This window comes from Paenibacillus sp. O199 (assembly GCF_001636635.1).
GTDB classification, from domain to species: Bacteria; Bacillota; Bacilli; order Paenibacillales; family Paenibacillaceae; genus Paenibacillus; species Paenibacillus marchantiae.
Genome location: NZ_LGRP01000032.1, coordinates 1 through 55,019 on the forward strand (window position 1 = coordinate 1; position 55,019 = coordinate 55,019).

The 55,019-nt window shown below is 48.5% G+C and carries 52 protein-coding genes and 1 pseudogene; 45 read left to right on the plus strand and 8 right to left on the minus strand.

Going from position 1 to position 55,019, the window contains the following annotated elements; translation table 11 throughout:
• Positions 1–827 (minus strand): Glu/Leu/Phe/Val dehydrogenase dimerization domain-containing protein (locus tag A6049_RS34250; protein WP_275078677.1); only part of this gene is annotated, 827 nt, incomplete at its 3' end.
• 350 nt (positions 828–1,177) lie between these two features.
• Between A6049_RS34250 and A6049_RS27085 the strand changes: the two genes are divergently transcribed.
• Both A6049_RS27085 and A6049_RS27090 read left to right on the plus strand, forming a co-directional pair.
• Positions 1,178–1,693: a DUF2179 domain-containing protein gene (locus tag A6049_RS27085; protein WP_053782622.1), complete on the plus strand. Its 516-nt coding sequence runs from the start codon at positions 1,178–1,180 to the stop codon at positions 1,691–1,693.
• Between the two features lie 246 nt (positions 1,694–1,939).
• Positions 1,940–3,367 carry a pectate lyase family protein gene (locus tag A6049_RS27090; protein WP_063567573.1) on the plus strand — a complete coding sequence of 476 codons (1,428 nt, stop codon included), beginning with the start codon at positions 1,940–1,942 and terminating at the stop codon, positions 3,365–3,367.
• A 149-nt stretch (positions 3,368–3,516) separates the two neighbouring features.
• Here the strand turns inward: A6049_RS27090 and A6049_RS27095 are convergent, their stop codons facing one another.
• The 3 genes from A6049_RS27095 to A6049_RS27105 all read right to left on the minus strand — a co-directional run bounded on the left by A6049_RS27095 (position 3,517) and on the right by A6049_RS27105 (position 7,103).
• Entirely contained in the window at positions 3,517–4,530 is a 1,014-nt protein-coding gene (locus A6049_RS27095) for a LacI family DNA-binding transcriptional regulator (protein ID WP_063567574.1), read from the minus strand.
• A gap of 204 nt (positions 4,531–4,734) precedes the next feature.
• Positions 4,735–5,919 carry a glycoside hydrolase family 130 protein gene (locus A6049_RS27100; RefSeq protein ID WP_063567575.1) on the minus strand — a complete coding sequence of 395 codons (1,185 nt, stop codon included), beginning with the start codon at positions 5,917–5,919 and terminating at the stop codon, positions 4,735–4,737.
• A gap of 2 nt (positions 5,920–5,921) precedes the next feature.
• Positions 5,922–7,103: an AGE family epimerase/isomerase gene (locus A6049_RS27105; RefSeq protein ID WP_063567576.1), complete on the minus strand. Its 1,182-nt coding sequence runs from the start codon at positions 7,101–7,103 to the stop codon at positions 5,922–5,924.
• A gap of 223 nt (positions 7,104–7,326) precedes the next feature.
• Here A6049_RS27105 and A6049_RS27110 point away from each other — a divergent pair, with 223 nt between their 5' ends.
• From A6049_RS27110 to A6049_RS27130, 5 genes are all read left to right on the plus strand, one after another.
• Positions 7,327–8,640 carry an ABC transporter substrate-binding protein gene (locus A6049_RS27110; protein WP_063567577.1) on the plus strand — a complete coding sequence of 438 codons (1,314 nt, stop codon included), beginning with the start codon at positions 7,327–7,329 and terminating at the stop codon, positions 8,638–8,640.
• 248 nt (positions 8,641–8,888) lie between these two features.
• Positions 8,889–9,776 carry a carbohydrate ABC transporter permease gene (locus tag A6049_RS27115; protein WP_062323195.1) on the plus strand — a complete coding sequence of 296 codons (888 nt, stop codon included), beginning with the start codon at positions 8,889–8,891 and terminating at the stop codon, positions 9,774–9,776.
• A complete protein-coding gene (locus A6049_RS27120) occupies positions 9,773–10,612 on the plus strand; it encodes a carbohydrate ABC transporter permease (protein WP_063567578.1) in 840 nt (279 codons plus the stop codon). The genes A6049_RS27115 and A6049_RS27120 overlap by 4 nt, the downstream gene beginning before the upstream one ends.
• 22 nt (positions 10,613–10,634) lie before the next feature.
• Entirely contained in the window at positions 10,635–11,672 is a 1,038-nt protein-coding gene (locus A6049_RS27125; RefSeq protein WP_063567579.1) for a glycoside hydrolase family 130 protein, read from the plus strand.
• 115 nt (positions 11,673–11,787) lie between these two features.
• Positions 11,788–12,729, plus strand: coding sequence for a glycoside hydrolase family 113 (locus A6049_RS27130; protein ID WP_063567610.1), 942 nt, complete (start codon positions 11,788–11,790; stop codon positions 12,727–12,729).
• 212 nt (positions 12,730–12,941) lie between these two features.
• Here A6049_RS27130 and A6049_RS27135 read toward each other — a convergent pair whose 3' ends face one another.
• Positions 12,942–13,523 carry an NAD(P)H-dependent oxidoreductase gene (locus tag A6049_RS27135; protein WP_095206226.1) on the minus strand — a complete coding sequence of 194 codons (582 nt, stop codon included), beginning with the start codon at positions 13,521–13,523 and terminating at the stop codon, positions 12,942–12,944.
• A gap of 207 nt (positions 13,524–13,730) precedes the next feature.
• Positions 13,731–14,342: a TetR/AcrR family transcriptional regulator gene (locus A6049_RS27140; RefSeq protein WP_063567581.1), complete on the minus strand. Its 612-nt coding sequence runs from the start codon at positions 14,340–14,342 to the stop codon at positions 13,731–13,733.
• Between the two features lie 223 nt (positions 14,343–14,565).
• Here A6049_RS27140 and A6049_RS27145 point away from each other — a divergent pair, with 223 nt between their 5' ends.
• The 33 genes and pseudogenes from A6049_RS27145 (at position 14,566) to A6049_RS27295 (ending at position 46,467) form a co-directional block, all read left to right on the plus strand.
• On the plus strand, positions 14,566–15,537 hold the full coding sequence (locus tag A6049_RS27145) for a phosphotransferase family protein (protein ID WP_205412049.1): 972 nt from the start codon (positions 14,566–14,568) through the stop codon (positions 15,535–15,537).
• A 27-nt stretch (positions 15,538–15,564) separates the two neighbouring features.
• Complete coding sequence (locus A6049_RS27150; protein ID WP_063567582.1) at positions 15,565–16,563, plus strand: glycosyltransferase; 999 nt, start codon at positions 15,565–15,567, stop codon at positions 16,561–16,563.
• 53 nt (positions 16,564–16,616) lie between these two features.
• Positions 16,617–16,901, plus strand: coding sequence for a hypothetical protein (locus A6049_RS27155; RefSeq protein ID WP_063567583.1), 285 nt, complete (start codon positions 16,617–16,619; stop codon positions 16,899–16,901).
• 111 nt (positions 16,902–17,012) lie between these two features.
• On the plus strand, positions 17,013–17,174 hold the full coding sequence (locus A6049_RS33660) for a hypothetical protein (RefSeq protein ID WP_162842465.1): 162 nt from the start codon (positions 17,013–17,015) through the stop codon (positions 17,172–17,174).
• Positions 17,175–17,272: 98 nt separating this feature from the next.
• Positions 17,273–19,207, plus strand: coding sequence for an ABC-F family ATP-binding cassette domain-containing protein (locus tag A6049_RS27160; RefSeq protein WP_063567584.1), 1,935 nt, complete (start codon positions 17,273–17,275; stop codon positions 19,205–19,207).
• 413 nt (positions 19,208–19,620) lie between these two features.
• On the plus strand, positions 19,621–20,088 hold the full coding sequence (locus A6049_RS33790; RefSeq protein WP_095206227.1) for a hypothetical protein: 468 nt from the start codon (positions 19,621–19,623) through the stop codon (positions 20,086–20,088).
• Positions 20,088–20,363 carry a hypothetical protein gene (locus tag A6049_RS27170; RefSeq protein ID WP_063567585.1) on the plus strand — a complete coding sequence of 92 codons (276 nt, stop codon included), beginning with the start codon at positions 20,088–20,090 and terminating at the stop codon, positions 20,361–20,363. The genes A6049_RS33790 and A6049_RS27170 overlap by 1 nt, the downstream gene beginning before the upstream one ends.
• 6 nt (positions 20,364–20,369) lie before the next feature.
• Complete coding sequence (locus A6049_RS27175; protein ID WP_063567586.1) at positions 20,370–21,767, plus strand: glutathionylspermidine synthase family protein; 1,398 nt, start codon at positions 20,370–20,372, stop codon at positions 21,765–21,767.
• On the plus strand, positions 21,749–22,153 hold the full coding sequence (locus A6049_RS27180; RefSeq protein WP_063567587.1) for a DUF350 domain-containing protein: 405 nt from the start codon (positions 21,749–21,751) through the stop codon (positions 22,151–22,153). Before A6049_RS27175 ends, A6049_RS27180 begins: the two co-directional genes overlap by 19 nt.
• Before the next feature lie 60 nt (positions 22,154–22,213).
• On the plus strand, positions 22,214–23,161 hold the full coding sequence (locus A6049_RS27185) for a nucleoside hydrolase (protein WP_063567588.1): 948 nt from the start codon (positions 22,214–22,216) through the stop codon (positions 23,159–23,161).
• Between the two features lie 210 nt (positions 23,162–23,371).
• Positions 23,372–23,860: a signal peptidase II gene (gene lspA / locus A6049_RS27190; RefSeq protein WP_063567589.1), complete on the plus strand. Its 489-nt coding sequence runs from the start codon at positions 23,372–23,374 to the stop codon at positions 23,858–23,860.
• Positions 23,861–24,158: 298 nt separating this feature from the next.
• Complete coding sequence (locus tag A6049_RS27195; RefSeq protein WP_095206232.1) at positions 24,159–25,364, plus strand: extracellular solute-binding protein; 1,206 nt, start codon at positions 24,159–24,161, stop codon at positions 25,362–25,364.
• Positions 25,365–25,389: 25 nt separating this feature from the next.
• Entirely contained in the window at positions 25,390–26,256 is an 867-nt protein-coding gene (locus tag A6049_RS27200) for a carbohydrate ABC transporter permease (RefSeq protein ID WP_063567591.1), read from the plus strand.
• Positions 26,256–27,083: a carbohydrate ABC transporter permease gene (locus tag A6049_RS27205; RefSeq protein WP_053782648.1), complete on the plus strand. Its 828-nt coding sequence runs from the start codon at positions 26,256–26,258 to the stop codon at positions 27,081–27,083. The genes A6049_RS27200 and A6049_RS27205 overlap by 1 nt, the downstream gene beginning before the upstream one ends.
• Before the next feature lie 2 nt (positions 27,084–27,085).
• Positions 27,086–27,199 (plus strand): annotated as a pseudogene (locus A6049_RS33025) (carbohydrate ABC transporter permease); the annotation flags it as partial.
• A gap of 306 nt (positions 27,200–27,505) precedes the next feature.
• On the plus strand, positions 27,506–28,912 hold the full coding sequence (locus tag A6049_RS27210; RefSeq protein WP_063567592.1) for an MATE family efflux transporter: 1,407 nt from the start codon (positions 27,506–27,508) through the stop codon (positions 28,910–28,912).
• A 290-nt stretch (positions 28,913–29,202) separates the two neighbouring features.
• The gene (locus A6049_RS33425) at positions 29,203–29,370 is read left to right on the plus strand and encodes a hypothetical protein (RefSeq protein WP_161490643.1); all 168 of its coding nucleotides are present in this window, start codon (positions 29,203–29,205) and stop codon (positions 29,368–29,370) included.
• Between the two features lie 214 nt (positions 29,371–29,584).
• Positions 29,585–30,448 carry an Rpn family recombination-promoting nuclease/putative transposase gene (locus A6049_RS27220; protein WP_063567594.1) on the plus strand — a complete coding sequence of 288 codons (864 nt, stop codon included), beginning with the start codon at positions 29,585–29,587 and terminating at the stop codon, positions 30,446–30,448.
• Between the two features lie 225 nt (positions 30,449–30,673).
• Positions 30,674–31,384, plus strand: a complete 711-nt coding sequence (locus A6049_RS27225; RefSeq protein WP_063567595.1) for a response regulator transcription factor — start codon at positions 30,674–30,676, stop codon at positions 31,382–31,384.
• Entirely contained in the window at positions 31,381–32,886 is a 1,506-nt protein-coding gene (locus tag A6049_RS27230; protein WP_063567596.1) for a sensor histidine kinase, read from the plus strand. The genes A6049_RS27225 and A6049_RS27230 overlap by 4 nt, the downstream gene beginning before the upstream one ends.
• Before the next feature lie 55 nt (positions 32,887–32,941).
• Positions 32,942–34,051 carry a DUF5050 domain-containing protein gene (locus tag A6049_RS27235; RefSeq protein ID WP_145921959.1) on the plus strand — a complete coding sequence of 370 codons (1,110 nt, stop codon included), beginning with the start codon at positions 32,942–32,944 and terminating at the stop codon, positions 34,049–34,051.
• 129 nt (positions 34,052–34,180) lie between these two features.
• Positions 34,181–35,089 carry a LysR family transcriptional regulator gene (locus A6049_RS27240; RefSeq protein WP_063567598.1) on the plus strand — a complete coding sequence of 303 codons (909 nt, stop codon included), beginning with the start codon at positions 34,181–34,183 and terminating at the stop codon, positions 35,087–35,089.
• Positions 35,090–35,463: 374 nt separating this feature from the next.
• Entirely contained in the window at positions 35,464–36,657 is a 1,194-nt protein-coding gene (locus tag A6049_RS27245; protein ID WP_063567599.1) for a M20 family metallopeptidase, read from the plus strand.
• 4 nt (positions 36,658–36,661) lie between these two features.
• Positions 36,662–38,086: a YfcC family protein gene (locus tag A6049_RS27250; RefSeq protein WP_240321561.1), complete on the plus strand. Its 1,425-nt coding sequence runs from the start codon at positions 36,662–36,664 to the stop codon at positions 38,084–38,086.
• Positions 38,087–38,337: 251 nt separating this feature from the next.
• Positions 38,338–39,225 (plus strand): oxygen-dependent tRNA uridine(34) hydroxylase TrhO, encoded by an 888-nt coding sequence (gene trhO / locus A6049_RS27255; RefSeq protein ID WP_063567600.1) that lies wholly within the window; start codon positions 38,338–38,340, stop codon positions 39,223–39,225.
• Positions 39,226–39,247: 22 nt separating this feature from the next.
• Positions 39,248–39,886 (plus strand): winged helix-turn-helix transcriptional regulator, encoded by a 639-nt coding sequence (locus A6049_RS27260; protein ID WP_063567614.1) that lies wholly within the window; start codon positions 39,248–39,250, stop codon positions 39,884–39,886.
• 152 nt (positions 39,887–40,038) lie between these two features.
• Positions 40,039–40,239, plus strand: a complete 201-nt coding sequence (locus tag A6049_RS34255; protein ID WP_240321562.1) for a hypothetical protein — start codon at positions 40,039–40,041, stop codon at positions 40,237–40,239.
• Positions 40,236–40,547 (plus strand): hypothetical protein, encoded by a 312-nt coding sequence (locus tag A6049_RS34260; RefSeq protein ID WP_240321563.1) that lies wholly within the window; start codon positions 40,236–40,238, stop codon positions 40,545–40,547. Before A6049_RS34255 ends, A6049_RS34260 begins: the two co-directional genes overlap by 4 nt.
• A gap of 331 nt (positions 40,548–40,878) precedes the next feature.
• On the plus strand, positions 40,879–41,928 hold the full coding sequence (locus A6049_RS27275; RefSeq protein WP_063567602.1) for an ABC transporter substrate-binding protein: 1,050 nt from the start codon (positions 40,879–40,881) through the stop codon (positions 41,926–41,928).
• A 150-nt stretch (positions 41,929–42,078) separates the two neighbouring features.
• On the plus strand, positions 42,079–42,939 hold the full coding sequence (locus tag A6049_RS27280) for an ABC transporter permease (RefSeq protein ID WP_063567616.1): 861 nt from the start codon (positions 42,079–42,081) through the stop codon (positions 42,937–42,939).
• A gap of 2 nt (positions 42,940–42,941) precedes the next feature.
• Entirely contained in the window at positions 42,942–43,736 is a 795-nt protein-coding gene (locus tag A6049_RS27285; RefSeq protein ID WP_063567603.1) for an ABC transporter ATP-binding protein, read from the plus strand.
• 140 nt (positions 43,737–43,876) lie between these two features.
• Positions 43,877–45,055, plus strand: a complete 1,179-nt coding sequence (locus tag A6049_RS27290; protein WP_063567604.1) for a winged helix-turn-helix domain-containing protein — start codon at positions 43,877–43,879, stop codon at positions 45,053–45,055.
• A 71-nt stretch (positions 45,056–45,126) separates the two neighbouring features.
• Positions 45,127–46,467 (plus strand): MFS transporter, encoded by a 1,341-nt coding sequence (locus A6049_RS27295; protein ID WP_095206229.1) that lies wholly within the window; start codon positions 45,127–45,129, stop codon positions 46,465–46,467.
• A gap of 93 nt (positions 46,468–46,560) precedes the next feature.
• Here the strand turns inward: A6049_RS27295 and A6049_RS27300 are convergent, their stop codons facing one another.
• Positions 46,561–47,142: a hypothetical protein gene (locus A6049_RS27300; protein ID WP_063567605.1), complete on the minus strand. Its 582-nt coding sequence runs from the start codon at positions 47,140–47,142 to the stop codon at positions 46,561–46,563.
• A 28-nt stretch (positions 47,143–47,170) separates the two neighbouring features.
• Complete coding sequence (locus A6049_RS27305) at positions 47,171–47,704, minus strand: hypothetical protein (RefSeq protein ID WP_063567606.1); 534 nt, start codon at positions 47,702–47,704, stop codon at positions 47,171–47,173.
• Between the two features lie 234 nt (positions 47,705–47,938).
• Between A6049_RS27305 and A6049_RS27310 the strand changes: the two genes are divergently transcribed.
• From A6049_RS27310 to A6049_RS27330, 5 genes are all read left to right on the plus strand, one after another.
• Positions 47,939–48,436, plus strand: coding sequence for a DUF6385 domain-containing protein (locus tag A6049_RS27310; RefSeq protein WP_063567607.1), 498 nt, complete (start codon positions 47,939–47,941; stop codon positions 48,434–48,436).
• 48 nt (positions 48,437–48,484) lie between these two features.
• Positions 48,485–49,930: a DUF6385 domain-containing protein gene (locus tag A6049_RS32790; RefSeq protein ID WP_240321564.1), complete on the plus strand. Its 1,446-nt coding sequence runs from the start codon at positions 48,485–48,487 to the stop codon at positions 49,928–49,930.
• Positions 49,931–50,010: 80 nt separating this feature from the next.
• Positions 50,011–52,383 (plus strand): glycosyltransferase family 2 protein, encoded by a 2,373-nt coding sequence (locus tag A6049_RS27320; RefSeq protein WP_063567608.1) that lies wholly within the window; start codon positions 50,011–50,013, stop codon positions 52,381–52,383.
• Positions 52,340–54,244, plus strand: a complete 1,905-nt coding sequence (locus A6049_RS27325) for a tetratricopeptide repeat-containing glycosyltransferase family 2 protein (protein ID WP_145921961.1) — start codon at positions 52,340–52,342, stop codon at positions 54,242–54,244. Before A6049_RS27320 ends, A6049_RS27325 begins: the two co-directional genes overlap by 44 nt.
• A 51-nt stretch (positions 54,245–54,295) precedes the next feature.
• Positions 54,296–55,019 (plus strand): glycosyltransferase (locus A6049_RS27330; RefSeq protein ID WP_145921962.1); only part of this gene is annotated, 724 nt, incomplete at its 3' end.

Here is a 55,019-nt window from a genome sequence, read left to right on the forward strand (position 1 = left end):
CTGAACTGCACAAGGGCACGTTGTACTCGTTCGGGTACAACGTCTGCCACAATGAGCCGTGCCCCGGCTGCATGCAGGTAACGGCACAGGGCATACCCGACCTTGCCCAGTCCCTGGACGGCAACGCAAATGCCCTGCAAGGCGTCAATGCCCTGCAAGGCGTCAATGCCTTGGTGACGCAGCGATGTCACAATGCCAGTGTATACACCGTAGGCGGTCATCTCAGCTGTGAAATCATCCTGTGCACCAAGCGATCCGGTCGTGTCAGTCACATGTACCGTCTCCAGCCGGATCTGGTCCATATCTGCCGCCGTAGTGCCCAGATCCAGCCCCGTCACATAACGTCCGTTCAGTCGTTCCAGATAGCGGCCCAGAGAACGGAACGTTTCGGCACGCCGGCAGGCTTGTAGGTTGTTTTTGGATGTCTTATCTAAATCCTTATCTAATCCGTTCGATGTATCCTTGCCTTTAATGATGTTCGTATGGGGTCCGACATTCTGTTTGCCTTTTTTGGGATTCAGATTGTTGTCTGGGCTGGCATCGCCCGATTTGATGATCAATTCGGCTGGCACATCCCACACCACAGCTTTGCCCCCGCCATATGGCAGACCGGAGACCGCCGATTTGTAGGTCATGCCCTTCGCGAGTTTGATGGCATCCCGAACCGCTTCTTCCTCCGATGCATACGTCCAGCAGCGGCATCCCCCGAGTGCGGGACCCAGCACTGTACTATGGATGGCGATAACGGCTTTAAGCCCGCTCCGTGGATCATGGCAAAATATGAGTTGTTCCATACCTTCCCGCTGCATCTCATGCCACAACTGCATGACAGTTCCCCCTTTTGGTAGCCGTCGTTTCCCGAACCTTTTTGCCTGTACGCCTCAATCGAATTACTGTTGGTTCAGCATATTCAGACACGCCGCTTTTCGCCCCTGGGTCTCAGGCCGGGTTGATAATGAGTGAAAAGGGCTCTATAATGTCAGTTCCGGCTTGCCAGTGGGCAGAAAATAGAAAATGCAGTCCAATTTACGTTCAACCGTTTAAAATGACCGCATAACGTCCAATGATGGAGATAGAGTAAACATGCAGAAGAATAAATGATATGTAGAGGAAGCGGAACGAAGGCACGCAACAAACGGCCCATTTCGTTGTGAAAGTCAGGAAAGAGGGATTGCGATTGTTTAAAATATTGGTATTTATCTTTTTGATCCAGATTGTGTATGTATCTGCTTATACACTTCGGATGATTCTGACGCTCAAAGGACAGAAATATATTGCTGCGCTCATCAGTATGGGCGAAATTGTGATCTACGTACTCGGTCTGAATCTGGTACTCAAATATCTGACCCAGCCATCTGCGTTAATTGTATATGCCGTTGGTTATGGGCTGGGGGTATTGCTGGGTGCCTGGATCGAAGAGAAGATTGCGCTTGGTTACGTTACCGTTAAGGTTATTTGTAACCAGATGGGCGGGGATGTAGCGAATGCCTTGCGGGATAAAGGATACGGTGTCACCGCCTGGGTTGGTAGTGGACGAGATGGAGACCGGCTGGTTATGGAGATTTTGGCGAAACGAAAAAACCAGAAACTTCTATATCAGACGATTCTGGAGCTTGATCCCAAAGCATTTGTCATCACCGTTGAGCCCAAACAGTTCCATGGCGGGTTCTGGACACGTTCCATCAAAAGATAAATTAGGAATATTCGAGATAATAGTGAGCCCCTTTGGGGGCTTTTTTTCATGTCTATAAGTTGAAATGGGAATGCTCCGGGTTAAATCGGGTGTTATTTGAGGACTGATATCAGGATCCCAAAACGATCTGAGATAAGGATTATTGTTGTAATCGCTTCCAACATTTACATTGAGGACATGTCCTTCGTGACTTGCGATGGCAGAGATGGACAGACGCAATCATTATAATTAGGGAGGAATGGTTTTATGAAAAGCAAAATTCGAACATGGTGCAGTGCCGCGCTGGCTCTGACGTTGGGCTTCACCCTACTGTCTGGACCGACAAGTGTACAGGCAGCAGGCAATGCAGATTACAATCTTACAGGTTTCTCCCAAGGCAATACGGGTGGAGGTACCATCAGCGAATCGGACACGTCCAAGTATAAGAAGGTATACAATGCAACGGATCTCGCTGCGGCGCTGAAAAAGAACTCTGGTGTCAAAGTCGTCGAGATTATGAACGACCTGAATCTGGGATGGAACGAAATTCCGAGCGCTGCACAGACATCGCCTTTTGCCAAGCATAATGATGCGCTGACTCATCCTGTATTGAAGCAAACGGGTGTCAGCAAGCTGACGATCGACAGCTTTAATGGCCTGACCATCTTCTCAGCCAACGGGGCCAAGATCAAGCACGGAGCCATCAGCGTCAAACGCAGTTCCAACGTTATTATCCGCAACCTCGAATTCGATGAGTTATGGGAATGGGATGAAGCGACCAAAGGTGACTACGACAAAAACGACTGGGATTACATCACCCTTGAAGAGAACAGCAACGTATGGATTGATCACTGCACATTCAATAAAGCCTACGACGGGCTTGTCGATTCGAAAAAAGGAACGAGTGGTGTGACCATCTCCTGGTCCCTCTTCAAAGGGGATGACGGCAGCTCAAACAGCTGGGTTACCCAGCAGATTAACGAGTTGGAAGCGAACAAGGCTTCCTATCCGATGTACAACTACCTGCGCAGCAGCGCGGTTGGGCTTAGCAAAGCCGATATCATTGCCATTTCATCTCCTCAGAAAAAAGGTCATCTGGTTGGTTCGACCAGCTTCGAATCGGCCAATGCTAATCTGTCCATAACTCTGCACCATAACTTGTACAAAGATATCCAGGATCGCATGCCGCGTCTGCGCGGAGGCAATGCGCATGCCTACAATATTGTGATGGATGCGACAGGGGCACGTGCGGCCAAATCCAGAATCACTTCTGCGATGGCAACGGCGATTTCGTCCAAAGGGTATCATTTTGATATCATCGGCAACGGAGCTATTTCCACTGAAGATGGTGCAGTACTGGTCGAAAAGTCGGTGATCAAAGACGTACTGTTCCCGGTCCGCAATAACCAGACGGACCCGGCCGATGCAACATATACTGGTAAAATTCAGGTGACTGACACGATGTATTCTCTGGATGGAAGCTCATTCCGTGGAAACAGTGATACATCCGGCAGTCCGCTCAGCCCGGTTCCGGCCGCAGTGAAAGCTTTCTCCTGGAACGGATTCTCTTCACTTCCTTACAGCTACGCTACCGATGATCCAGCGACGCTGAATGCACGCCTCACCGGTTCGAGCGGAGCAGGTGCAGGCAAATTATCCTGGTCCAAAGACAACTGGTTGAAGACGAGCTACTAGACAGCAACACGAATCGGGTGTTGAAACGAGTGGCTATGATTAGAAGGATTTCAAGCCAATTCATCGTTTTTTTCATAAGCAAAGAGTGCTCCTGCAGCCGTAATGGCCGGGAGCACTCTTTTTGTGGAACGGGAAGTCTTCGTACCTTTTTAGTCAGATACGTTATCCGAAAGGGCAGGTGCAGCAGTTACCGAATCACGATAAATGATATTACCCTTCACGTGTACGCGGCCGAAGCTGCGACTCGGGTTATCAATCTTTTTGAGCATGGAATGAACCGCAGTGCGCGCCATCTGTTCCACATCGACTTCAACCGTAGTTAATTTGGGCTCGGAGAGTGTGGCATAGATATCATTATCGAACCCAACCACAGAGCATTGTGCAGGCACCTGAATACCCAGGGAAGTCAGTTTCTGAACGAGCAGATGAGCCACCTGATCACAATTGCATACAAAAGCCGTAGGCAGCTGCTCTGGCAGATCAATTTCAATAAACGTACCTCGCTCATCGCGGTCATTAAGCACAAGATCCGGATTCATCGGCAACCGATGCTCCAGCAATGATTTGTAATAACCGAGGAACCGGTCCTGAATGCTGCTAGTAGAATAGAGATTCCCCACATAAGCGATGCGGCGGTGTCCCTGCTGTACCAGAACGTTTGTCAGCTCATAAGCAGCGTAAAAGTTATCGGTAACGACAGAATCAATATCAGAATGCTCATCGTAGAAATCGAGAAACATTTTGGGTACCTCCATCGACTGGACCAGCTCGATATATTCCTTGCTGACTTGTCCAAGCACAATGAAACCATCCACTTTGTTGTCACTATAGAGCTTCGGTAGTATTAATTCCTCTTCGTCCTCCACATTCAGAATGTGCAGAATACCGTAGTATCCCTGATCCTCCAGATGTTTGGTGATGCGCTGGAATACACGTACATAGAACGATTGTGTAGGTCCGGTAAACCGCTCCGGGATAATAACACCAATATTATGAGTCAGGCCTTCCTTCATCGAACGGGCTGCGGCGTTATACCGATAGCCCATCTGAACGGCAAGCACTTTAATTTTTTCCTTCAATTCGCCACTGACGCCATCTTTATCATTTAATGCTTTCGAGACCGTCACACTGCTAACTCCGAGCTTGTCGGCGATATCCCGCATGGTGATATTGTTCTTCAGCTTTGGTCGCCTCCTTCAAGCCGGTTTACGTACAATGTGCTGTCATTATGGTTAGCGCTTCCTTCAAACATAACAACAATCCATATTAGTATACATCGTTACCCACATGGAATAAAGAAATTCTGGTTAGCGCTGCGCTAATTTTTCAGCATGCCGCATTTTCCGCCTGAAGGCTGATCTTCAGTTTTAAACCATTTGCTTTTGGCGAAGCTTCTCATTCCGCTCAATCAGGTCACCGCGCTGGCTGGCGCAATCCAGGGACCGGTACGGATCAGCCGGGGTATTGAAAGTGTAATCGACCAGTTTATCCAGCGTTGTTGTGGCCACATGACAGCGGGTATCACTCGATGCGTAATAGATGAAAACCTCACCCTGTTCGTTGACCACCGCTCCGTTGCAAAAAATAACATTGGATACATCACCTACGCGCTCGTCGTCATATGGAGCAATGAAGTGTCCACCCGGCTTGGCGATGATGCGTGCGGGATCATTCAGATCCGTGGCGAAAGTGTACAGCACATAGCGAAGACCTGCTGCCGTATTGCGCACTCCGTGGGCAATGTGAATCCAGCCGCGATCCGTTTTGATCGGAGCAGGGCCCTGGCCATTTTTCACTTCGTATACCGTATGGTATTTCCGTTCATCAATGATTGTTTCTTCTGCAATGACCGGATTCAGAATATCCTCGCACAGACCAAAGGCGATCCCGCCGCCGCTGCCTGTGGAGATGAATCCGTCTTGCGGACGGGTGTAGAACGCATATTTACCCTCTACAAATTCGGGGTGCAACACAACATTTCGCTGTTGAGGGGAGTTGGTCCTGATGTTGGGCAGACGCTCCCAGCTGAGCAGATCGCGTGTCCGGACAAGTCCTGCCTGGGCTACGGCACTGGATGTATCAAATGCTGGTGCTTCAGGGTCTTTGCGCTCCGAGCAGTAAATACCATAGATCCAGCCATCTTCATGCTGAACCAATCGCATATCATATTGGTTGGTTTCGTCGGCATCGATATCTTCCCACACTAAGGGTTTGCCTGTGAAGCGAAATCCGTCGATGCCGTTATCACTCTCAGCTAGAGCGAAGATGGATTTACGGTCCAATCCTTCGGTTCGGATGACCATCACGTATTTGCCATTGAAATAGATGGCCCCCGGATTAAGCGTAGCGTTAATGCCCAGACGCTCCATGAAGTGGGGGTTCGTCGTTTCGTCCAGGTCAAATCTCCAGTGCAGCGGTACATGATGGCGTGTGATTACCGGATAACGGTACCGATCATATACGCCATTGTAGAAGGAAGAGTCAATTTCATTTTGGCGCGTAAACAGCTGCTCCTGTTGCTCCAATAATTCATTGTATTTGGGGTGTATCATCGTTATCCCATCCTCTCAATTAGTTCAATGCAGAATCGGCTATTGTGATACGGGCATTTCCACGGTCCGGCGATTTCGCTTTGATCCGGTGTGCCGTTCCCGTCTACCGACCAGTACCATTCCCCGCCAGCGCGGTGATCGATAATGTGTTCCTTCGTATATGTCCACAAGCGTTCTACTCTCTCCAAAAACAAACGGTCACCTGTACGCTCATAGGCGTTGTAGAAGCCGACCATCGCCTCGGCCTGAACCCACCATATCCGTTTCTCATCCACACGGTCACCCTCTTGTTCATTCATCAGGGAGCCATCGGCCTGTACAGCCACATTGGAAATGTTATAGGCAATATCCGTAACCATCGCAGAATACTCCGGGTGTTGAGCCAGACCCAGCACTTTCAACGTTTCGTCGATCAGCCAGCTGGCTTCAATGTCATGCCCGAATGAACGCAGATCGATGATGGATTGCCAATCCATGTTGAAAAATACCCCGAGAAACTTCGTGTCATTGTCATACACCCGTTCATATAAGATGCCGAGCAAGCGTTCCAGCGCCGTCTTCACCTGCTGGTCTGGCCACACTCGGTAGAGCGTGGTGTAGGCCTCCAGCACGTGAATATGCGTATTCATCGTGTAATCGGCGATCACACCATTTTCGCTCAGCATTTCATTGGGCTGTTCATTCCAGAAGCGATCAAATTGTTCCTTGTATGCAGGTAATTCGGCATTCAGCCCTTGATCCTCTATCAGGGCAAAAAGCGTTTTCGCAAGTTCCAAAGCAGCTGCATCCCCAGTGGCACGATAGTACTCACTCAGTGAGTAGACACCGAAGGATTGCGTATACACATGTTTGCTTGTGTCGAGCGGTTTTCCATTGGCATGGACCATCCAGTACATGCCGCCGTATTCCGTATCCATCACATGATTCACAAGAAAACGGTAAGCATGTTCAGCGTGATCACGCCAGATTTCATTTCCGGTTACCCGGTAGGCTGCTGCAAAGGACCATAATTGTCGTGCCGTGGCGATTCCGCCCTTGGGAGCGAGTGGATCGACCTGAAGGTCATTACCGACCCAGCCGTAGAATCCGCCGTTGTTATGATCTTTGAGGGCAGACCAGAATGGCAGAATATGACCTTCCCAGTGTTCTTTTATTTCAGTTCTAATGTCATTGGTGTGAGTCATAAGTGAGCGCTCCTTCAAAGTACAGGATTCAATTAATATTTAAGTTAACGTTAACTTTATTGATTAATATTAGTGTCGGGAAAATACGTTGTCAACGAATCTTGTGATAAAAACTTTTGCTAAGTAATAAATAATTTAATTGACAGGTAAACATTACCATAATAAAATTCATTTTGTAACCTTAACGATAACTTAAATTAACTTAGAAAAGGGGTAGAACCAAATGAGAAAAAACAAAGGCTGGATGCTTCTGCTTACCATGCTGCTCATCACTTCTCTGCTCGCAGCTTGCTCTTCCGGGGGTGGATCTCCACAGGCAGGAGAGGAAATCAGTACAGATCCTGCGGATATTAAGGGCGAAATCACCGTTCTCACGCAGCGTACAGATATTGTTGATAGCGTATTCAAAGATTACGCCGCGGAGTTCAATAAGGAATACCCGGATGTCAAAGTAAACTTCCAGGCACTGGCCGATTATGAGGGACAAGTGAAGATTCGTATGAGTACCAAAGATTATGGTGACGTGCTGATGATCCCCACCAGCGTACCGATTGCCGACATTCCGGACTTTTTTGAACCACTAGGCACGTACGATGAGCTGAAAGAGAAGTACACAGGCATCGAAGAACGTATGGTGGACGGTCAGATATATGGAATTCCAACCGTTATCACGTTCTCTGGCATCATCTATAACAAGCAGGTGTTCAAGGACGCTGGCATTGCGGAAGTTCCCAAAACGCCTGAGCAATTCCAGGCTGCACTGCAATTGGTGAAAGACAATACGGACGCTGTTCCATTGTACACCAACTATGCCTCCGGCTGGGCTTTGACACAATGGGAAGCGGATCTGCCGACGGTTGCAGGCAGTGTGGACTATGTGAACATTGACCAACCGAACACGGATGAAAACTTTGTGGCTGGCAAGCCGCACTATGAATTGTACAAAGTGCTTTACGACGCAGCCAAGAATGGCCTGATTGAGAAAGATCCGACCACAACCGACTGGGAAAGCTCCAAGGCTGATCTGGCGAATGGGAAAATTGCAACGATGGCGCTTGGATCTTGGGCGATTACCCAAATTCAAGGCTTGACGGATACACCGGATAATATCGGATTCTTGCCATTTCCTACGAATGCAAGTGATGTTGTCGTTCCACTCGCAGCAGACTATAACATCGGCATGAACGTGAACAGTGAGAACAAACCTGCTGCGAAAGCGTGGATTGACTGGTTTCTCGCGAAATCAAACTATGCGGTTGAGCAAGGCGGAGGCATGAGCGCAGACAAAAATGCGGAATTGCCACCGATTTTGGATCAATACAAAGACGTTACATTCTCCACACTGACTCCTGCCAAAGAAGGACAGGAAGGTCTGGTTGACAAAATCGACAACGAAGGCGAGATTGGCCTCTGGCAGCCTGACTTCAAGAAACGCATTATCGAAGCTGCCATCGGTAATCGCAGCGAATCGTACGATGACATCATGAAGGATCTGAATGATAAATGGGTTAAAGCGCGGACAGAACTGGCGAAATAAGCAGATTGCGGGGATTCATCGATCTGTAAAGGCGCTACCTGTTGGCCGACCACCGCTGAAATACAGCGAGGCACCATGCCTTGGCTGAGGGGAGAAGGTCTCCCCTTTTCCTACGGCATTTTGCATCTGGAAGCAGCATATCGGATGTGAAATGCCACCTTCGGTGGTTGATTATCCAGCCGGATTTGTTCATTGGACGGGAGTCTTTCGATATAAAAGCGGCAGAACCGCTTGGAGGTGTGGAGAGCATGAAATACTTGAAGATTTCGAATTGGGGCTATTCAGCGCAACGCATATTTATCATTTGTGCCTTTTCAATCATTCCGCTGGCACTGCTGTTCACGTTTGCTTATTTGCCTGTCATTAATATGTTCAAATACAGCTTCACCGATTGGAACGGATACAGCAAAAGGTTCGACTATGTGGGGTTTGAGAACTACACGCGGATATTCAGTGACCCTGAGTATTTTAAAGTGTTTATTGTCAGTTTGTATTATTTTGTGGCTACCTTCGTACAAATGGGTCTGGCCCTCTACTTTGCAACGATTCTAAGCTTCAAAATCCGCGGCAAAAACTTTTTCAAAGGCATATTGTTCTTCCCCTATCTGCTGAATGGCGTAGCCATCGGATTTATCTTCCTCTTTTTCTTCAAACCGGATGGTACCCTCGATACACTCATGCAGGCCGTAGGGCTTGGACAATACACCCAGCTCTGGCTTGGGAATCCGAATATTATTAACGTGTCGCTCGCAGGAGCATCAGTATGGAGATACATGGGCTTTAACTTCATCATCTTCCTGGGTGCGATCTCTTCCATTCAAAAGGATGTCTATGAAGCGTCAGATATTGACGGGGCCAATCGCTGGCAGCAGTTCCGCCATATCATCCTGCCGAGCATTACGCGTATCCTGCAGCTCAACCTGATTTTGGCGATTAGCGGCGCAATCAGTGCGTTCGATATTCCATACATTATGACAGACGGTTCCAATGGCAGTGAGACATTTGTGATTCAGACCGTTCACTTGGCATTTAAATACGGCAAGCTGGGCTTGGCATCGGCAATGGCTGTTGTGCTGTTGTTTATTGTCATTCTTGTTACGCTGGTTCAGCGTGTCACCATGAAAGGGGAGGAATGAACGTGCAACCATTCAAATATACCCTTGCGAGCATATTTAAATATGCTTCACTCATTCTCGCAGCGTTCATTGCGCTTGTACCCATCGTTGTGGTGCTGTTTGCATCGCTCAAAACCAATGCAGAATATGCGACCAGCAGTCCGCTGGCCCCACCAGCCAACTGGCTGAACTTTGCGAACTATACCAAGGCTTTTGTGGACGGCAACATGCTGGTCGGTTTCAAAAATACGATTATCATCCTGATCATCTCCATCGTGGGTGCCACTTTAACGGGTTCCATGATCGCGTATGTGCTGGATCGTTTCAAATTCAAAGGCAAGAAAATTATGGTCGCCGCGTTTCTGCTCGCTACCCTCATTCCGAGTGTGACGACGCAGGTCGCCACATTCCAGATCATCAACGCGCTCGACCTGTTCAATACCAGATGGGCAGCCATTGTGATGTACCTTGGTACAGATATCATCGCGGTATATATCTTCCTGCAATTCCTGGGTTCCATCTCGAATGCATTGGATGAATCCGCCATGCTGGACGGCGCTTCCTACTTCACGATCTATTGGAGAATCATTCTGCCACTTCTGAAACCAGCGATTGTAACGGTCATTATCGTGAAGGGTGTCAACATCTACAATGACTTTTACACACCATTCCTGTACATGCCCAAGACAGACTTACAGGTCATATCCACGGCTCTTTTCAAATTCAAGGGACCGTTCGGATCACAGTGGGAGGTCATCAGCGCAGGGATCATGATCGCCATCATTCCAACGATGATCATCTTCCTACTGCTACAGAAGTACATTTACAACGGCTTCGCACAAGGCTCCGTTAAATAAAAACGAAGGGAGAAATGAAACGATGACAGTTGTTGATACGAAAAACGTACACATTGTTGGGGATGTATTGCCGAATATGCCTTGGGAGGATAAACCGGAGGGAACAGAAGGCCCGGTATGGAGACACTCCGCCAACCCGATTGTGCCGCGTAACCCGGTCAAGGGAGTTGCCCGTATTTTCAACAGTGCGGTGATTCCTTATGAGGGGAAATTCATCGGAGTATTCCGCGCAGAAACCATTAATGGACGTCCACACCTGCACATGGGATCCAGTGAGGATGGCCTGAAGTGGAATATTGAAGAACAACGAATAACTTTTGTGGACGAGAACGGCGATTCCTTTATGCCGAACTATGCATACGACCCACGTCTGGTGAAAGTGGAAGATACGTATTACATCATCTGGTGTACCGATTTCTACGGTGCAGCGCTGGGCTTGGCGAAGACGGAAGATTTCAAAACGTTTGTACGTCTCGAAAATCCGATGCTTCCGTTCAACCGCAATGGCGTGTTGTTTCCACGCAAAATCAATGATAACTATGTGATGTTGTCCAGACCAAGCGACAGCGGACATACGCCGTTCGGGGACATTTTTCTGAGCGAAAGTCCGGATCTCGTGTACTGGGGCAAGCACCGTCATGTCATGAGCAAAGGTGGTCAGGGCTGGTGGCAATCGGTCAAAATTGGCGGCGGTCCGGCACCGATTGAAACGTCCGAAGGCTGGCTGATGTTCTACCACGGCGTAACCGGAACGTGCAATGGTTTTGTTTATAGTATGGGTGCGGTCATTCTGGATCTGGATGAGCCATCCAAAGTGAAATATCGTTCCTCCAACTTCGTACTGACCCCGGAAAAATGGTATGAGGAGCAAGGCTTTGTGGACAATGTCGTCTTCCCATGCGCCACATTGCATGATGCAGAGACAGGACGGATTGCCATCTATTATGGTGCAGCCGACACATACGTTGGAGTGGCTTATACCACTGTCGAAGAGATTGTGAACTACGTTATCGAGACCGACGAAGTCATTGCCGGAGACCGTGAGGAAGGCAAATTATAATTGAAGTGAAACAATTTTAAATAAAGCTGATGGTACTGCAATCGTAGTTGGACGTGTATACATTCGGTCATTCATTTTACATTAATTGAAAAAGGGGCATTGCGGAACAATGCATATGGAATACATCAAGGGATTTACATTTGGCTGGATGAGTGGTAAGGGAGACTTCCGCAAGCCGGAAGCGAAAGAATCCTTGCGTCTGATGGCTGAACGCACTGGTAGTTCGCATGTTATTTTTGCACTGGCGGCACATCAGGATCGTCCGCAGGCTGTAGAGGTCAAATATGAGGGTGAACATATGGTGGAAGACGATGAATTGGTGGATATGATACGTTATGCCCGCACACTGGGACTGCGGGTCATTCTGAAACCAACCGTCAATTGCACCGATGGCACATGGCGTGCACACATTAACTTCTTTGATATCGATGTGCCGTGTGAGCCAAAATGGCAGGACTGGTTCCACAGTTATACCGTGTATCAGAAGCATTATGCGGCCATTGCAGAGCGTGAGAAATGCGAGATGTTTATTGTGGGTTGTGAGATGGTGCAGGCTGAGCGTCGGAGCGAGGAATGGCGCGAGGTCATCGCGGGAGTGCGTGAAGTGTATTCGGGGCTAGTATCCTACAACACCGACAAGTATCAGGAAGGGCATGTGAATTGGTGGGATGCCGTGGACGTCATCTCGTCCAGTGGGTACTATCCCATCGGAGATTGGGAAGCGCAATTGGATCGGATTGAACAGGCCATTGCACCTAATGGTAAACCTTTTTTCTTCGCAGAAGCGGGCTGCCCTAGCCGCAGTGGATCGGCACAGGTGCCGAACGACTGGGGATTGAAAGGTGAAGTGAATGCGGAAGAGCAGGAGCAGTTCTATGAAGCCATGTTCCGTCATGCAAGTAAGCGGGAGTGGGTACGCGGCTTTGGTCTGTGGGACTGGAGCGCCCATCTGCATCAGGAGCAAGATGCCTTGAGTGATGATGGATACGGAGTTTATGGTAAACCAGCCGAGAAGGTCATTCGTCGGTTCTATGAAGGCATTGCATTGGAAGCTTAGTCTGTCTTGGAGTTGAGTTATCCCATCTACTTGAATAGCGTTTATATATGGACAAAGATACTGCTGTGCTTATGCACGCAGTATCTTTTTTGGTTAAGTTTAATTTCTTTCTATTAAATGTAAATAGTCTCGAATATAAATTGTTAGAAGAATATACCGTTTAATTTAGTGATAACATTATATGAAAATCCCTTCAAGAACGAGTTGTTTGTTTACCCCAATTTCTGTCCAAGCTGCTCAATTTTCTCCAGCCATTTCTTTCTCTGTTCCTCGGACTGTTTGCCGACCAGATCTACAGGTGTTATGCGCACAGGTTTGATGCCTGTCAGAGCAAAGGTGGAGATCTTCATCATTTTGTGTGCAGGTTCACCCTGGAACCATTTGTAGTACCAGTTCGGACCATCCATGGTGGTGATCATGCGTGCGGTGCGACCTTTAAGCAGTTGATCAGGGAAAGGTTTTCCTTTTTGATACTTGAAGGCATAGCCTGGCATAAAGATTCGATCAATGAACCCTTTTAACAGGGCAGGGGGGCCTCCCCACCAAATCGGAAATACCCATACGAGATGCTCTGCCCACTTAATGGCCTCTTGGGCTTCCAGCAAGTCCGGTTCGAGCGGCAGTTTATTACGATAGCCTCCCTCTAAATTCATGTTGAACTCTAGTTCGTTCAGGGTGATCATGCGAACCTCGGCACCTGCCTGCACAGCGCCTTTACGATAAGCTTCGGCGATTGCGCCATTGTAACTTGGGGAGACGGGGTTGCCTTGAATAATTAATATTTTCTTCATAATGATGACACGTCCTGACTATTTTAGTTAATGAACACTAACCTCATGTGCAAAAAGAAAAGGTCACGAATGACCTGGTAAATATTCAGGAACCTCCTGAAAGTCAGTTGAAGCCGGCGCTTCTAATTTAAAAGAATGTTTTTACACAGGAGCACTGTGCGATCAGATGCATCTCTTGATCGCCGACAGACCGGAACGATCTTCGCAAAGCTATTCCGCCCGCTTCTGCCCCATATCATTTGCCCCCTGGCCCAACATCGACACAAGGCGGTGAACGGTTTCTCCGGTGTATGGAACAAGCAGCTCTGGCAGTTCACCTTGCATACTGGATACGGCCAGGCGCGTAATAGCACCAATGACCAGAACGGCCGTGAGCCGTGAATCCTGAGCGGGCAGCTCACCTCGCATAATTCCCTGATTGATTAGATCAATCAACGCATCCAGCGGTTGGCGGTAATCCTCACTGCTTCCAGCTTCAATGAAAATCTCATGATTTTGTGAAATCAGCAGCAGTCCGTAGGGATCTTCATCATGCAGGTGGAGAACTTCGGTAATCAGTTGTCGGAAGCGTTCCAGCACCGGGCCCTCCTGGCGAACATACCCGTCAATCAGGGCGGTATAGTCCGCGCAATATTGGGTGAAAGCCTCAAGGGCAACGGCATCTTTGTTTTTAAAATGTTTGTAAATCGCCGCATCCGTTACTCCGGCGGCGTCACCGATCTCTTTGACGGAAATGCCGTCAACGCCTTTGGTTGCAAACAAGCGCATCGCCGCTTGTAGGATGTCTTTCTTTTTGCTGTCAACATGAGGTTTGTTCTTCATGATTGTATAGTAAGTGATTACTAACTAAATTGCAACTGACATTTCGAAATCTCTTATTTAATGCTACGAAAAGTGTTGTCGCTCAAAGCTTGCAGGCTTGTGAACGGCAACGTATGATGGATAGAAATACTAACGGATAGATGGGCACGGAGCGTGGACAGAAGTAGGGCTGCAAAGGCAAACATGAATAGCACCAGCTCCAAGCCTGGGGACGAAATGGAAGGTGAATGGCGTGAATGAAGACGTGCAGGCGCATCGCTGGGTGACTCCAGAAGGGACGTTGAATGAACAATATATAACAAGCAGGGAACAGCTCTACAAAGGCATGAATGGCAAGTATGTGGAGCGTTTCACTGTTCATACCGGGGAAAGTTATATTTTCAAACCGCTAACTAATCCTGAGCAATATGGGCGCGAGCAATGGATGTCGAGGCATGTGCTGTCTGTATTGCCCCCTATCTATCCAGCGCTGATTGCTGCATCAGACCGTGAAATTAACGCAAAACAGAGCTGGATCATCTATGAGGATCTGGGCGAACTGGTGCATGATTCGCGGGAAGAGACGATGCTGGCTGCTGCTGTACATATGGCGGAGTGGCACACGTTATCTGTTGCAGATTGGGGTGAGCTGCCCCGGGTCGGTCAGAAACCGCCAATTCGGGACATGCTGGATGATCTGCTTGGGCAAAAGGAATCCACCGCTGATTTGTTATCTAAACTGGAGATCACGCTGTCACCATCGGATTGGCACAACATCGCCGTGCTAATCCATACGGCAGAGGAGGAGTTACCTCGTGTTTTGTGTCACGGAGATCTGCATCCCGGCAACATGGCGGATGTGAATGGCAGGCTGGTGATTATCGATTGGGAGCATGCGCATCTGAATACGGCTCTTTGGGACGTGTATCATCTGGTGGATCTATCGCATCCGCTGTTCCCGAGAACCGTTACGCCTGAGCTGCGGGAGCGGATTATCGATGTTTATCTGGACGGGCTGGAGCGCCATAGCGTTCAGGTTGAACGGGTTTCTTTTAAAAAGTGGTACCGCGCATATGCCATTGTATTCTCGCTCTGGATGCTGCGTCTGATTGATGGGGATCTAAGAAGTGCAGACTGTGTATGGCCGGAGGAACAGCTGCGGAACCAGTGGCACGAGACGGCAATGACGCTGAAACAGTGCATGAAGCGGTGTTGAAGGGAATAGAAATGAGGGGTGCAGAACATGCGTAAAGTAGGACTAGTAATGCGTAAAATTCAATTCACGGAGGCACAGGGCCCGCGCGTATTTGCGGATCGATTGAAGCAGATCGGGCTGGAGCTGGGCGTGGAGATTGTGTTCATCTCGCCGGAGCGCCATGTTAGCGGGTATGACTGGTTGCCGGGTTATGAGCATGAGAAAGGCGACCTGGTGAACTATGATATCGTACTGGACCAGATATATAGCCAAAATATAGAGCATGTTATCTACACCGTATCCGGGTTTACGTTTTTGAAGATGTTTTTACCGAAGAGTGTGTTGTTCCCGCACAGCTTTCCCGACCCGGCGCTGACGGGGTATGAGATGATGAAGCCATTTTATACGATGGTGGATAAAGCGATTGTGCAGACGGAGTTCCTAAAAACAGAATTGGGCCGCAATTTCGGTGTACATGACGTGAACGTTATCCCGATTGGCTTTAGCGAAGAGCTCGCAAACCGCCACTACGACCCGAGTCAGGTTGTGCATAATCGCGTGCTCTGGATCGGTCGGGATGAAGCGAATCGTCGCCCGGATCTGGTGCTGGAATATGCCCGGCAGAACCCGGACAAGGAAGTATACATGGTATTCGGCGGTCGCCGCTATGAGGAAAGCATGAAGAAATACAACATTCCGGACAATGTAAAATTGCAATTTGCGCTGACACAGGATGAAGTATTTACCCTGATGAACTCGTCCAAGGTGTATTGGAGCTGTTCGGCCTTTGATACGTTTGCGATGCCGCTGACTGAAGCCATGGCGATGGGCAAAATGGTTGTGAAGCCGGAGCATGCCTGCTATGGTCACATTCGATCAACGCATGCCTTTGCAGGCAATGAGGATAACTGGTTTGAACTGGTGAACATGGCTGCTGCTGCACCGCGCAGTGTGTCGGAAGACAACCGTGAGTATGCCTTTGGTGCTTTTTCGCGCACGATCATGAAAGAGGGATACCGGGAGTTCTTTGCCAACTGGTTGAAGTAATGAGAGGTCTGTAGCGAAGGCTCTAACCATTCAGCAAGAAGGAGGAGAACCTTATGGAAGTACTCATCCTGTGGACGCTTGGCATGTGGGCTGTGCAGCTGCTGATCGAATGGCTTATCTATCGGTTGCAGGGACGTCGAATGACCGGTGTTCAATATATACTGCCATGTGTGGCCTTGCTCGGCGGAGCCGTTGTGATCATGATTAGCATTGAGATTGGCGGGTGGAACGGTATCGGTTATGCCTTGCTTGGTGCATCGCTGGGTGCAGCGGGAATGTTGACACTAATTACGGTGGCGATTACGGATGTAGTGTTTCGGCGTCGGAGACGGAATTAATCGGAGGGTTAGCTGCTGTACAGTAAGAGTGAATTGGACGATAGGGCGGTTGCAGGAATGCATTCGTCTGTGATATATTGACATTAATTATGACAAGGGAGGTGAAGACAGGTGAATCACGAGATGCTTAACAACCGTATTAGCCAGCTGCCGATTGCTATGGCTGGCATTGTTCATACTTTTCTGACCAACGGGAGAAGTCTGTCCAATTTTGAATATACGGAAATTAACATTTGCGAGAAGATGCCTGCCTTGACCTCATTCGGACGATAAGCGATATTGCTTGAATTCTGAAGGGCCGCGGAGCTAACCTCCTGCGGCTCTTTTTGTGTTGCGGTCAGGATCTTCCAATCCATAGGAGGAACCTTATTATGATGATTATTAGCGCGCAACAACTGACTCAATACCACGGAGCACATCTGGTGCTGGACGGCATTACGTTTGAAATTATGGAGGGCGACAAGGTCGCCCTGATCGGCCGCAACGGCAGCGGTAAAACGACATTGATGCGTCTGATGGCACGACTGAACCAGCCGGATGAAGGACAATTGATGATCAAGAAGGATACACGTATTGGTTACGTCGCTCAGGTGCCGGAAGGAATGGACGATTACACAGTGCTGGATGTGCTGAGTCTTGGATTCAGGGAGCTTATGGCGTGCCGGAGTCAAATGAAGGATATGGAGCAGCAGATGTCCGATCCGGAATGTGCATCCGATCCGAACCAATTGGAGCGACTGTTGAAGCGGTACGCGGCATTGCAGGACCAGTTCGAGCGCGAGGGTGGATATGAAATGGATGCCCGGATCGATCAGGTGGCGGACGGTCTGGATATTGCGAAGGAGCATTACGGATGGCGGTTTGGTTCGTTGTCTGGTGGAGAACAGACCCGGGTTGTGCTGGCTTCACAGCTAATTGTAAGGCCTGATCTGTTATTGCTGGATGAGCCGACCAACCACCTTGATCTGGAGCGGGTGGAATGGCTGGAAGGATTTTTGCGTGACTACACAGGTACGATAATTCTGATCTCACATGATCGCTACTTTTTGGACCGTGTAGCATCCCGGACGTTAGAACTGGAGGATGGAGAAGCGCAGACGTCAGCTGGTGGTTATACGGAATATATGAAAGTGAAGGAACAACGACTGATGCAGCAATTCGAGGAGTTCAAAGAGCAGCAGAAGGTGATCAAAAAAATGAAAGAAACGATCCGCCAACTGGAAGAATGGGGCCGAGTCGGGGGTAATGAAAAGTTCTTCCGGCGTGCAGCTTCGATGCGTAAAGCAATCGAACGGATGGAACAGGTGAAACGCCCGGTACTGGAGCGGCGTAACGCCGACTTCGATGTACGCCCTACAGACCGTACGGGAAAACAAGTGGCCGTTATGGAACAGGTCGAAAAGGCTTATGGAGAACGTCCAATTCTGCGCGGTGTATCAGGATTGCTCGAATATGGCGACAAAATTGCCCTTATTGGACGCAATGGTTCAGGCAAAACAACGTTGTTCAAGCTGTTGCTGGGCGAGGAACAACCCAGTGCAGGCAACCTGGAGTGGGGTGCACGTGTAGATGTTGGCTATCTGGCCCAGCAGGAGGAGCCTTCCAATCCGAAGCTGAATGTGTTGGAGTACTTCCGTCTGGAAGCGGGCGTGGAAGAAGGAGAAGCACGCGGCATTTTGGCCCGATATCTATTCTATGGAGCAGATGTATTTCGCTCGGTAGGACAGTTATCCGGTGGGGAATGGACACGGCTAAGGCTGGCTCTGCTGGTTCAGCGCAAGCCGAATGTGCTTCTGCTGGATGAACCGACCAACCATCTGGATATCGCTTCAAGGGAAGCGCTCGAAGAGTCGCTTGTTGATTTCGAAGGCACGGTGCTTGCCATCTCGCATGACCGCTACTTCGTCAATCGACTTGCTTCCCGCGTGTGGGAACTGGAGAATGGGCGGATGACCGCTTATCTGGGAGACTATGAAGCCTATCGCGAGAAGAAGCTTGATCTGCAAACCCGCGCAGCCGCGGCAAATCAGCATATAGCAGTTGTTGCCACTCCATCACGTGGGAGTTCAAAACCGAAACAGGAGACGAAGTCCGGTAGCACGCTTAATACAACGGCCACTTCCAAAAAGCTGTCCGCTGAACAATTGGAGCAGAGATTGGCCCGTCTTGAAGGGCAAATCAAGGAGATGGATCGTCAGCTTGAATCCTTGCAGGATAATCCAAACGAGCTGGAGCAAGTGTGGAACGAACGCGAGCAATTGTCTGGTGAATACAATGATATGTTGGCCCAGTGGGCAGAGCTGTGAGACAGGTCAGATTACGGAACTTATCTTGAAATAGATCTTGAAATAGATGAAGAAGGAAAGAAGGCCGGAGGGAGATCTCTGGCCTTTTTGATTTTCAAAGTTAGCTTTATAACGGGATGATATCCGAGGTAATTAGCTGGTAAAATTGTGTATCGCCACAATCTTATCTTTACTAGCATTTTGCATAATTCGATTCTTATTGTTCGCGGGCAAAAGATCTAGACGAATAGATTCATTTCGATCTATATCTTGCTGATTGAAAACCACTCTTGGGATTTATGCAAAATGCTTTTTTACATGTCATCGGGAATAGTGTAACTTTTTTCCTTCTCATGCGTTAAATACGTTTGTGTGTATTGAAACGGCTCCTCTTAGAGCTCACAGAAAGGCAGGTTATCGATATTTATTATTCATTGACTTATCGGAACTGGTCGGATAACCGGCAGGTGGAGACGGGCGTACTGGAGCAGGTATCAGGTACTCGCGATGAGCTTTTCATGCGCAAGCTGGTCGATGCTACCCTGATGAAAAATAAGCTCTGGGCGCATCTGTCCAATGAATGCGAGGATCGTCGGGAGCATGCAGTTTACGTGACCGAGTATGACAATCAAAAACCTGCGGAATACGGTACAGCGATTGCGGACGCTGCACTGGCAATGTGTAAAATGTCCTCCATGTACAGTGCGGAATACATGCTGTGGAATGGGTGTGCATTTCAGGAATTGGACTTGGCAGAATCCTCCTCGTACACGATGGAGCTTGCCGAGCAACTGCTGGACCATTACATGGTCCGGGGCGGTACGACCTATGAATTTGTGTATTCCGTGTTGGATGCGGATCGCAAGAAAGTGTTGTTTTTTATGAAGGAGGTAGATTTGTAATGGACGAAAATCCCAAACCTAAACCTGGATCACGCGCCAAGCTGGTTGCCTTCTCGCTAATGCTTGCGGTTCCAGCCGTATTATCCGGTTGTAGCAGCAATAGCGATGAGTGTGACCCGGAATACGATACCGGATGTGAATATGACTCCAGCAGTGGGCACTATTATTACGGTGGCGGATCGTCCTATCGGAGCAACAAGGACAGCAGTTCCTACAGCAAATCCAGTTCAAAATCGAGCGGCTTTGGCAGCTTCTTCCGCAGTTCGGGAGGTTAGAACCTGATGAGGAATATCTACCAACTGCCATTCAGTCATGAAGAAGTATTCAGGGGTGAAGCAGGGCAACAGGTTCCCTACCATCGCATGTATGGCAAGCAATATTGTGTGCCTGCATTGACGGTTTATTCCCCTGCGGAGATGCAGGAATTGCGTGCAGCAGTTGAGGCTGTAGACGGGATTTATTGCAAGGTGATGCGTTTTATTCAGCAATACATGCCCGACTCTTTCCTGGAGCAGCAGCTGGGTATTCATCCCGGCCTTATTCCGGCGGCTCGTATGGAGATGGTGACAGGCGGGATTACTCGGCAGGACTGGATTATTGGGGAAGCCGGACCTAAATGTATCGAAAATAACACGGATACCCCAACCGGCATACCTGAAGCAGCTGCATTGGAAGGTATTTTGGTGGGGATGGTTGAAAAAACATCGCTCCATGCTCCGTCCAAAGGAATGGATGAATGTATCCGGGAATGCTTTCACCGCTGGCTGGATGCTTACGCACAGCAGGGTTTGCTGGGCCCGGTGACCTTTACTTCATTTGGGGAGCATGTAGAGGATCGGACCAATACGGAGTATCTGATGAAGCTGTGCCAGAAGGCGGGGTATGAAACGTTTTACGCTCCACTGGAGGAGTTGGAGATTATTCCAGGGGAGGCGCTCTACCATCATGGACGCGAGATTAACCTGTTGTACCGGCTCTATCCCCTGGAATATCTAATCGATGATCGAGATGAAACGACCGGCGTGGACATCGGCGCAGCACTGCTTGAATTGGTTCAGGATGGCGGCCTGGGCCTGATGAATCCTGCACAGCATGTGCTGATGCAGAGCAAGGGTTTCATGGCGGCGATCTGGTCACTCTATGAACGCAATGAACAAACCATGGAATATTGCGGGTTTCGGCTGTTTGATGATGCAGAGTTAGCGGCGATTTCGCGTTATCTGCTACCGACTTATTTCGAAGCTGGACCTTTCGAATGGAGCGCAATGCCTTATGTGGCTAAAAGCTATTGGGGCCGCGAAGGTCGAGGCACATCGCTGCTGGATGAGGGATCGGATCATCATGCGGGCCAAATGGCTGCTTCTCATCAGCTGCACGCCCCTACGAACTCCAACACAATAGCCGAACTGCAAGAAGAAGATGAGATCGCAGCCTATTATAATAATCAGCCTAAAATATATCAGCAGCTGGTACCGATGGAACAGGCCGTGATTCAGACAGAGGATGGCGTATACAGCGGTTATTTGCTTACAGGGGTGTTTGTCATCGGTGGACGTTTTGCCGGTGTGCTGCCCCGGATCGGGGAGAAGGTAACCGGAGATATGGCCTATTATTGTGCGGCTGTGGTCAATGAACGGATGGATGACGAGGAGGAGAAGGAATGGACAATTTGGGATTGAACCTGCTGAATGTAGCGGTAGGTGTAGGCATTTTGCTGGTAGTATTGGTATGTGGGTATTTCGCTTTTAGCCAATTGACCCGGTATAACGATAGCGAGGAAATCGCAAAAGGTAACGAGGCGGCAGGCATGTATATGGGCAGCAAATTGCTGGGCCTGTGTATCATTGTGGGCATGGTGTCCTTCTCCACGCATTCGTGGCTGGATATGCTGCTCTGGTCGGCGCTTGGAATCATTATTTTGTGTCTGGTCTATATTATATTTGACTTCCTGATTCCCAAGATGCGGGTATGTGACGAAATCGCAAGAGGCAATATGGCGGTAGCACAGCTGCTGCGGTCCATTATCATCGGCGTTTCCATCGTCATCGGTACGTTTTTGATGTAAAATAAACCCTAGTGTTTATTTGGAATGAATATCAATTCAACGAAGAAGGAGCGCGGCATCATGAGAAAAGTCATCATCGATACAGATACAGCAGGAGACGATACGATTGCGATCCTGACGGCACTGCACCATTTCCAGGTGGAGGGCATTACGATTACAGGTGGGAACGTACAGTTTGACCAGGAGGTTGAAAATGCCCTGTACACGGTACAGGTTGCTGGACATGGCGGCAAGGTGCCTGTGTACAAAGGGTGCGAACGCCCATTGATGGCCTATGGTAAGGCCCAGCACCGCACGGTGGAAGACGTACATGGTGATGACGGCATGGGCGGAGCCCATTTCCCGAAGGCAGACCAGCGTCCAGAGGCAGGGCATGCGGTTGATTTTATCATTGAAAAGGTACACGCACATCCGGGCGAAATCTCGCTTCTGGCCATTGCACCTCTGACCAACATTGCGATGGCAATCCAGAAGGACCCAACCATTATTCCGGAGATTGCTCACCTCTACATCATGGGTGGAACGAATAATGCACTGGGTAATATCACACCAGCCGCGGAGTATAACTTCTATGTAGATCCGGAAGCAGCCAAAATTGTATTGCACGCAGGCATTCCGACGACCATGGTTGGCTGGGAAATGTGTACTCAGTATTCTGTTATGGATGATGATGATCACGCTGAAATTGCAGCACTGGGTACATCTGGTGCCGATTTCTTCACAGCCATCAACAAAGTGGTTATGCAGTTCAACAAATCGGTACATAAACTGAATGGCACCACTCACCCGGACACGTTGCTGATGGCTGTTGCCGCAGATGAGTCGCTCATGACCAAATCCGGTCAGTATTATGTGGATGTAGAAGCAGCAGGAGAGTTAACACGCGGATATAGCGTTGTGGATATCAACGGACGTTTCGGCAAAGAGCCGAATGTACGCGTCTGTGAGGCCATTGACCGTCCGAAATTCAAATCCATGCTGCTGGATGTGCTCTCTGCTATTCAATAAAAATGTGGTTTTAACTCCAATAAAAGTATTCATCATCCGTGCCTATTCCAGGTACGGATTTTTTTTGCCCATTCCATTCCTATGAGTGTGTGCAATGCGCGTTCTCTGTCCAGTTGGTGACAACGCTTCGGGTGTGTTAAAGTGAAGGAAATGTTACAGCGGAGACTTCTTTAGTTTAACTTTTGAGCGTCCGGCAGGAGGAGTGGCACAATGTTATTTTATTTTGTAGCACTGCTGGTTACCTTGGTTGATCAGGGAACCAAGATGGCGGTGAGGATGTATATGGAAGTTGGGGACACGATGAGGCTTGGCGACTCGGGAATGCAATTGCAGCATTATGAGAATAGTGGAATGGCAGGCAGCCTGTTTCAAGGGAATGCGCGTCTTTTCGGTGTGGTCGCTATTCTATTCGTGGCGGGTATGATGTATTATCGGAGAAAAGGTGAGATTCGCGGTTTCTGGATGCAGGCAGGTGCCGGTTTCATGGTCGGTGGTGCTTTGGGTAATGCAATCGATCGTTTTATCTACGCACGTGTAACGGATTTTCTCGTATTTCCGTCGGGACGTGGTATTCTCAATTTGGCGGATGTAGCGATAAATGTTGGCGTGGTTATGCTGGTCATCGGCATGTTAATCCGTGCATTTCAGAGTTACCGAGCCAAGCGTTTACGTAATGCTTTGCCGAAAATAGAGCGTTGATAAAGAGTTAACAACAGCTGTGATGTAAGCAGCGTAACTGGATACATGAGGGACATTGGATATTTCCGATGTCCTTTTTTTGTTATGTCGACGAGCGGACTCGCGGTCAGTGGGACTGATTCATTTTTACCGAAACCGTTTTAGGAATAATAGGACACATTATAGTCAACGCTCTAAGTATAAAACGGTGGAAGGATTAACCACGTGGTTACTTCACTAATTTAATGGGTAAATCTTTACGTATATAAGCTGAGGGAGGTACAACATGAGAACATCGCTTACCAAGGCACTCGGGTTAATGCTGCTTTGTGGAATAACGGCTGTACTTCTGTCTTCCTGCACTAGCGGGAATAATGACAATGGCAAAGTGCAGGTTGAATTTTTTCAGAACAAACCCGAAGCCAAAGGAACCTTTGACGAGTTAATCAAAACATTCAACGCCGAACACTCTGGTATTCAGGTCACTCAGGTGAATCCACCTGACGCGGAGACGGTGCTGAAGACACGTGTGGTGAAGAACGATGTGCCAGACATTATGGCAATGGGGGCAACCGATACCTATTCCATTCTTGCACAGAGTGATATTTTCGCCGATCTGACAGACAGTCCACTGTTAAAAACGATCGATCCCAACTACATAAAGATGCTGAAGGATGTCACGGGCATGGATGAAGTGACAGGTGTTCCTTACGCAACAAATGCAAACGGCATCATGTACAACAAAACCTTGTTTAAAGAAATGGGTCTGAACGTACCCAAGACCTGGGACGAGCTGATTGCTACAGCCAAAAAAATTAAGGATGCGGGTAAAATTCCGTTTTACTTCACATACAAGGATGATTGGCAGACGAATCTGCCGTTCAATGCACTCGGACCTAACTTGGTTGGTATTGATTTCTACCTGGAGCGTCGCGAGAACAAAGTGACCTTCAAGGAGAAATACCGTGAGGTTGCGGAGAAGCAGTTGGAGCTGATGAATTACGGTCACGGCGACAACTTCGGTAAAGCGTATTCGGATGGTAACCGTGCCTTTGCTAATGGTGAAGCTTATATGTACATCCAGGGTACCTGGGCGATCTCCGAGATTCGCAAAGCCAACCCGAATGTGGACATTGGTTTCTTCCCATTCCCGACAGGCAACGATCCGAGCCAGATCAAGTTGGTGAACGGAATCGACTCTCTGTTTACCATTTCAGCGAATACACCAAACAAGGAGCAGGCCGAGCAGTTCATCGCGTTTCTGCTGGAGCCTGAAAATATAGGCAAGTACATTAAGGAACAGACGCTGTTCTCTGCGGTGGAAGGTGTAAAACAAGATGATCCTGCTGTACAGGAACTGACACCTTACATTGAGCAGGGCAAGGTTATCGACTTCGCCGATCACTATATTCCGGCTGCGGTGCAGCTGAATTCCATCGTACAGTCCTTTTTGCAAAACAAGAACATCGACAACTATCTGGATACACTCGACAAAGAATGGGACAAGGTAGCGAATCGGCGATAACGCCTTGTCCGAAGGAGGATGGAGTATGAACAAGCGCATCGCGCCTTATTACTGGATGACGGTTCCGGCGGTAATACTGTTCTTTGTATTTATGACGCTGCCGGCCCTCCAGGGGATCTATTATTCATTTACGAACTACAACGGATTCGGTAAAGGTTATGATTTTGTTGGATTCAAAAACTATTTCAATTTGTTTCAAGATGACAATGTAGGCAACGCCTACTGGTTTACCTTCAAGTTTGCGATCGTTGTAACGATCCTTACGAATATTCTAAGCCTGCTCATTGCACTCGGGCTGAATGCCAAGATCAAGTTCCGTAACTTTTTCCGTGGCATCTACTTCTTGCCGAATATCCTGAGTGTATTGATTGTAGGTTACATATTTAACTACCTGTTCTCCAACGTATTCCCGATCTGGGGACAAAACCTGGGCATCAACGCCCTATCCACCAACATTCTGGGCAGCGAAAGTCTGGCATGGATTGGGATCGTAATTGTAGCGGTGTGGCAATCCGTCGCGTTGAATACGATTCTGTATTTGGCGGGATTGCAAACCATCCCTACGACATTGTATGAAGCATCAAATCTGGACGGCGCTGGAAAATGGCGTGAATTCTGGAGCATTACGTTTCCGCTTATTGCCCCGTTCTTCACAATTAATATGGTGCTGGCGATGAAAAACTCACTGATGGTCTTTGACCAGATCGTGGCCTTGACGAATGGTGGACCGGGACGGGCAACACAGTCCATCTCCCATCTGATCTACACGGGTGGATTTGAAGGCGGCGAATATGCATATCAATCTGCGAACTCGGTTATCTATTTCATCGTTATTGCGGTGATTTCGATTCTGCAAATCCGGTTCCTGCAAAGAAGGGAGACGGATCTGTAATGAGAAGCCGTTTACGTACCAACTGGCCCGTTATGTTGTTAATTATTCTGGGTACCTTGTTCATTCTGTTCCCTTTATATATGACGGTTACAATCGCATTGAAAAATCCGGAGCAAATGGCCCAATCGGTCTTTGCTATTCCGACAACGCTTCACTGGGAGAACTTTGCAAGTGCAATAGACATGACAAACTTCTTCCAATCGTTCCGTAACAGTGCCATTGTTACTGCGTCAACAGTCATTCTGACCTTGCTCAGTAACTCTATGGTTGCTTACGCGATTGCCCGGAATATGGAGAAGCGGAAATTTTTCAAAGGGCTGTATTATTACTTCGTCAGCGCGATGTTTATTCCGTTTCCAATCATCATGCTGCCGATTGTTAAGCTGACTGCATCACTGGAAATGACCAATCTTCTGGGTCTTATCCTGCTGCATACGGTGTACGGTCTCGCCTTTAACGTATTTGTATATGTAGGTTACATTCGGTCCATTCCGGTAGCACTGGAGGAAGCAGCCTTCGTAGATGGAGCAACAACCTGGGGCACATTCTGGAAAATCATTTTCCCATTGATGGCGCCGATCAGTGCCACGGTTGGTATTCTAACTTGTCTGTCTACCTATAATGACTTTCTGCTGCCACTCATTATTATTAGTGATCCGGCACAATACACGCTTCCACTGGTACAATATGTGTTCCAGGGTCAATTCAATACTGACTTCAACCTGGCGTTTGCATCGTACCTGCTGGCGTTGCTGCCGATGATCATCATTTACCTGTTTGCACAAAAATGGATTATCAATGGTGTAACGCAAGGTTCAGTGAAATAAATTGGGGAGTGATTGGTGCGACACTGATGATCAGCATCCTGCCGATCCTGATCGCTTTCCTCGTTTTGAGCAATCGAATTGTAGAAGGTATTGCTGCCGGATCGGTAAAAGGATAGACCCATGTATTCCAGATGATTAAATGGCTAACTTAAACCTTGGACCCTTACACATCCCGATCCAATAGGGATGTGTGAGGGTTTTTGCTCATCGCCCTGGACTTCTTCTATCTCCTGAGATCGTGTATTTATAACGAGTATATCAATTTAGTTATTCTCTATAATGCAAACTAAATGAAAAAACTGAAAATACCTATTATTGGAATTTCAAAAAACTTTCAAGTTTTTTCGCAAAACTACTGCATTTTCAAACCACCTGTGCTAACATACCCTAAGAATTAAAGCCCACACGGGAAAGGTGAGAAAATGACAGCAATATCCTCAACCAAAGAGTCCCTGCGTTCGGATGCCAAGGATCTGAATCTGATTCGGCTAACATGGCCTATTTTCCTGGAACTCTTCTTGTTTATGTTGATGGGGAGCGTGGATACGTTCATGCTCAGTTCAGTGTCCGATAATGCAGTATCCGGAGTCGGAGCAGCCAACCAGATTATTTCCATTGCGATTCTTGTACTGGAAGTCATTGGACATGGCGCTGCTATTGTTGTGGCACAATATATTGGTTCGAAGAAGTTGAGTGAGGCGGCACAGGTAACAGGTAACGCGATTACACTAAATCTGATTGTTGGACTGATCCTGAGCGGAAGCTTCCTTCTGTTAGGAGGACATCTGCTTACACTGCTTCATATCCAAGGTGAAATATACGATTTTGCCCGTTCTTATATAAGTATTGTCGGAGGCGGGATCTTCCTTCAGGCGCTGATTAACGCGCTGGCCGCGACGATTCGTACGCATGGTTACACCAAAGAGACGATGTATGTTTCCGTTCTGATGAACGTGATTCACGTCGTTGGTAACTACGCCCTTATTTTTGGCCATTTCGGCATGCCGAAGCTTGGTGTAGAAGGGGCGGCGATCTCAACGGTCGGAAGCCGTCTGATCTGTTTGATTATTTTCTTCTGGTTGCTCTATCGGGTTATGGATGTAAGGGTAGAGTTTAGCTATTACATCAACCTTTCGAAGAAATTTATCAGCAAAATCTTGCGAATTGGTATCCCCTCTGCACTGGAATCCGTTGTATATCAGTCCTGCCAGCTCGTCTTCACACTGTACGTAACCTATCTGGGTGCTGAAGCGATGGCAACCCGGCAATATGCGGGTAACATTTCAAGCTACATCTATCTATTCAGCATGGCGATCGGAATGGGAACTTCCATTATTGTTGGCCGACTGGTCGGTGCACGGCGCAAGAACGATGCATACAAACGCGTATTCGACAGTGTAAAATGGGCGCTGCTCGCAACGGTTGTGATCGATGTAATTATTATTCTCTTCCGTGTTCCGCTGATGAGTGTGTTCACGGATAATCCGGAAATCATCAAGCTAGGGGCACAGGTCATCCTGCTAAGTCTTCTGCTGGAAACCGGGCGAACCTGCAACATTGTGATTATTGGTTCCCTTCGTGCCGCAGGTGATGCGAAGTTCCCGGTATACATGGGACTGATCTCTATGGTCTGCATGAGCCTGCCGCTAGGCTACCTGCTTGTGTTCAAGCTTCACATGGGGCTCGCCGGTGTATGGCTTGCGATTGCCGCAGACGAGTGGACACGCGCTGTCATTATGTATTTCCGCTGGAAGAGCCGGGCTTGGGAGAAACATGATCTGTTGGATCATGAGGAGGAAGTTGGAGCTCAGCCGGTGCCGGCAGTATGATGTTGATTTTGGAAAATAATTTCGATTTGAGTGGAGTATAGAAATAAAAAGGCGCCGCACTTGGGGCGTTAGTCAGATTAAAGAAGAGCCAATCATGGGATGGAGCATTCCTCCTGATGATGGGCTCTTTTTTCGTTATTTGTGCAGTATTACCTCGTTATCTTAGAGAGGTTCAGATCATAGGTGGGGGCTGTATCGAAGGTTGTCACCAGAACAGGTTAGCAAAAATGATCAAAACGAAATGTGCAGCCTCACGTATAGTAAGGATATGGAAAGGGGCTGGACTTTATTTGAATTCATACAGTGAATTGATTCAGCAAAGTCTCTACTTTATTGAAACGAATCTGTACGAGGATATCGGGCTTGAAGAAGTGGCGTCTGAAGCGCTTCTGTCACCCTATCATTATCATCAGGTGTTCCGCAGGGCAGTGCGGTCATCTCATTCGGGGTTATTTTGAACGGCAAAGGAAAAGTTTGGGTGGATAGTTTCCGTTTCGAAGAGGTTGATCCGAATACACCATTGACTCATATGGAGACAGAGTATGAGATGTCGGACGAGCCAATGAATTTGTCTTTTGAAGAGTGATCAGATGTGAATGCAGGTCCAACGTTAAGCTGAAGAAAGTATGGGAATTATGATATAATCCTGGGTAAGAATGGAGCTGATGCAGGATGACGGATTTGCTCGATCCTCGAGTTGATTTTGTATTCAAACGTATTTTTGGAAGTGAGCAAAGTAAAGATGTTTTGTTAGCTTTCCTTAACAGCACGTTTATTGAAACCGGTGAGTCGCCTCTTACGGAGATTACACTTATTAACACGTTTACGGACAAAGATAGTCCGGAAGATAAACAATCCATTTTAGATATCAAAGCGCGTACGGTGGAGGGTGAGTTAATCAACATTGAGATGCAGCTGTTTAATCCGTATAATATGGAAAAAAGGACGCTGTTCTACTGGAGTGAAATGTACTCTCACCAGATCAAGAAGGGCGAAAACTATAATCTTTTGAAAAAATGTGTGACGATCAATATTTTAAATTACTCATGTCTGGACAATGAACGATATCACAATGTTTTTCATTTACGCGAAGATCATACAGGTATTGGTTTGACAGATGATATAGAAATTCATGTGATGGAATTGACCAAACTGGATCAACACCCTGTCCCTATGGATAAGGGTGGACTGGTGAACTGGCTTTTATTCTTAAAAGGGATTGATCCATCAAACTGGGAGGTGCTGGCGATGAATGAACCGATGCTAAAAAAGGCGATGGACACGCTGGAATTTCTGAGTCAGGATGCAGCTACGAGAATGGCTTATGATGCACGGATGAAAGCACTAAGCGATGAAAAGTCGATGATTGAAGGTGCACGTGCTGAGGGTGAAGCCAAAGGGAAAGTAGAAGGTAGAGTAGAAGGTAAAGTGGAAATGGCTCGCGAGCTTCTTGCACTTGGCGTAGATATGTCAGCTGTGGTGAAAGCCTCCGGACTCTCTGCAGAGGAAATCAAAAAACTGCTGCCTAAGCAGTGATATGAAACTGAAATTACACTTTACAGGGCTAATCCAATTACGGGTTGGCTCTTTTTGTTGTGTTTGGGGTATAAAAAAAGTAGAGCTAAGTCGAAGCTGAGAGGATACAGACGTTTCTGGAGTTTCTCACAAATCGAAAAGTCCTCCATAGCTAATCAGGCCATACCTTGTTAACATAGATCCAAAGATTACGATAACTCATGACACATATAGAGGATGATTTCGATGAATAAAAAAGTATTGGTCGTGGATGACGAGTCAAGCATTGTCAGTGCCATTGCTTACGCGCTGCGGCGCGAAGGATATGAAGTAGAGACAGCAAATGACGGCGAAGAAGCACTGGTCAAGGTGGCGTCATTCCATCCGCAGGTCATGATTCTGGATGTGATGATGCCCAAGCTGGACGGATACGGCGTATGCCGCAGGCTGGAGGATCGAGAGGATATCGGCATTATTTTGCTGACTGTCAAAAATGATATCGTGGATAAGATCGTAGGCCTGGAAATGGGCGCGGATGATTATATGACTAAACCGTTTGAGATCCGCGAGTTGCTCGCCCGGGTAAAAGCGCTGATGCGCCGTGTGGAGAAAAGCAGCCCGTCCCCTGACGACCAGAAGAATCAGGCTATCGTCAATGGAACACTGCGTATCCATATCGCTCACCGCACCGTGACGGTGAATGAGGAGAAGCTGGATTTGACGCCAAAAGAGTTCGACTTGCTGACCATTCTGATGTCCAACCCCGAGCGTGTATACACACGGGATGATCTGCTGGACCGGGTGTGGGGCATGGAATATGCCGGGGGTACACGCACGGTGGATATTCATATTCAGCGGCTGCGCAAAAAGATCGGCGATACCGACCAGCAAAAATTGCAGACGGTATACGGAATCGGCTATAAGGCATCAGCCCCTGAACCGGGCGGCTCGGTATGAGAATCAGCATCAAGCTGAAGTTCAGCGTTTTTCTAGCTGCATTGCTAATCCTGACCGTCGTTGTGCTCAGCTCGCTGGTATTGCGAGGTATTGAGCGCAACCAGCAGACGCAGATCGAGACCATTCTGTCCCAGCAGACCCGTCTGGTGAATCTGAATGTGCGGCAGTCTTACTATACCGAGTCCGTTCGTCTAGAGCAGGAGGTTTTTTTACAGCAAAATGGCCGCAGGCTGGCTCAAGAGCTTGCAAGCTCCACAGGTCTGCCCATCGCGCTTTATGATATGAAGGGACAGCAGGTTGGTTCATCAATCATGTCTGAGGAAAGTGCAGATATCACAGCGACGCTGAACTATGCGCTGCAAAATAAAATTGCTTATCACGAACAGGGGGATACCCTGCTATATGTAGCACCGCTGGACGGACCGGATGGACAGATGGGTGCTGTGCGCATGCAGTATCCGGTTCAGAGCTATCATGAATTCTATGCCCGTATCCTTCAGTTGTTTATGTGGGCGGGGATTGCGGTTGTTGGGTTAAGCTTCATTCTGGGATATCTCTTCTACAATCGTTTTGCTGTTGCTATAACCCGATTGAAGAAGTCTGCCGATTCCATTCGTGAAGGGCATTATATTACCGAATCACCAGTGAGTCGCAAGGATGAATTGGGCGAACTGGGACAGGGCATTTATTATATGAGCACATCGATTCAGCAAAATATTGAAGCCATGCATGCGGAACAGCAGAAGCTTCAGCTCGCTATCGAGAAGCTTCAGGCTCTGGAGCAGCAGCAGAAACAATATATCGGTAACATTAGCCATGAGTTCAAGACACCACTTACGTCGATTAAGGCATATGTGGAGCTGCTGGACATGTATAAGGATGATCCGCAATTGCTGGATGATGCCACGAGCAATATTGGCAAGGAAACGGAGCGGTTGTACGAGATGGTTGAGAAGGTATTACATTTATCAGCCCTGGAGAAATATGATTTTGAGAATCAGGCGGAAGACGTGGAGGTTCGTGCTCTACTGGAGGATGCCTGTGGCCGGATGCGGGGCAAAGCCGAGAAGTTTGCGCTGAACATGGAGGTGACGTTACTGCCTGCGGTGATCCGCAGCGATCGGGAGAGCCTGATGCATATTTTCATCAATCTGTTGGATAATGCGATCAAATATAATGTGCCGGGAGGTGTCATCCGGGTAAGCAATGAACTGCGAATGCAGGAGCGACAAGCGGTGATTCGCATCTTCAACTCAGGTACGCCCATTCCGGATGAGGCGAGCGAGAAAATCTTTGAACCCTTTTACACCGTCAACAAAGACAGGGCCAGAAAAACCGGGGGAACCGGGCTGGGACTATCACTCGTCAAGCAATTTGTAGAGAAGCAGGGCGGCACAATCACATTGTTGCCGAGCGATCCGAAGCATGGGGAAGGAACGACGTTCCAGCTTGTTTTCCCTCTTGCCCATTCAAGTTTACAAGTTGGAAACAAGTCTGAATAACTTTGGAAGTATGCGATGTGTATGCTTGGTCTATAGAAAGCAATCAGGAGGGACCATGATGAATTGGAAGCAGGCGGCTTTGGGCACGCTCGGGGCAATTGTCCTATTATCGGCAACAGCATGCGGGGGAACAACGAAACCAGGGGATAATACACAGAACGGGAAATCCGGCACGGATATTACAGTCAAGGACAATACAAATACATCGGTATACCAGAGCTTTAAGCTGGAGAAAATCGATAAACTGTCGAATATGCGCGGGGTAGCATGGCTAAGCAATGACTGGATTTTGTCGGATAAAGTAAACGAGTCCATGAAGCCTGTCACCGTTGAGGGTGAGAAACGTTACCCGCATAACTTATACATGTACGATCTTACAAAGGGCACAGATACACCCGTGAAGGAAAGTGAAGTGAATCTGGGCTCACCACTCGTGTCCCCGGATAGTCAGTATATTTTCTACAGAGAACCAGAGGAATCGACGGGCAAAGGCTTCATTCTGAACCTGCACAACGGGGAAGTGGTTCCTGCAGGCAATGACGATGGATTTGTCTTTGAAGGAGCATGGCTGGATAAGGAGCATGTTGTTTTTCCAAACATGAATGGGGATATCATATCAGCAAGTGTGGATGGAACAACCAAAGCGCTGGTCAAGACGGGGAACTTCAATGTAAGTAGTGTCAGCGTTTCGGGTAATGTAATTTACTACATCACAGGCACGGACGGACAGTTGAATAGCTACGATACGAAGACCGGTGAAGTGAAGCAGGTGTTGAAAAGTGTAGAGAGGGTAATCCCGTCCAACGATGGATCAAGACTGGCGATTGTGAAAAAAACAGCCGATACCAAACGGGCGCTGGTGCTAACCGATCTGGAAGGGAATGAAAAAGCCACGCTTGCCAGAGGCACGCAGATCTTCGGCACGAGCTGGTCTGGTGACGATTCCAAAATCGCCTACACAATCAATTCGGAAAGTGACGATGAAAAAGGGCTGTTCGTCTCTAATACGGAAACGGCGGAGCAGTTCCAGATCTCGGCCGAAATGGATAACGCATCTGATCCACTGAGCTGGAGTCCGGAAGGCAACCGAATTTTGCTGTCACAGGCAGTGCAGGAAAATGAATCATACCACTTTGTCACCTCGGTCATTACGATCTCGCAGTAAATCATCATCGAAGAAGAAGTAAATTAGCAGAGCGGGCCTGACTCATATCGAGTTGGGCTTTTTCTGTACCTTTAACGCTGGTTTTCTGGGTTATACTGAAGAGACGAGAAGTAAAGGGGGAACATGATCATGGATGAAAAGGACTGCCGTCTGCTGCTGAGCGTTTCCGAAGAAAGTAGTCTGACCAAGGCTGCGGAGCGCATGTTTATGACCCAGCCGGCTTTGACATACCGTTTGCAGCAATTGGAGAAGGAATTTGGCGTGCCACTTATCGATAAAACGTTAAAAGGCGCCAGATTTACTCCCGAAGGAGAGCATCTCGCGATCTATGCCCGTAAAATGCTCAATGAGCTTAATCAGGTCAAGGAGCAGCTGTTGAACATTCGGAATGAGGTTAAGGGAACGCTGCGTCTTGGGATTGCCAATCATTATTCGTTGTACAAGCTTCCTCCCTTGTTAAAGCAGTTCAAGGAACTGTACCCGGAGGTTCAGTTTGCTGTGACCTGTGCTCTGAGTGTGGAGGTTATGGAACTGTTGATGCGGGATGAAATTCAAGTGGGTGTCATACGGGGGGAGCATCCATGGTATGAGGGGAAACATCTGCTGCACGATGAACCGGTCTGCATTGTATCCCGTGAACCCATCAACCTGGATGAACTTCCCGAGCTTCCGCAAATTGCATTTCAGGAGCCCTTGACGAAAACGGGTGGAACTCCTGTGAGTCCTTTCCGAGAGGGAGTAGCGGCCTGGTGGTATGAGCGCTATGAATGTTCACCAACCGTAACGATGCGTGTGGACAGCTATGAGACATGTAAGGAAATGGTGCGTTATGGGCTTGGTTATGCCATTATTCCGGGTATTTTCGTGTCTGATTCGGATGGCCTTCACCAGCAGGAATTGATTCGACAGAATGGACAGGGATTGCGGCGTAATACGTGGTTAGTGTATAAGGAAAGTGTGCTGCAGCAGGCAACGGTGGGTCGCTTTATTGACTTGATGAAAACGGCTGGAACACAGCATGTTGTGGACGGAAACTAGATACAGACATAGCGGAATAGGTGCATTTATTCATGCATAATTATCCGATATTTTATTATCAAATAAGGAATTTTATTGCTGTTTGGCAGTGTCATTTTTATAGGGAGTACCCATTCGAAGGATGTACATAAGATTAAAATGTATACCGATGCCGTCTTGGCTAATATGAAAAATAACCAGTAATATACTGACATCTAATGATATCCATATGTTATTGTCTAGCGAGTCCATAAAATTTTTTATGGGCTATTCCTTAATTTTTTTGAATTTACTTCTGGCTTGGTCACACATACAATATATCCAATCTGATTGTATATTTATTCGATTGAATTGAATATAGAAATGCTGTATTTGGAGAAAGGCGGCAAAACAATATGTATCCTGACCCAGCTCATATGAAGCAAAAAATCAAAGAAACCGTAGATCGGCTGGACCCTGACTTGCGGGAATTATCCCTGCGCATTCACGCTAACCCTGAACTTAGCTTTCAGGAAGTCCAAGCACAACAATGGTTAACCGAACCGCTGGAAGCGGCCGGATTTCAGGTGGAAAAAGGCATTTCAGGCCTCGACACCTCGTTCCGTGCTGTATGGGAAGGCCAGCCAGGCGGACCAACGATTGCACTGCTCGCTGAATATGATGCACTGCCCCGCATCGGACATGCCTGCGGACATAATCTGATCGGAACCTCTGCTGTAGGTGCAGCACTGGCGCTCAAGGAAGCTTGCCCTGATCTTCCGGGACGAATCGTCGTACTTGGCACACCGGCTGAAGAAGAGGGCGGCGGAAAGATCATTATGGTGAACGATGGCGTATTCAATGAGATGGATGCCGTCATGATGTGTCACCCGCAGCAAAAAACGATGGTACTGAGAGGTGCGCTGGCTTGTGTGGACGCAACCTTTACGTTCCATGGCAAACAAGCACATGCTGCCTCATCTCCTGAGAAGGGCATTAGTGCGCTAGATGCCTTGGTCAACGCGTACGCGGGAATAAACTCACTGCGTCCTTATTTGAAGGATGACGTTCGGGTGAACGGGATTATTACCAAGGGTGGAGATGCGCCCAACGTGGTGCCTGAGCTGGCTGAAGCCGTATATATCATTCGGGCGAAGACCGTTGAAGAGCTGAAAGTCGTCATGGACAAAGTATATCGAGTCGTGCGCCATGCTGCGGAAGGCGTCGGGGCTACGGTAGATATTACCGAAGGCCTGATCTATGCCGAGCGGAATAACAACAAAACTCTGGCGGGTCTGTTTCAGCAGAACCTGGAGGATATGGGCATTGAAGTGCATGATCCACCGCAAACAGGCGGCGTCGGTTCTTCGGATATCGGTAACGTAAGCCAGATTACAGCCGCAATCCATCCGTATATTCGGTTAGGAGATGCGACAACACACACACCTGAATTTGCCCGGCTTGCCGGAGCAGAGGAAGGCATGATTGAGCTAAACCGTGCGGCGAAGGCACTTGCACTGACGGCGTTCGATTTGTACGCAGACAAGGCAGCATTGCAGCAGGTACGTGATGAATTTGAAGCATGGAAACAACAGAAGGACGAGGGATGATGAATTGGAAAACATAACAAAACAACCACAACAACGGCGCAAATGGTTTAAGATGCCTCACACCTTCGTCATCTTGTTTATTCTGGTGCTGGTAGCTACCGTGCTAACCTACATTATTCCAGCAGGGGAATTTGATCGGGTCAAGGATGAAGCAACAGGCAAATCCTTGCTCGTTCCAGGTTCATATCATCATGTAGAGGCCAATCCAACGGGATTATGGGATATTCCCAAGTCCATCGTTCGCGGACTGGTTGACTCCGCGGACGTTGTATTCTTTATTTTCATCATCGGCGGAGCATTTCAGATCATTACGAGTACGGGAACGATTGAAGCCCTTACAGGTAGGGTAGCCCGTTCGTTCGCCAACAAGGGATTATGGGTCATTCCGGTATTCATCACCTTGTTCTCAGTTGGTGGATTCACGATGGGCATGTCCACAGAGGTTATGGTCTTTGTACCGATCGGGATTGCCATTGCGCGTGCGCTGGGGTATGACGCTCTAACCGGTACGGCGATGATCTCGCTGGGGGCCTCGTGTGGTTTCACTGCCGGACTGCTCAATCCGTTCAACGTAGGACTGGCTCAGGCCATTGCAGAAGTTCCAATTTTCTCAGGGATTTGGCTTCGTGCAATTATCCTGGTGTGTCTCATCTCCGTGACAAGTATCTATATTATGCGGTACGCGTCCAGAGTGAAGTCTGATCCAACACGTGGTTTGGTGCATGAGCTGGAGCAGGAGCAGGCAGCAGATACACCTGCGGTGGACCTGAACAAACTGCCAACGATTCGCATCACACATATTCTGACTATCATTACAATTGTAGCTGGCTTTGCCCTGTTAATCTGGGGTGTTTCCAAAGAAGGCTGGTGGATGGAAGAACTGGCGGCCCTCTTCCTGAGCATGGGCGTGATCGCTGGTCTTGTCTCCGGGTTCGGTCCTAGTCGAATTGCAAGTGAATTCGTCAAAGGTGCTAGTGGCATCGCTTATGGTGCCTTTATCATCGGTCTGGCAAGAGGTATCATGGTTGTCCTCGATCAGGGTAACGTGATTGACTCCGTAGTATACGGAATGTCTACAGCGGTTGGCGAATTGCCGTCCTCCGTGCAGGTATTGGGTATGTATTTCTTCCAAAATATCATGAACGTGTTCATCACGTCGGGTACAGGTATGGCCGTGACTACGATGCCGATTATGGTTCCATTATCGGATCTGCTCGGAGTTACCCGTCAGACAGCCGTACTGGCGTTCCAGTTCGGAGACGGATTCACCAACATGATTCTGCCAACGTCTTCAGCCTTAATGGGCAGTCTCGCGGTATCCGGCATTCCGTATCAGAAATGGGTTAGATTCTTCTGGCCGCTGATGGTCATGTGGATCGCTATGGGTATTGTATTTATGCTGATCGCCAATGCCATTCAGTATTCTTAATCGTTCGATTGAGACAAGCAGCGAAAAATGTATTCCATAACTTACATTCCTTTCTATACATTTATATTGACTAAGCTATTCCGCTTCCGATAAACTAGAATGCAGGAATAAAAGTCGAATGTTCAAAGCAGCAGTTCGAGACATTGTTTCGGACGGCTGTTTCTTTTCTTTTTCATAAGCAAGGTTGCAACGTTGTAGTCTTGTCGGATGATCCGGCCAATAACAACATGGGATAGGAACAGGTGATACACATGTGTAACAGCGCGTACCGCGTGCTTTTATATTATAAGTTCGTGAAGATTGAAGACCCTGAAACGTTTACGCAAGAGCATCTGCAATACTGTAAGGACCTGGGTGTAAAAGGACGTATTCTGATTGCCTCGGAAGGCATTAACGGTACCGTATCCGGTACACCAGAGCAAACCGAGCAGTACATGAAGGATATGCATGCCAACCCGCTGTTCAGCGATATGGTATTCAAGATTGATGATGTCGAAGAGCATGCGTTCAAAAAAATATTTGTTCGTCACAAAGCTGAGCTGGTTACATTCCGTGTGGACGAAGACTTGGACCCGAACGAAGTTAGTGGTAAACGGTTGTCCCCGAAAGAATTTTACGAGCATCTTCAACAGGAGGATGTCATTGTAATTGATGGCCGCAATGACTACGAGTACGAGATTGGTCATTTTCGAGGTGCGATTCGTCCGGACGTGGAGTCGTTCCGCGAGTTTCCGGAATGGATTCGGGATAACCTGGGCGACATGAAGGACAAAAAGATCATTACTTACTGTACTGGCGGTATTCGTTGTGAAAAGCTGACCGGGTTCATGATTAAGGAAGGTTTCCAGGACGTGGCACAACTTGATGGCGGAATCGTGACCTATGGCAAGGATGATGAGGTACAAGGTCGTTTGTTTGATGGGAAATGTTATGTTTTTGACGAGCGTATTTCCGTGCCGATTAACCGGACGGATGAAGATATCGTGATTGCCAGCTGTTATCACTGTGGAACGACGCATGACCGTTATATTAACTGTCCAACCTGCAACCTCCAGCATGTAAGCTGTGAGGATTGCGAAGAGACGCATAACCGCTTTTGCTCGGATGCCTGCCGGGAGGCAGCACCGGTAACCGCATAAGCAGGGAGAGCAGGTGCTGATCGTGAAGCGCGAAGAGGAACGAACGACGCGTGAACGGATTTTGTTCATGCTGAAGCAGCAAGGCACAATGACCGCAAGGGAAATGACAGCTGAGCTTGGTCTGACCGGCATGGCGATTCGCCGTCACCTCACGGCACTGGAGCAGGAGGGTTGGATTGAGGTTCGGGAAGCCAGAGCTACAGCTGGACGTCCCTCCGCGGTGTACCATCTGACGGTGCGCGGGGATAGCTTTTTCCCAAAATCATATTCATCACTGACCCTGGAACTGCTGGAGGAACTGTCGGATTCAGCGGGCAGCGGTGTCGTGGATGCATTGTTCGAGAGCCGCCGGGACAAGCTGCTTCGCAGCGGACAGCCACAGATGCAAGGTCAGGATCTGGCCGGACGTGTCGAGGAACTCGCGCGCATTCAGAATGCAAACGGATATATGGCCGATGCCTCCAAGGAAGAGGATGGCACCTATGTGCTTACCGAGCTGAACTGCCCTATTGTGCAGGTAGCGAGTGTCTATAAACAGGCTTGCCGCTGTGAACTGGAACTGTTCCGTTCATTGCTGCAGGCTGATGTGGAGCGCACCGAATGTTATGCGGATGGCGGCAAAAAATGCACGTACCAGATTCGCGAAGCGGCTGGGAATTAGCATGTATAGAGATTGTTTCGATCACTCGGAACAGTCTCTTTTTTGTTTGGAAAATGACGTAAAAACGTTATATTAAGTATTAGATGCGTGTTATTATTAAATTTACATCCAGCTCAAAAAAATGCGTAGCGATTAACATTGTTAATTTCAATATGCTCGCTAATGATCATTATCACAACGTATTTCATTTAAGAGAAGATCATACAGATATATCCCTGACAGATGAAATTTCGAAGTTAAAAGACAACAACATTATGATGAATGATGGATTAGTGCGATGGCTATTATTTTTAAAGGGGATAACCAAGTCTAGCTGGGAGGAGTTATTGATGCACGAACCGGACCGGCGTTGAAAAAAGCCATGAGTGTATTGGAGTTTCTGAGCCAGGATGAGCAAGCACGTCAACAATATATCGACCGTCAGAAATTTCTATGGGATGAAGTTTCCATGATTGAGGGCGCACGAGAAGAAGGTCTCAAGAAAGGCTTGGAGGAAGGCATCCAAAAAGGAATCGAAGAAGGCATCAAAGAAGGAGAAGCAGAGAGTAAACGTAAAATCGCAATCAATATGCTCGCTTTGGGGCTTGATCAAGATACCATTATCAAAGCTACCGGGCTAACATTATCTGAACTAGAAGAATTGAAAAAAGAAAAAGAATGATGTGTATTTTCTCTTCACCCAGTTGTATATCCTTTCTTAGCAGAGGCCTTTTTTTGTTTTATGTAATGTTTTCTCTCACGTATCTGCAATGAATGCAAATTGGAAGCGGTTCAACCATTGACGGGAAACAGGTCGCACCTTAATATTAGGGAAACAATAAAATACCAACACGAGTCATGGACTTCAGTCGCATGAGAAAAGTCTATATTTGTCTGCTTTTGTCGATCAAAGCAACAATGCGTTGAAGCGTTCGTTTTGTCCCGCCCTATCGTGTCACTTGGATAACGATGAGGGCATCAACATTTTAGAAGATGGAGAGGGGTTCTCACACATGAAAAAGAAATGGTTAATGTCTCTGATGATGGTTGCATCTATGGTTGTAGCGGCTGGTTGCGGAAATAACAGCGGCGGTAGCATAACGACCGAGGGATCGGGCAGCACAACAGGTGAAGGTACGGCAGAAAAATCGTATCGCATCGCGATCTCGCAAATTGTCGAACATCCATCGTTGGATGCCACACGTGAAGGATTTATTGCAGCGCTGAAGGATGCTGGTCTTGAAGAAGACAAGAATCTGACGATTGACTACAATAACGCGCAAGGCGATTCAACGAACAACCTGTCCATTGCCCAGAAAATTGCCGGGGATTCCAAAAATGATTTGGTCCTAGGGATTGCAACACCATCCGCACTGGCACTGGCTCAACAAGTAAAGGACAAGCCACTGCTGTTCGCAGCGGTGACAGACCCGCTGGGTGCCAAACTGGTGAGTGACATGGACAAGCCAGGTGGTAACGTAACAGGTGCATCGGATACGAACCCGGAGGCGATTGTACAATTGGCTGATTTTATCGCCAAATATTTGCCGGATGTAAAGACGGTTGGTCTGGTTATTAACGAGGGCGAACCGAATGCGGTTGTGATGGCGAACAATGCGGAAAAAGCGCTCGCAACACATAATATCAAGCTGGTCAAAGCACCAGTTACGAACACTTCCGAAGTAAAACAGGCGACCGATTCTCTGGTTGGCAAAGTGGATGCCTTCTATATCACGCTGGATAACTCGGTAGTTAGCGCAGTGGATACAATCATCCAGACCGCGAACAAAAATAAAATTCCGTTCTTTTCCAGTGACCGGGATACCGTGGAAAAAGGGGCTTTCGCAACCGTTGGCTTCAAATACTACGATCACGGATACCAAGTGGGTGAAATGGCTGCGGACATTTTGAAAAATGGGTCGCAACCGGGCGACATGAAAGTCACCGTGCCGGACAAGCTGGATCTGATTCTGAACCTGAAAGCTGCTGAAGCTCAAGGCATCACTGTTACCGATGAGATGAAGGCAGAAGTGAAGGACCAGGATAACAACACTATTCAATAATCTGACCGGAGATCCTCCGGCAGTACGGATGCGAGGCGGACGTGCAGGCGGGTTCGCCTCATTCTTTTCGATAGACAGGGAGGAAGCAATGTGAATTTGACTTGGGGTTCAATTGAAGGGGCAATCGAGCTTGGATTGTTGTATGCACTGATGGCATTGGGTGTATATATTACATTCCGCATACTGGACTTCCCCGATCTCACCGTAGACGGAAGTTTTACAACTGGAGGCGCAATCGCGGCGGTCATGATATCCAACGACTTCTCTCCTTGGCTCGCTTGCTTGGCAGCAATGGCTGGAGGAATGGTGGCTGGCGCCTGTACAGGTCTGCTACACACCAAAGGCAAAATTAACGGGCTGTTATCCGGTATTCTGATGATGATTGCTCTGTATTCAATTAATATGCGTATTCTCGGCGCACCGAACAAATCCATTATGGGCATGGATAACCCCTTCTCGGGTGAGCATGTCATGGTTATCATTATCGTAGTTGTGCTGGTATTCAAAATTATGCTGGATCTGTTTATGAAAACAGATATCGGACTGGCACTGCGCGCCACAGGTGACAACAAACGCATGATTCGCAGCTTCGGCGCGAATACGGATGTGACCACCATTGTTGGTGTCAGTCTGTCCAACGGACTTGTTGCGCTGTCTGGAGCATTTATTGCACAGCAATCCGGTTTTGCAGATATTACGATGGGAATTGGTATGATCGTTATCGGACTGGCCTCCGTTATTATCGGGGAAGCCATTCTGGGTGCAAGAACCGTATTCTGGGCCACACTTGCGGCCGTTGTCGGTTCAATTATTTACCGGATTGTGGTCGCGATCGCACTCCAGGTAGAATGGTTCGACACATCCGATCTGAAGCTGATCACCGCTGTGATCGTTATTATCGCACTTGTTTTCCCAACCATGCAGCGCTCCATGAAGCAGAAAAGCCTGGCTCGCAAACGAACCGAAGAGCTTATGGGCTCGTCGAGCCAACAGGCGAAGGGAGGCATGTGATTATGCTTGAGATTACACAAGTGACCAAACTGTTTAATCCGGGAACGACCGACGAGAAGACTGCGCTGGTTGGCGTAAACCTGACGATGAACCCGGGAGACTTCGTGACCGTGATTGGCAGTAATGGCGCGGGAAAATCAACGTTGATGAACATTATCTCAGGCGTCATGAAGCCAGATATGGGCGATGTGCTGATCAATGATCGTTCCATCAAAAGCCTGCCTGAGCATAAACGCAGCAGTTGGATTGGCCGTGTGTTTCAGGACCCGATGGCGGGTACAGCACCGCATATGTCCATTGAGGAGAATATGGCGATGGCGTACAAACGTGGCAAGGGCCGTGGACTGGGCTTTGGAGTGACCCGTGCAAGACGGGAGATTTTCAACGCCCAGTTGGAGAAACTCGGCATTGGACTCGACAAACGCCCCAATGCCAAAGTGGGCCTTCTGTCTGGCGGTGAACGCCAGGCGCTCAGCCTGCTCATGGCAACATTCACCCAGCCGCAAATTTTGCTGCTGGACGAGCATACGGCTGCGCTTGATCCTTCTCGTGCGGAGCTGATCACAGAGCTGACAGAGACGCTTGTACGTGAGATGAGACTTACAACGTTGATGGTCACACACAATATGGAGCAGGCCATACGTTTGGGCAATCGTCTAATTATGATGGACAAAGGCCGAATTATTTTGGACGTTAGTGAAGAGCGTAAGCGCACGCTGACCGTACCTGAGTTATTGGGTGAGTTTGAACGTATCAGCGGTAAAAAAATGGCCGACGATCGCGTGGTGCTGGGTTAAATCCAGGGAGCACCTTGCGATTACCGAAGAGAGCCAGTACATCTCATTACAAAAACCTTTTGCGTTCTCGCAAAGGGTTTTTGTGGTATGTTGAACAGAATAAGGATCACAAGTAGTAAGCATACATAGGAGGGCCAAGCATGTTGTTACAATTCGATGAAGGAACATACACGGTAATCCAGCGTACCGATTCCATCCGCCTGCTGGCGAAGGAATTTGCACTGCTGTATTTTTTGTATGAGAACAAGGAAAAAGCCTTTACTCGCAGCCAACTGCTGGATCGGGTATGGCCCTTGGAATATCCGGTTGAACGCACCGTGGACGACCATGTGTATCGACTGCGCAAGAAACTGAAACGTTGGGAAGAAATTGCACTGGAGACCGTGCGTGGTTATGGTTACCGACTTATCATCCGATCGAATATGGCGATATTGCCCTCTAACCCTTCCGCCCAAGATCAGGAGATGCGAGAAGTGATTCATGGATTGTTCCGCAAATATCATCTGTATGGGCAGGGGAAGTCGATGCTCACGCTGCTGGATCAGCAAGAAGCACTGGGCATTGAGATTGATCCATTTTATCAGCTGTATATCCACTTTATTCAGGGAGATCTGGAATGGTTGATTACAACGACGGAAATTCCCTTCGAGGAACGTTTGTATTGGCTGCTAATTTTTACACATACCCTGATTGAACCATCGGAGAGTTTGCCATTGTACGAAAAGGCTCTGAATTCATCTGCACTGTCTGCCGATCAGCTTCGTGAACTTCGTATTCTGAACATTGTTGAAGTCTACGCAGAGGTGGGCCAGTATGAACGAGCCAAGGCTCGACTCATTGAAACGTATCACGTGATGGAGAAAGATGAACTGGTTCATTTCAGACTTCCGGTAAAGCTCTCAGCGTTGTATGTGGAACTGTGGGGTGGCAGCGGCGAAGCGGTAGAGGATCATATGTCTGCTCTGCGTTCCGGGTTGAAAGATGCGCCATACTTGCGGGAAATCGGACGCTTTCAAGTTATGGAAGGCCTATGGTTGCTTAGACAAGGGAGAATCCGAGAGGCAGAGCCTAGAATGGACGATGGTCTGGACGTATTGAAAATGACATTGAACGCACCGCTATATCTCAATTCGGCTTACCAAATATTGTTGTTCATGGCACACCACCGGATAGAGGGGCGTCTTCGCACTAAATACCGTCAAATTTATGCGGATATCTCCAAAAGTTACGGCGTGCCTGTTTATGGACAACAAATTGTGGATGAAATCCGCACATTTTTATCCCCGTTTGCTCCATCATCTGATCTTCCTCTGATATAACACCCTTATGATTACAGCCAAGGAACATATAAGCCAGCAACAAGGCTGTAATCAGGGGAGGAAGTATACGTATGACCGTCATCTCAAATGAACCCAATCCATCATCCATTTCGTCCAATGGTTCATCCAAAAGCCTATGGACCAACTTCCGCTTCATGCGGATGTTTATTGCTTATTCACTCGCAACCTTTGGAGATTGGTTTGACGCGCTCGCCATCCAGGTAATGGTCGCTTATCGTTGGGGTGCTGATCCTCTGATCATAGCCCTTATTCCGGTATGTATGGCTGTTCCGGGGATCGTACTTGGCTCGGTGGCAGGTGCACTAGCTGATCGTTTGCATCAGGTGAAAATCATGATGATATGTGATGTGATCACCGTCTTATTAACGATTGCAATTCTGTTCGCGCCAAGTGCGGCTTGGCTGCTGCCGCTTCTTGCTTTACGAGCGATGATGGGGGTATTCCATGTACCTGCGCAGCAGGCACTTACGCGTCAAGTGGTAGCAGAGGAGCATCTGTTTCAGGCATCATCACTGAACGGTTTTGTGAACCAATGCTCCAAAGTAGCGGGACCGCTGCTGGGTGCAGTCATTGTGGCCGTCTTTTCACCGCAAGTCTGTATTTTAATCAATGCTTGTACACGTTTGTTGTCCGGAGTCGTGTTATGGCCTTTACGGCGTCTTACAGAGGATCCAGAACCTTCTGCATCGGATGGAGGTCCTTTGGAAACGGGGGAGACCGCGGAATCTCTATACATTCAATGGCAGAAGGGTTGGCGTTTTATCCAGAGCAGCCGCATCCTTCTGAGTACGATTCTGTTTGGTTGCTTTGGATTAATGGCGATCCTCATGATCGATTACCAGTTTACGACGCTGTTTCGGGAGATCAAGCCGGGCAACGAAGCTCTGATCGGCTGGCTGGGATCATCGGCTGGGGCAGGTGCGGTTGTGATTATTCTACTGTTGAATCGACTTCCGCGAATTGGGTATGGCTGGGGGCTGGGTGGAGGATATTTGCTGATTGGTGCCGGAATTGGTGCGCTTGGTTGGATCAGTTCCCAAACGTCCGAGTTCTGGATCATCATCTGGGGCTTATGCATCGGAGTGGGCAATGGACTGTTCATGGTGACGTTGAATTACTTGCTGCAAAAAGAAACTCCGCCTGCCTATGTAGGCCGTGTATTCGGTATTCAAAACTCGCTTTCCAGTGTCGTGCTGGTCATTGCTCCACTCGCTGGAGGTGCCTTGATTCGGAGTGTAGGACCGAGTCCCACATTTCAATATATTGGCATGGCGACACTGGCTATTGGTTTCGCAGGCATGATGCTGCAACGAATCTTATGGAAGGGGCAACAGCCACTTCCGGCAGAGTCGACTGGAGAACTTGGGCAGAAGACAGTCAGACAGCCATAACTGCCATCGTTACTATAAAAAGAAAATGAACGATGAACAGCCGCTACGGTTACTTATCCGTAAGCGGCTATTTCCATCTAATAGGGTAGTGCATCATGCCTCCCACCAAGAGAAATAGGAGGTGGAGGCCATCAGCCCACCAACAGACAGGGATCCGCTCACCGACAGGTTAATGGACTGACCAGGAGGAACCACGTAACGTCCTAACTCATTGGATAGAAAGGGACCTACCTGCAAGGGCATAGCCAATAAGTTTGTGGTACCCGTGGGAGCGGCAGCGGAGAATCGCACCGTTGCAATGCTCGTGTTACTGCTTGATAAATTATTGTTTACCGGTGTGAGTGTGCTCGGTGATGTCAATGTTCCATTTGCAGACAGAGTCATGGTACCACTGAAGGAAGAAAGCAAGTTGAGCGCGACCGTGATTCCACCGGAAAGCCGTGATATATACACATTTTTACCGCTCCCGACTGGGTTGGTCAGTTGGACAGTAGCAATAACACTGCCCCCCAGCAATCCTAGTGTTGTGGAGTTGGTTGAGCCTGCATTGTACAGATTGCCAGTACTACCTGCATTATTCTCAGGTGGAGCCACAATGCCGGGAGAGGTAAACGTATTCGTAATGGATGTATAAACGGGACGGTTTAGCGGGTTGAACACGTGATCATTCGGCATTGTGCACACTCCTTTTCTAAATGATATGTCAGAATTCCCACCAGGAAAGATTAATGGAGGCGGTTTGGGAGCCTGTTCCCGCACTGATGGATAGTGTCTGTCCTGGAGGGACGATGATAGAACCGTTCAGGTTTAACATATACATGCCCGCTGTAAGAGGAATGCTTAACAAGCTTGTTAATGTTCCCGTTAATGTGCCGGTATTTTGCCTTGTTGTCATTACACTCGTATTGGTATTGCCCAACAATGTATTGACTGGCACAGGTGTGGTACCACCTGTAATGGTTCCGCCGGAATAGACAATGAGTGTAGCAGCTGCGGTTGTGCCTCCGCTGATCCTAGAGACGTACAAGGTACGCCCACTGCCCACTGCATTAACGACCTGCAGCAACAGATTTAGTCCAGCACCTACACTGACATTATTGGTAGTCAGTGCAAAAGAACTGCCTGCGGCTGCCGCCCCGCCCTCTGGAGTGGACTCAATGCCAGGGGCAGAGAATGTATTAGTCATTTGAGTATATAAGGGACCGTTAGATTGATTGAATACATTGGAATTGGTCATATAATCCACCTCCAATCTGCCTGAATAAGATAACCAAAGTGAATTTTTTGGAATGTGCTGCTTCTATGAAATTTTGAAAGAGAGACGTGAAGAGGTTGTACTTGCAGTGTATGTGGGAAAAAGGGGAAGGGTTTGGGATACAAACAGTAAATCCTCAAATAACGGCGTATGCCGTGCCCGTATTTTACATGCAGGCATACGATGCGTAAGCACATTTTTTAAGGGGAAATCGATATGAGTCGAACAGCGAAGCGTAGCAAGAAGAGAACGAACCAAACAACTAAATATGTCAGCCGTCGCCAATCCCGTCGTTCCTGCCGCGCTAAATTGCTGAAACCTCCTTGTTCCCGGATTACTCGTCCCCGGTTCAAGCAGGGTACTTCCTCACGTACGACACTCCCTGGTGCTACTCACTGTTTTACAGAGCATACGTATGTCGGAGCCGAGACAAACGGTAGTATGAATTCTCTTCCGGCTCAAGACACCTCATCGCTCAGCATGTACACATATGGCATTGTAAATCGGGGCGAACATCCGGCTCTTGTGCAGATTCAGATCAGCCCTAATGCCAGGGACTATGCTGTGGACAGCCAGGAAGTGATTGCCGGAGGGCAGACCAAAGCGCTGGTGCCGCTGCGATTCCTGCGTTATACCCGGCTGGTTATCCAATCGGTTCAACCGGATCAGCCGACCCGGCTCGATGTTTATTTTCAGGCACAGCGTATGCCGTAAGAACGTGGAATTCTACAACCGATTTGACCAGGGAGGAGGACGAGGCATATGCCTAACTTTACAACGTTTAACACGAATCCGGATAATCTGAGAACTCTGATTTTTGGTCATGATAGTACAGGCGCAGCCCAGCCGGTTCACACCGATACAAGCGGGAACGTACTCGGAATTATTTTGGATGGTACGATCAGTAATATCTCAGGTCTGACTACCGTTACGATTAATGCCGGAACTATCACAAATATTCTTAACGGAACGATTACCAGCGTCCTCGGAGCAACGATCACGGCGGGTACAATTAACAGCGTGCTTGGTGCAACCATCACAGCCGGAACATTAACAAACCTGCTGAATGGTACAATCACCAGTGTTTTGGGAGCCACCATTACTGCCGGAACCATCACAAGTGTGCTCGGGGCAACCGTGACGGCGGGGACATTAACAAACCTGCTCAATGGTACCATCACCAGCGTGCTTGGAGCTACAATCACCGCAGGAACACTGACGAACTTGCTGAACGGTACAATCACCAGTGTACTCGGGGCGACGATCACAGCCGGAACAATTACTAGTGTACTGGGAGCAACGATTACGGCGGGTACAATCAATAGCGTTCTAGGAGCCACAGTGACCGCAGGGACACTGACGAACTTGCTGAACGGTACAATCACGAGTGTACTGGGAGCGACGATCACAGCCGGAACGATCACCAGTGTGCTTGGAGCCACGGTGACGGCGGGGACGCTGACGAACTTGCTGAATGGTACAATCACAAGTGTACTGGGAGCGACAATCACAGCCGGAACGATCACCAGTGTACTGGGAGCAACAATCACGGCAGGTACAATCACCAGCGTGCTTGGAGCGACGATTACCGCAGGGACGCTGACCAATCTGTTGAACGGTACAATCACAAGTGTACTTGGAGCAACGATTACAGCCGGAACACTGACGAACTTGTTAAATGGTACCATCACTAGTGTACTGGGAGCTACCGTGACAGCGGGAACGTTAACGAATTTGCTGAACGGTACGATTACCAGTGTACTTGGTGCCACCATTACAGCCGGAACGTTGACCAATTTGTTGAATGGTACCATTACCAGCGTATTGGGAGCCACGATTACGGCGGGTACACTCAGCAGCGTGACGTCCATCTCGCAAAAAAGCTTTCAGGAATCACAGCTTCTCAGCACGCCAACGGCAAACACGTTTACACCGCTTCCGGCGGTCACGACGAGTGTATTCGGCACTTATTCTTTCTTTGTATATAACAGGGGGCCGGGGCTTAACCGGGTCGATGCCCGCGTGGAAATCAGTGCCAACGGTACCAACTGGTACGATGATGTGGACACGGTGACCGGGATTTTGCCAGGCTCGGTCGATGTTCTGGTGCCGCAGCGTTTTCTCAAATATACACGTCTTTCCTACCGCTCCAGTCTGCTGGGAGCATCCAGCACGATTGATGTGTTCTTCAATGGACAAGGCACATAACCCGGTTTGTTGTCATATAGGTACATGGAGTCCCTTTGGTGGGCTTCATGTACTTTTTTTTGCATTGGAGGTGGCTGCATATGCAGAACAGGTTACTCGGAATTCATATGATTGTGCAAAATGAAGAACATCATCTGGCCCGCTGTCTCGACAGCTTCAAGCCGATGGGCAGCGAATGCTTCATTACAGATACCGGGTCAACAGATCGTACACCGGAGATCGCCAGACATTATGGAGCAACGGTGCTTCACGCCCGTTGGGAAGATGATTTTGCACATGCCAGAAATATAAGTTTGCCTCTCGCGAGCACGGAATGGATTCTGTGTCTGGACGCGGATGAGTATGTCATACAGGGATTGGAAGAGCTTTTGGATTATCTACCGAAGGTCCATAAGAGCGTTTCGAGACTGCGGATTACGATAGAGAACCGAATTGGCGAGGGAACGGGAGAGAGTGTCATCTTCCAACCTGTGCGTCTTTTTCGCGCCCACCAAGGATATCGGTATGCGGGGCGTATCCATGAGCAATTGGTTCGTGGAGGAGCAAAGGATGATGGAAAACAAGAAGAAGGCGCTCTGGAAATAAACGACTCCTCTACCCGTGAGGAAGACGGGATCGCTGAGCATGAACCCTTGGCTCCACTGTGTTTGGTTCATGATGGTTATTTGCCGTCCACGATTGCTCTAGGACATAAACCCTTGCGTAATCTAAAGCTTTTGCAGCTGGAATTAGCTGATCGTCCGGGGCAACCTTTTCACCTCTATAATGTGGGGGTAACATACTGTCAGCTAGGGAATATCGAACAGGCAGCAGAAGCCTTTACTGAATCCTTTCTTCATACACCCCTGCAAGCTCCGTATCGCTCCACCCTGGTTCGGGACTATGCCAAGGTTCTTCTGGCAATGGGGCGCTATGACGAGGCTCATGGGTTATTGGCGGTAGAAAGACAGCGTTATGCAGGGTATGCCGACCTGCATCTGATATATGGAGAGATTTTGGAGCAACAGGGTCTGGAGGAGAGGGCCTACAAGTCTTATGCAAGAGCAACAGATTGCCGGGAGGGCTTCAATGGAGCTGATCTCAAGGACAATAACAAGGCAGAGATTCGAGGCGTACATCAGCAGGCAATTGAGCAAACAGATAAACCAGGAAGCGATGAATTATGTGAGGGCAAGTCCTCTGAAGATGTTCACAGAGAGCCAGCTCGAATGGAAAGATATTACGTAACGGATATAGGTTGCGATAGCTACAAGGCCTATACAGCCATGGGAAGGCTTGCACAGAAAAGAGGCTTTCTGCAGGAGTCTGCTCATCTGTACAGCCTGGCTCTGGGGAGCGAGATCACGTATGCTCCTGCATGGACAGGGTTAGCCGATGTATTGCAGCAATCGGGAGAGACGGATGAAAGCATAACTGAGACATTACTCGCACGCTGGAAAGAGTATTCAAAGAAAGAGCGCTCAAAGGAAGAGGATTCAGATCCGAGCGTAATAACATACGAGGATGATCTGGCGCATGTGGTTTATGCACTTGCTTCCAGTGGAGCATATGGGCAGGCATTGAACTTGCTAGATGGAGATGACCAAAATACGCCTATAAAACATGAAGATTATCTGTATTGGATGTTATGTGCCAACAGGGTATCAGAAGCCTTGCAGTACGTGCAGAATCAGTGGAGTGAGGAGGATATTGCGGGCATTAACTTCCAGCCTGAGCAACGATTGGACTTGGCAATGACCTATTGGACAAATGAATTATCTGTATCCGAATCATTTATGACCGCAGCAGAACCTCAGGAGAGGGATGGCTGGAGACTGCTGAATGGCCTGCTGGATACGGGAAAACGGGTGCATGTCGTGGATGACAGAGATGGGAAAACAGCTCATCAGACGCTTCAGGCCGCAACGGAGCTGAGTAAGAACATATTGACTCGGGCAGTGCAGATGGGGCAACTGGCGTTTGTCAGGAAGTTGTACGAGAAGATGGCTGCAATTAGTCCTGAACACGATGGAAATGGTGTTCGTAGCCGTTGGATGGCCGCTGTTCTTTACCGCCAGGGATACACCATGGCTGCCGCAGATCTGTTAATTCAATCTATGTCACAAGGCGATTTGGATGCGGAAAGCCTCTTTTACCTTGGGGAAGCCGTGTATGCCAAAGGGCATTACAATCAGGCATTGATTCTTTTCCAGCAGGCATTGGAGAATTATTCAGAACAGCGACAGGCGAGAGCTGGAGCTGCTGTCTGTTATATGAGGTTGGCGCTAGAGGTTATCAGACAGGAACGAACTCGCTCTCCCGCTGACAAGGTACTTTTGGCACAACAGACTGTTTTGGATCAGCAACTACGCACCGCAGAGGGTATCCCTTGGCGCACGGTGTTCCGTGCGAAGGAGAGGAGGAACCAGCTTGCCGACCAAGCACATTTCATTATGCATGATCGTGAAGGATGAAGAAGAACTGTTGCCTCATTGTCTTGAAAGTGTCCGCGGGGCGGTGGACGAGATCATTGTTGTGGATACCGGTTCGTCGGACCGAAGTGCTGCCATTGCCAGGGAATATGGGGCAGTAGTTGTGCCGTTTGTGTGGAGCGACGATTTTGCCGCGGCACGAAATGCTGGGCTGGAGCGGGCTTCGGGCGAATGGATTCTTTTTCTCGATGCGGACGAGGCGTTGGATGAGAATGCACGGGAGCAGATCAGAAGCTGGACGGCAGCCAGCGGATGTGACGGATTGTTTTTAAATATCCATAACTATACGGGTTCAGGTCAGCAGGGGGTGACGGTAAATCCGGTATTGCGCCTCTTCAGGAACGAGCCGGAGCATCGGTTTGAGGGTCGGATTCATGAGCAGATTGCGGTGGCAATCTGTCGGAAGAATCCACAGGCTGCTTTTCACGTGACAGACATGATCATTCACCATTACGGGTATCAGACAGCCATTGTGGAGCGCAAGGATAAGGTGAACCGGAATTTGCGTTTGCTTCAACAGGCGGTGGAGGAAGAGCCGGAGCAGCCGTTCCATCACTATAACCTGGGTGTCGAGTATCTGCGGATGGGAGAAACGGAACAGGCGCTGAAGACGTTTGGCGTAGCAAAAGCGGGAATTGATCCAACCCTGACAAGTTATGCACATCTGTTGTTCAAATATGAGATTCGCTGTTTCCAGCATTTGAGTCGCTGGCAGGAAGCATTGGATCATATCCATGATGCTCTTGAACTCTTCCCGGAATACACGGACCTGCTGCATCATCGCGGAGTATGTGAGGAGGCGTTGGGGGAGACCGAAAAGGCAGAACTATCGCTGCGTGAAGCAGTTCGTATGGGGCCGCCGCCACCCATATTTCATACGGAAGAAGGAATTGGAACCTATCAGACCTGGTATACCTTGGCTAGGCTGCTGGAGGGGCGGGCGGATCTTGAAGGTGCTGTGGATGCTTATGTGGAAGCAGTTCGTGCCAAATCGAGCCTGCTGCCGCCCTTGTACCGGATTTTTCGGATCATGCGGGTTTCGGGTCAAGGGCAACACTTGGTGGAGCTGATTAAGGAGCGATTTGCAATGACTTCAGAAGAGGCGATCCAGAAAGTATTGGGCATTCTGGAGCAGTGTCGTTGTTATGATACAGCTGTGAAGTTGTTGCCAGACATATCTTCAGACCTTTCCGGGGAGATGCGGGAGAGGTTATCCATGGCTGAGGCTTTGCTTCAGATTCAACTGGGAAAATGGAACAAGGCACGCCTTAAGCTAGATACGGTACAGCGAAAAAAAGGAGAGCTTTCTGTACCGGCTACCCATTGGATAGAGCGACTAAACTGGATTGAAGGAAGACCAATAGAGGGGAAAGATCAACTGACTGCGTGGCTGTATCGTCATTCGCAATCGGGTACGGAGTCGGAGCCATATCAACAGGCAGAAAGAATCAGTAGTTCACAAGCCGTTGCCCAAAATGACGACTCAAACGTGGCTGCTGGGACAGCATATAATGGCTGGCAGGCAATTGGATTAATGATGGAAGGGTGTGTGCAATCCGGGAAATGGGATATGCTGCATGCGCTGGTTCAGCTTGGTCAGGGGCAGTTGGCAGAAGGAGTGTATCCATTGGTGGAAGGAGCCCGGCAGGAAGCGGGAGAACCCTTTTCCGGAGCCTCCGATTCACGTGTGGGAACCAGCTGGTTGGTGAAAGGGTTTGTCAGTGCTGCCGATCATCACTTGGAGGCATATGCTCAAGGGACAGAAGTAAAGCGAGACCGTTGTTGGCCTGTGGTTCAACAGATTAGGCTGGATTTACCGGGGCCGGATGGTTTTGAGTTTTGAAGATTGAATGAAAGAGAGCAGAACCCCGTATAGGAAGGAGGGAGGATGAACATGCAGACAGGAATCAGCCTGTGCATGATTGTGAAGGATGAGGCCCGGTCGCTTCAGCGATGCTTGGATGCTATTCAGGATGTTGTGGATGAGATCATCATTGTGGATACGGGATCAACGGATGAGACGATCGACATTGCCCGTCGTTATGGGGCGGTTGTCATCAGTGCGGCATGGACCGGAGATTTTAGTGCTGCCCGCAACCTGTCTCTTGCTGCGGCCACTCATCCTTGGATTCTGGTACTGGATGCGGATGAAGTCTGGATGCAGACCGAGCACAATCTGACGAAGATGAAGCGGCTGCTGACCTCAAGTCAGGACGACATATGGGGCTACTGGATACAGGTCACGAGTTTGCTCGGAATGTCTGGAGAAGAGCGTGTGACGGATGCGGTGTGTCGTTTATTTCGGAATGATCCCCGGATTGCTTTTCAAGGCATGATTCATGAAGAAGTGGCATCTTCGATTCTATCCTTCGCTCCGTGGGGGGTGGTCGATTCCGGGCTTGAGATTATTCATTATGGCTATCTGGAGCACGTTATTGTTGGCAAAAATAAACCCGAGCGCAATATGCGGCTGATTCGCTCCGCTCTCCATAAGTCGCCGGATCAACCGGAACTGTTATATGCCATGGCTGCCGAGTGGTTTCAGCAAGCGAGATACGATGAAGCGCTCAAGTTGTTACAGCCTTTGCTGGCAAAGCTTACGCCGGAATGCGGATATC

What these genes read in the sequence shown, in the direction of transcription:
- A6049_RS27230 (WP_063567596.1), top strand. Translation starts at nt 31,381, where the DNA reads ATGAGAATCAGCATCAAGCTGAAGTTCAGCGTTTTTCTAGCTGCATTG.
- A6049_RS27205 (WP_053782648.1), top strand. Translation starts at nt 26,256, where the DNA reads ATGAGAAGCCGTTTACGTACCAACTGGCCCGTTATGTTGTTAATTATT.
- A6049_RS27130 (WP_063567610.1), top strand. Translation starts at nt 11,788, where the DNA reads ATGGAATACATCAAGGGATTTACATTTGGCTGGATGAGTGGTAAGGGA.
- A6049_RS27320 (WP_063567608.1), top strand. Translation starts at nt 50,011, where the DNA reads ATGCAGAACAGGTTACTCGGAATTCATATGATTGTGCAAAATGAAGAA.
- A6049_RS27105 (WP_063567576.1), bottom strand. Translation starts at nt 7,103, where the DNA reads ATGACTCACACCAATGACATTAGAACTGAAATAAAAGAACACTGGGAA.
- A6049_RS27310 (WP_063567607.1), top strand. Translation starts at nt 47,939, where the DNA reads ATGAGTCGAACAGCGAAGCGTAGCAAGAAGAGAACGAACCAAACAACT.
- A6049_RS27180 (WP_063567587.1), top strand. Translation starts at nt 21,749, where the DNA reads ATGGACAATTTGGGATTGAACCTGCTGAATGTAGCGGTAGGTGTAGGC.
- A6049_RS27285 (WP_063567603.1), top strand. Translation starts at nt 42,942, where the DNA reads ATGCTTGAGATTACACAAGTGACCAAACTGTTTAATCCGGGAACGACC.
- A6049_RS27280 (WP_063567616.1), top strand. Translation starts at nt 42,079, where the DNA reads ATGGCATTGGGTGTATATATTACATTCCGCATACTGGACTTCCCCGAT.
- A6049_RS27275 (WP_063567602.1), top strand. Translation starts at nt 40,879, where the DNA reads ATGAAAAAGAAATGGTTAATGTCTCTGATGATGGTTGCATCTATGGTT.
- A6049_RS27225 (WP_063567595.1), top strand. Translation starts at nt 30,674, where the DNA reads ATGAATAAAAAAGTATTGGTCGTGGATGACGAGTCAAGCATTGTCAGT.
- A6049_RS27200 (WP_063567591.1), top strand. Translation starts at nt 25,390, where the DNA reads ATGAACAAGCGCATCGCGCCTTATTACTGGATGACGGTTCCGGCGGTA.
- trhO (WP_063567600.1), top strand. Translation starts at nt 38,338, where the DNA reads ATGTGTAACAGCGCGTACCGCGTGCTTTTATATTATAAGTTCGTGAAG.
- A6049_RS27160 (WP_063567584.1), top strand. Translation starts at nt 17,273, where the DNA reads ATGATGATTATTAGCGCGCAACAACTGACTCAATACCACGGAGCACAT.
- A6049_RS27175 (WP_063567586.1), top strand. Translation starts at nt 20,370, where the DNA reads ATGAGGAATATCTACCAACTGCCATTCAGTCATGAAGAAGTATTCAGG.
- A6049_RS27195 (WP_095206232.1), top strand. Translation starts at nt 24,159, where the DNA reads ATGCTGCTTTGTGGAATAACGGCTGTACTTCTGTCTTCCTGCACTAGC.
- A6049_RS27120 (WP_063567578.1), top strand. Translation starts at nt 9,773, where the DNA reads ATGAACGTGCAACCATTCAAATATACCCTTGCGAGCATATTTAAATAT.
- A6049_RS27220 (WP_063567594.1), top strand. Translation starts at nt 29,585, where the DNA reads ATGACGGATTTGCTCGATCCTCGAGTTGATTTTGTATTCAAACGTATT.
- A6049_RS27245 (WP_063567599.1), top strand. Translation starts at nt 35,464, where the DNA reads ATGTATCCTGACCCAGCTCATATGAAGCAAAAAATCAAAGAAACCGTA.
- A6049_RS27140 (WP_063567581.1), bottom strand. Translation starts at nt 14,342, where the DNA reads ATGAAGAACAAACCTCATGTTGACAGCAAAAAGAAAGACATCCTACAA.
- A6049_RS27210 (WP_063567592.1), top strand. Translation starts at nt 27,506, where the DNA reads ATGACAGCAATATCCTCAACCAAAGAGTCCCTGCGTTCGGATGCCAAG.
- A6049_RS34255 (WP_240321562.1), top strand. Translation starts at nt 40,039, where the DNA reads ATGCTCGCTAATGATCATTATCACAACGTATTTCATTTAAGAGAAGAT.
- A6049_RS27155 (WP_063567583.1), top strand. Translation starts at nt 16,617, where the DNA reads ATGGAAGTACTCATCCTGTGGACGCTTGGCATGTGGGCTGTGCAGCTG.
- A6049_RS27170 (WP_063567585.1), top strand. Translation starts at nt 20,088, where the DNA reads ATGGACGAAAATCCCAAACCTAAACCTGGATCACGCGCCAAGCTGGTT.
- A6049_RS27115 (WP_062323195.1), top strand. Translation starts at nt 8,889, where the DNA reads ATGAAATACTTGAAGATTTCGAATTGGGGCTATTCAGCGCAACGCATA.
- A6049_RS27090 (WP_063567573.1), top strand. Translation starts at nt 1,940, where the DNA reads ATGAAAAGCAAAATTCGAACATGGTGCAGTGCCGCGCTGGCTCTGACG.
- A6049_RS27185 (WP_063567588.1), top strand. Translation starts at nt 22,214, where the DNA reads ATGAGAAAAGTCATCATCGATACAGATACAGCAGGAGACGATACGATT.
- A6049_RS27300 (WP_063567605.1), bottom strand. Translation starts at nt 47,142, where the DNA reads ATGCCGAATGATCACGTGTTCAACCCGCTAAACCGTCCCGTTTATACA.
- A6049_RS27095 (WP_063567574.1), bottom strand. Translation starts at nt 4,530, where the DNA reads ATGCGGGATATCGCCGACAAGCTCGGAGTTAGCAGTGTGACGGTCTCG.
- A6049_RS27125 (WP_063567579.1), top strand. Translation starts at nt 10,635, where the DNA reads ATGACAGTTGTTGATACGAAAAACGTACACATTGTTGGGGATGTATTG.
- A6049_RS27290 (WP_063567604.1), top strand. Translation starts at nt 43,877, where the DNA reads ATGTTGTTACAATTCGATGAAGGAACATACACGGTAATCCAGCGTACC.
- A6049_RS27150 (WP_063567582.1), top strand. Translation starts at nt 15,565, where the DNA reads ATGCGTAAAGTAGGACTAGTAATGCGTAAAATTCAATTCACGGAGGCA.
- A6049_RS27235 (WP_145921959.1), top strand. Translation starts at nt 32,942, where the DNA reads ATGATGAATTGGAAGCAGGCGGCTTTGGGCACGCTCGGGGCAATTGTC.
- A6049_RS27305 (WP_063567606.1), bottom strand. Translation starts at nt 47,704, where the DNA reads ATGACCAATTCCAATGTATTCAATCAATCTAACGGTCCCTTATATACT.
- A6049_RS27240 (WP_063567598.1), top strand. Translation starts at nt 34,181, where the DNA reads ATGGATGAAAAGGACTGCCGTCTGCTGCTGAGCGTTTCCGAAGAAAGT.
- A6049_RS27110 (WP_063567577.1), top strand. Translation starts at nt 7,327, where the DNA reads ATGAGAAAAAACAAAGGCTGGATGCTTCTGCTTACCATGCTGCTCATC.
- A6049_RS32790 (WP_240321564.1), top strand. Translation starts at nt 48,485, where the DNA reads ATGCCTAACTTTACAACGTTTAACACGAATCCGGATAATCTGAGAACT.
- A6049_RS27100 (WP_063567575.1), bottom strand. Translation starts at nt 5,919, where the DNA reads ATGATACACCCCAAATACAATGAATTATTGGAGCAACAGGAGCAGCTG.
- lspA (WP_063567589.1), top strand. Translation starts at nt 23,372, where the DNA reads ATGTTATTTTATTTTGTAGCACTGCTGGTTACCTTGGTTGATCAGGGA.
- A6049_RS27295 (WP_095206229.1), top strand. Translation starts at nt 45,127, where the DNA reads ATGACCGTCATCTCAAATGAACCCAATCCATCATCCATTTCGTCCAAT.